At 53.8% G+C, this 57,671-nt stretch carries 54 protein-coding genes, 1 pseudogene and 1 CRISPR repeat array (2 of these 56 running past the window's edge); of the genes and pseudogenes, 29 read left to right on the top strand and 26 right to left on the bottom strand.

Annotated features, from left to right (window positions below; genetic code table 11):
• Window positions 1-820, top strand: partial view of an ATP-dependent helicase HrpB gene (gene hrpB, locus CKV68_RS07210; protein WP_095075906.1) — the 3' end only. Its footprint begins 1,625 nt before the window's first position; only the last 820 of its 2,445 coding nucleotides appear in the window; its start codon lies beyond the left edge, outside the window; the stop codon is at window positions 818-820.
• 17 nt (window positions 821-837) lie between these two features.
• On the opposite strand, the gene CKV68_RS07205 is transcribed toward hrpB, so the two are convergent.
• The 3 genes from CKV68_RS07205 to CKV68_RS07195 form a co-directional block, all read right to left on the bottom strand.
• Entirely contained in the window at window positions 838-2,379 is a 1,542-nt protein-coding gene (locus CKV68_RS07205; protein ID WP_095075905.1) for a PTS ascorbate transporter subunit IIC, read from the bottom strand.
• An 11-nt stretch (window positions 2,380-2,390) separates the two neighbouring features.
• A complete protein-coding gene (locus CKV68_RS07200) occupies window positions 2,391-3,221 on the bottom strand; it encodes a PTS sugar transporter subunit IIA (protein WP_095075904.1) in 831 nt (276 codons plus the stop codon).
• A gap of 175 nt (window positions 3,222-3,396) precedes the next feature.
• On the bottom strand, window positions 3,397-4,173 hold the full coding sequence (locus tag CKV68_RS07195) for a TSUP family transporter (RefSeq protein ID WP_095075903.1): 777 nt from the start codon (window positions 4,171-4,173) through the stop codon (window positions 3,397-3,399).
• Window positions 4,174-4,280: 107 nt separating this feature from the next.
• Between CKV68_RS07195 and CKV68_RS07190 the strand changes: the two genes are divergently transcribed.
• Both CKV68_RS07190 and CKV68_RS07185 read left to right on the top strand, forming a co-directional pair.
• Window positions 4,281-4,901: a hypothetical protein gene (locus CKV68_RS07190; RefSeq protein WP_038617265.1), complete on the top strand. Its 621-nt coding sequence runs from the start codon at window positions 4,281-4,283 to the stop codon at window positions 4,899-4,901.
• Between the two features lie 61 nt (window positions 4,902-4,962).
• Entirely contained in the window at window positions 4,963-6,036 is a 1,074-nt protein-coding gene (locus CKV68_RS07185) for an AbrB family transcriptional regulator (RefSeq protein WP_095075902.1), read from the top strand.
• Here CKV68_RS07185 and CKV68_RS07180 read toward each other — a convergent pair.
• From CKV68_RS07180 to CKV68_RS07155, 6 genes are all read right to left on the bottom strand, one after another.
• Window positions 6,033-6,890, bottom strand: a complete 858-nt coding sequence (locus CKV68_RS07180) for a hypothetical protein (protein WP_095075901.1) — start codon at window positions 6,888-6,890, stop codon at window positions 6,033-6,035. The two genes, CKV68_RS07185 and CKV68_RS07180, sit on opposite strands and share 4 nt — an antisense overlap.
• Window positions 6,890-7,243: a hypothetical protein gene (locus tag CKV68_RS07175; RefSeq protein ID WP_095075900.1), complete on the bottom strand. Its 354-nt coding sequence runs from the start codon at window positions 7,241-7,243 to the stop codon at window positions 6,890-6,892. The genes CKV68_RS07180 and CKV68_RS07175 overlap by 1 nt, the downstream gene beginning before the upstream one ends.
• A 9-nt stretch (window positions 7,244-7,252) precedes the next feature.
• A complete protein-coding gene (locus CKV68_RS07170; protein ID WP_014525163.1) occupies window positions 7,253-7,669 on the bottom strand; it encodes a MarR family winged helix-turn-helix transcriptional regulator in 417 nt (138 codons plus the stop codon).
• Window positions 7,670-7,756: 87 nt separating this feature from the next.
• A complete protein-coding gene (locus CKV68_RS07165) occupies window positions 7,757-9,424 on the bottom strand; it encodes a DUF885 domain-containing protein (RefSeq protein WP_013910525.1) in 1,668 nt (555 codons plus the stop codon).
• A gap of 110 nt (window positions 9,425-9,534) precedes the next feature.
• Window positions 9,535-10,605 (bottom strand): TIGR00730 family Rossman fold protein, encoded by a 1,071-nt coding sequence (locus CKV68_RS07160; protein WP_014835693.1) that lies wholly within the window; start codon window positions 10,603-10,605, stop codon window positions 9,535-9,537.
• A 103-nt stretch (window positions 10,606-10,708) separates the two neighbouring features.
• Window positions 10,709-12,184 (bottom strand): PepSY-associated TM helix domain-containing protein, encoded by a 1,476-nt coding sequence (locus CKV68_RS07155; RefSeq protein ID WP_013910523.1) that lies wholly within the window; start codon window positions 12,182-12,184, stop codon window positions 10,709-10,711.
• Between the two features lie 662 nt (window positions 12,185-12,846).
• Between CKV68_RS07155 and CKV68_RS07150 the strand changes: the two genes are divergently transcribed.
• Window positions 12,847-13,854 (top strand): ROK family protein, encoded by a 1,008-nt coding sequence (locus tag CKV68_RS07150; RefSeq protein ID WP_013910522.1) that lies wholly within the window; start codon window positions 12,847-12,849, stop codon window positions 13,852-13,854.
• A gap of 2 nt (window positions 13,855-13,856) precedes the next feature.
• On the opposite strand, the gene CKV68_RS07145 is transcribed toward CKV68_RS07150, so the two are convergent.
• Both CKV68_RS07145 and CKV68_RS07140 read right to left on the bottom strand, forming a co-directional pair.
• Complete coding sequence (locus CKV68_RS07145) at window positions 13,857-14,414, bottom strand: gamma carbonic anhydrase family protein (protein WP_013910521.1); 558 nt, start codon at window positions 14,412-14,414, stop codon at window positions 13,857-13,859.
• Between the two features lie 78 nt (window positions 14,415-14,492).
• The gene (locus CKV68_RS07140; RefSeq protein WP_038621288.1) at window positions 14,493-15,080 is read right to left on the bottom strand and encodes a nitroreductase family protein; all 588 of its coding nucleotides are present in this window, start codon (window positions 15,078-15,080) and stop codon (window positions 14,493-14,495) included.
• 93 nt (window positions 15,081-15,173) lie between these two features.
• Between CKV68_RS07140 and CKV68_RS07135 the strand changes: the two genes are divergently transcribed.
• On the top strand, window positions 15,174-15,980 hold the full coding sequence (locus tag CKV68_RS07135; RefSeq protein ID WP_013910519.1) for an esterase/lipase family protein: 807 nt from the start codon (window positions 15,174-15,176) through the stop codon (window positions 15,978-15,980).
• An 82-nt stretch (window positions 15,981-16,062) separates the two neighbouring features.
• Here CKV68_RS07135 and CKV68_RS11295 read toward each other — a convergent pair whose 3' ends face one another.
• Window positions 16,063-16,314, bottom strand: a complete 252-nt coding sequence (locus CKV68_RS11295; RefSeq protein WP_167376973.1) for a hypothetical protein — start codon at window positions 16,312-16,314, stop codon at window positions 16,063-16,065.
• 387 nt (window positions 16,315-16,701) lie between these two features.
• On the opposite strand from CKV68_RS11295, the gene cas7g reads away from it, so the two are divergent.
• From cas7g to CKV68_RS07095, 7 genes are all read left to right on the top strand, one after another.
• Window positions 16,702-17,907, top strand: a complete 1,206-nt coding sequence (gene cas7g / locus CKV68_RS07125) for a type I-G CRISPR-associated RAMP protein Csb1/Cas7g (protein ID WP_095075898.1) — start codon at window positions 16,702-16,704, stop codon at window positions 17,905-17,907.
• A 3-nt stretch (window positions 17,908-17,910) separates the two neighbouring features.
• Window positions 17,911-19,488, top strand: coding sequence for a type I-G CRISPR-associated protein Csb2 (gene csb2, locus CKV68_RS07120; RefSeq protein WP_095075897.1), 1,578 nt, complete (start codon window positions 17,911-17,913; stop codon window positions 19,486-19,488).
• Window positions 19,481-22,162: a type I-G CRISPR-associated helicase/endonuclease Cas3g gene (cas3g, locus tag CKV68_RS07115; RefSeq protein WP_095075896.1), complete on the top strand. Its 2,682-nt coding sequence runs from the start codon at window positions 19,481-19,483 to the stop codon at window positions 22,160-22,162. The genes csb2 and cas3g overlap by 8 nt, the downstream gene beginning before the upstream one ends.
• A gap of 4 nt (window positions 22,163-22,166) precedes the next feature.
• Window positions 22,167-23,198 carry a CRISPR-associated protein gene (locus CKV68_RS07110; protein WP_095075895.1) on the top strand — a complete coding sequence of 344 codons (1,032 nt, stop codon included), beginning with the start codon at window positions 22,167-22,169 and terminating at the stop codon, window positions 23,196-23,198.
• A gap of 4 nt (window positions 23,199-23,202) precedes the next feature.
• Window positions 23,203-24,804, top strand: coding sequence for a CRISPR-associated endonuclease Cas1 (cas1, locus tag CKV68_RS07105; RefSeq protein ID WP_013910513.1), 1,602 nt, complete (start codon window positions 23,203-23,205; stop codon window positions 24,802-24,804).
• Window positions 24,801-25,100 (top strand): CRISPR-associated endonuclease Cas2, encoded by a 300-nt coding sequence (gene cas2 / locus CKV68_RS07100; protein WP_014835680.1) that lies wholly within the window; start codon window positions 24,801-24,803, stop codon window positions 25,098-25,100. The genes cas1 and cas2 overlap by 4 nt, the downstream gene beginning before the upstream one ends.
• Before the next feature lie 193 nt (window positions 25,101-25,293).
• Window positions 25,294-25,932: direct repeats of the CRISPR family, unit length 36 nt; unit sequence GTCGCTGCGGCTTCGGTCGCAGCCTTTCATTGAGGT.
• Window positions 25,933-26,239: 307 nt separating this feature from the next.
• Window positions 26,240-26,539: a hypothetical protein gene (locus CKV68_RS07095; protein ID WP_013910511.1), complete on the top strand. Its 300-nt coding sequence runs from the start codon at window positions 26,240-26,242 to the stop codon at window positions 26,537-26,539.
• Window position 26,540: 1 nt separating this feature from the next.
• Here the strand turns inward: CKV68_RS07095 and CKV68_RS11310 are convergent, their stop codons facing one another.
• A complete protein-coding gene (locus CKV68_RS11310; RefSeq protein ID WP_172606755.1) occupies window positions 26,541-26,681 on the bottom strand; it encodes a hypothetical protein in 141 nt (46 codons plus the stop codon).
• Between the two features lie 327 nt (window positions 26,682-27,008).
• On the opposite strand from CKV68_RS11310, the gene CKV68_RS07085 reads away from it, so the two are divergent.
• Window positions 27,009-28,283, top strand: coding sequence for a Fic family protein (locus CKV68_RS07085; protein ID WP_095075894.1), 1,275 nt, complete (start codon window positions 27,009-27,011; stop codon window positions 28,281-28,283).
• Between the two features lie 346 nt (window positions 28,284-28,629).
• Here the strand turns inward: CKV68_RS07085 and CKV68_RS07080 are convergent, their stop codons facing one another.
• On the bottom strand, window positions 28,630-30,138 hold the full coding sequence (locus CKV68_RS07080) for a DHA2 family efflux MFS transporter permease subunit (RefSeq protein WP_095075893.1): 1,509 nt from the start codon (window positions 30,136-30,138) through the stop codon (window positions 28,630-28,632).
• Between the two features lie 106 nt (window positions 30,139-30,244).
• Between CKV68_RS07080 and CKV68_RS07075 the strand changes: the two genes are divergently transcribed.
• From CKV68_RS07075 to CKV68_RS07065, 3 genes are all read left to right on the top strand, one after another.
• Window positions 30,245-30,808, top strand: a complete 564-nt coding sequence (locus CKV68_RS07075) for a TetR/AcrR family transcriptional regulator (protein ID WP_231910422.1) — start codon at window positions 30,245-30,247, stop codon at window positions 30,806-30,808.
• Window positions 30,809-30,968: 160 nt separating this feature from the next.
• A complete protein-coding gene (locus CKV68_RS07070; protein ID WP_095075892.1) occupies window positions 30,969-31,724 on the top strand; it encodes a VIT1/CCC1 transporter family protein in 756 nt (251 codons plus the stop codon).
• 232 nt (window positions 31,725-31,956) lie between these two features.
• The gene (locus CKV68_RS07065; protein ID WP_095075891.1) at window positions 31,957-33,042 is read left to right on the top strand and encodes an inositol-3-phosphate synthase; all 1,086 of its coding nucleotides are present in this window, start codon (window positions 31,957-31,959) and stop codon (window positions 33,040-33,042) included.
• A gap of 57 nt (window positions 33,043-33,099) precedes the next feature.
• Here the strand turns inward: CKV68_RS07065 and CKV68_RS07060 are convergent, their stop codons facing one another.
• The 4 genes from CKV68_RS07060 to amn form a co-directional block, all read right to left on the bottom strand.
• A complete protein-coding gene (locus tag CKV68_RS07060) occupies window positions 33,100-34,236 on the bottom strand; it encodes a glycoside hydrolase family 25 protein (protein ID WP_013910503.1) in 1,137 nt (378 codons plus the stop codon).
• Window positions 34,237-34,513: 277 nt separating this feature from the next.
• A complete protein-coding gene (locus CKV68_RS11525; RefSeq protein ID WP_095075890.1) occupies window positions 34,514-37,807 on the bottom strand; it encodes an alpha-amylase family glycosyl hydrolase in 3,294 nt (1,097 codons plus the stop codon).
• Between the two features lie 727 nt (window positions 37,808-38,534).
• Complete coding sequence (locus CKV68_RS07050; RefSeq protein ID WP_095075889.1) at window positions 38,535-39,944, bottom strand: hypothetical protein; 1,410 nt, start codon at window positions 39,942-39,944, stop codon at window positions 38,535-38,537.
• Between the two features lie 91 nt (window positions 39,945-40,035).
• A complete protein-coding gene (gene amn / locus CKV68_RS07045; protein ID WP_095075888.1) occupies window positions 40,036-41,433 on the bottom strand; it encodes an AMP nucleosidase in 1,398 nt (465 codons plus the stop codon).
• Window positions 41,434-41,579: 146 nt separating this feature from the next.
• Here amn and CKV68_RS07040 point away from each other — a divergent pair, with 146 nt between their 5' ends.
• Window positions 41,580-42,011 carry a MepB family protein gene (locus tag CKV68_RS07040; RefSeq protein ID WP_014525139.1) on the top strand — a complete coding sequence of 144 codons (432 nt, stop codon included), beginning with the start codon at window positions 41,580-41,582 and terminating at the stop codon, window positions 42,009-42,011.
• 27 nt (window positions 42,012-42,038) lie between these two features.
• Here the strand turns inward: CKV68_RS07040 and bsaP are convergent, their stop codons facing one another.
• The gene (gene bsaP, locus CKV68_RS07035; protein ID WP_095075887.1) at window positions 42,039-42,293 is read right to left on the bottom strand and encodes a biotin synthase auxiliary protein BsaP; all 255 of its coding nucleotides are present in this window, start codon (window positions 42,291-42,293) and stop codon (window positions 42,039-42,041) included.
• Window positions 42,294-42,298: 5 nt separating this feature from the next.
• On the bottom strand, window positions 42,299-43,294 hold the full coding sequence (gene bioB / locus CKV68_RS07030) for a biotin synthase BioB (protein ID WP_014525138.1): 996 nt from the start codon (window positions 43,292-43,294) through the stop codon (window positions 42,299-42,301).
• 204 nt (window positions 43,295-43,498) lie between these two features.
• Between bioB and CKV68_RS07025 the strand changes: the two genes are divergently transcribed.
• Both CKV68_RS07025 and CKV68_RS07020 read left to right on the top strand, forming a co-directional pair.
• Window positions 43,499-44,836: a M20/M25/M40 family metallo-hydrolase gene (locus tag CKV68_RS07025; RefSeq protein ID WP_041479295.1), complete on the top strand. Its 1,338-nt coding sequence runs from the start codon at window positions 43,499-43,501 to the stop codon at window positions 44,834-44,836.
• An 82-nt stretch (window positions 44,837-44,918) separates the two neighbouring features.
• The gene (locus CKV68_RS07020; protein ID WP_013240920.1) at window positions 44,919-45,086 is read left to right on the top strand and encodes an antitoxin; all 168 of its coding nucleotides are present in this window, start codon (window positions 44,919-44,921) and stop codon (window positions 45,084-45,086) included.
• A gap of 212 nt (window positions 45,087-45,298) precedes the next feature.
• On the opposite strand, the gene CKV68_RS07015 is transcribed toward CKV68_RS07020, so the two are convergent.
• A complete protein-coding gene (locus CKV68_RS07015) occupies window positions 45,299-45,895 on the bottom strand; it encodes a hypothetical protein (RefSeq protein ID WP_041479032.1) in 597 nt (198 codons plus the stop codon).
• On the opposite strand from CKV68_RS07015, the pseudogene CKV68_RS11400 reads away from it, so the two are divergent.
• Window positions 45,888-46,400, top strand: a pseudogene (locus CKV68_RS11400) (IS3 family transposase); the annotation flags it as partial. The gene CKV68_RS07015 and the pseudogene CKV68_RS11400 overlap by 8 nt on opposite strands.
• A complete protein-coding gene (locus tag CKV68_RS11395) occupies window positions 46,386-46,685 on the top strand; it encodes a type II toxin-antitoxin system HicB family antitoxin (RefSeq protein WP_230588407.1) in 300 nt (99 codons plus the stop codon). The pseudogene CKV68_RS11400 and the gene CKV68_RS11395, both read left to right, overlap by 15 nt.
• A gap of 595 nt (window positions 46,686-47,280) precedes the next feature.
• On the opposite strand, the gene CKV68_RS07000 is transcribed toward CKV68_RS11395, so the two are convergent.
• The 3 genes from CKV68_RS07000 to CKV68_RS06990 all read right to left on the bottom strand — a co-directional run bounded on the left by CKV68_RS07000 (window position 47,281) and on the right by CKV68_RS06990 (window position 50,142).
• Window positions 47,281-48,039 carry a hypothetical protein gene (locus tag CKV68_RS07000; RefSeq protein WP_014525135.1) on the bottom strand — a complete coding sequence of 253 codons (759 nt, stop codon included), beginning with the start codon at window positions 48,037-48,039 and terminating at the stop codon, window positions 47,281-47,283.
• A 214-nt stretch (window positions 48,040-48,253) separates the two neighbouring features.
• The gene (locus CKV68_RS06995; RefSeq protein WP_014525134.1) at window positions 48,254-48,901 is read right to left on the bottom strand and encodes a response regulator transcription factor; all 648 of its coding nucleotides are present in this window, start codon (window positions 48,899-48,901) and stop codon (window positions 48,254-48,256) included.
• A gap of 179 nt (window positions 48,902-49,080) precedes the next feature.
• The gene (locus CKV68_RS06990) at window positions 49,081-50,142 is read right to left on the bottom strand and encodes a histidine kinase (protein WP_014525133.1); all 1,062 of its coding nucleotides are present in this window, start codon (window positions 50,140-50,142) and stop codon (window positions 49,081-49,083) included.
• A gap of 527 nt (window positions 50,143-50,669) precedes the next feature.
• On the opposite strand from CKV68_RS06990, the gene CKV68_RS11455 reads away from it, so the two are divergent.
• From CKV68_RS11455 to CKV68_RS06960, 6 genes are all read left to right on the top strand, one after another.
• On the top strand, window positions 50,670-51,146 hold the full coding sequence (locus CKV68_RS11455; protein WP_080562167.1) for a replication initiation protein: 477 nt from the start codon (window positions 50,670-50,672) through the stop codon (window positions 51,144-51,146).
• 17 nt (window positions 51,147-51,163) lie between these two features.
• Window positions 51,164-51,496: an integrase core domain-containing protein gene (locus CKV68_RS11495; protein ID WP_014525131.1), complete on the top strand. Its 333-nt coding sequence runs from the start codon at window positions 51,164-51,166 to the stop codon at window positions 51,494-51,496.
• Between the two features lie 44 nt (window positions 51,497-51,540).
• A complete protein-coding gene (locus tag CKV68_RS06975) occupies window positions 51,541-51,822 on the top strand; it encodes a GNAT family N-acetyltransferase (RefSeq protein WP_231910421.1) in 282 nt (93 codons plus the stop codon).
• Between the two features lie 329 nt (window positions 51,823-52,151).
• The gene (locus tag CKV68_RS06970; protein ID WP_014525130.1) at window positions 52,152-53,039 is read left to right on the top strand and encodes an ABC transporter ATP-binding protein; all 888 of its coding nucleotides are present in this window, start codon (window positions 52,152-52,154) and stop codon (window positions 53,037-53,039) included.
• Entirely contained in the window at window positions 53,036-53,674 is a 639-nt protein-coding gene (locus tag CKV68_RS06965) for an ABC transporter permease (RefSeq protein ID WP_014525129.1), read from the top strand. Before CKV68_RS06970 ends, CKV68_RS06965 begins: the two co-directional genes overlap by 4 nt.
• Window positions 53,671-54,333: an ABC transporter permease gene (locus CKV68_RS06960; RefSeq protein WP_013910491.1), complete on the top strand. Its 663-nt coding sequence runs from the start codon at window positions 53,671-53,673 to the stop codon at window positions 54,331-54,333. Before CKV68_RS06965 ends, CKV68_RS06960 begins: the two co-directional genes overlap by 4 nt.
• Window position 54,334: 1 nt before the next feature.
• On the opposite strand, the gene CKV68_RS06955 is transcribed toward CKV68_RS06960, so the two are convergent.
• Window positions 54,335-54,961: a hypothetical protein gene (locus tag CKV68_RS06955; RefSeq protein WP_014525128.1), complete on the bottom strand. Its 627-nt coding sequence runs from the start codon at window positions 54,959-54,961 to the stop codon at window positions 54,335-54,337.
• A gap of 210 nt (window positions 54,962-55,171) precedes the next feature.
• Window positions 55,172-56,809, bottom strand: coding sequence for a cytochrome c biogenesis protein DipZ (locus CKV68_RS06950; protein ID WP_014525127.1), 1,638 nt, complete (start codon window positions 56,807-56,809; stop codon window positions 55,172-55,174).
• Window positions 56,810-57,156: 347 nt separating this feature from the next.
• On the opposite strand from CKV68_RS06950, the gene CKV68_RS06940 reads away from it, so the two are divergent.
• On the top strand, window positions 57,157-57,480 hold the full coding sequence (locus CKV68_RS06940) for a hypothetical protein (RefSeq protein WP_014525125.1): 324 nt from the start codon (window positions 57,157-57,159) through the stop codon (window positions 57,478-57,480).
• Between the two features lie 59 nt (window positions 57,481-57,539).
• A protein-coding gene (locus CKV68_RS06935) for a sigma-70 family RNA polymerase sigma factor (protein WP_013910486.1) crosses the window boundary here: on the top strand, window positions 57,540-57,671 show its beginning. It continues 456 nt past the right edge of the window; 132 of the gene's 588 nt are visible here — the first part of the coding sequence; the start codon lies at window positions 57,540-57,542; its stop codon lies beyond the right edge, outside the window.

Below are 57,671 nucleotides of genomic sequence, written 5' to 3'. Positions count from 1 at the left end.
ATCGGGCGCGCCATGGCTGGCTATCGCAGAAGTCGCTTTGCCACAAGGGGTTCAGAACCATGCGGTTATTCATACGGCGGCTGCTATCGATCAGGACACTGCGTTAGAGATCATTGGCACGTCCGAAGAGGTCACAGCCACGTTCGTTGAAGGAAAGCTACGAGGAAGTCGCGTGACGCGAGCAGGCGCCATCGTACTCAACTCAACGCCTTGCGCTTTGGAAGGAGAATCCGCACGGAAAGCGCTTGCGGAGGTAATGCGATCTCACGGATTGACCCTCTTTAATTTTTCAGAGAAAGCTTCGTCCCTGAAAAATCGACTCCGCCACGTATTCGATTGTTACGGCGCCCCTTGGCCCGACGTCGATTCCATTGCTGTACAAGAATGGCTCACTCCAGAGATCGATCTTCTTGTATCGGGGACGCCCATCGCCAAAATCGATATATATCCAGCGCTCCAACGGCTGCTTCCATGGCCCGAGGCCACGCAGTTAGAGGAATTAGCACCTAGTGCCCTGCGCGTGCCCAGCGGCCGCAGCGTCAGCATTGATTACTCCGACGAACGGCCTAAGATCAGCGTCAAACTACAAGAATGCTTTGGACTGCACGACTCCCCTATTATCTGCGGACAACCACTGCAATTCCATCTTTTATCTCCGGCGGGTAGACCACTGGCCGTCACCGATGACTTGCGCAGTTTCTGGGCTGGCCCCTACGGCCACGTCCGCTCAGAGATGCGAGGACGTTATCCCAAGCATCCCTGGCCAGAAGATCCTACAACAGCGTTAGCCACCGGAAAGACTAAAAAAGCGCTCTCATAAACTAGGCTTCGGCAGACTTACCCCAATGGTGGCGGCGGAGCGGGTGCACCTTGTGGCGGGGCTATACGGGGATAAGCATCAATGTTTTGACTACTTGTATCCGCCGACCCGAGTCCACCTGGCCGATGCGAAGCAGGGTCCCAGCGCCCCTCTACAAGCTTTTTCTGTGACCACAGACCAAGCCCAAGGATTGCGATACCGATAAGAACAATCAGGATAAGTCCCACGGTCTGTCCCCTGTGGGCCGCCCCACCGATAAGTATTCCAAACCATCCGAAGTCTGCATCACCAAAAGTGGTGTTTGCTTCCCCGAAAGTGCCAAGGACTCCGAGGAGAAACGCAGGAAGGAAAGTGATGAGCAGCCCGTTAGTAAAAGCACCGCATAGCGCCCCTCTGCGCCCACCGGTGGCATTGCCATAAACGCCCGCCGCGCCACCAGTGAAAAAATGTGGAACGAGGCCGGGAAGAATCAGAGCTACCCCGAATACTGGGTTCAGCCATACGGAAAGCACTGCTAAGCCGACAAGACCTCCAACAAAGGAAGAGATAAAACCTATGAGCACAGCATTTTGTGCGTACGGAAAGACGATAGGACAATCCAATGCAGGAATTGCTCCAGGAACAACTTTTTCTGCGATGCCTTGAAAAGCAGGAACTAGCTCTCCCAGGATGGTACGTACACCAAAGAGGATCACGGCTACTGCTACGCCGAATTGCAGGCCTTGGGTTACCGACTGCATTAGGTAATTTCCGACGCCTGTAGCCCCCTCAGTAAATGCAGCGAAAGCCTCAGTTTGACCAGCCCTAAGGATAAAAAGCACTGCTAGGACTACATACATCAGCGCCATCGATAGTGCAGTAGCAACCATGGAATCGCGTAGGAATCTGAGCCCTTCAGGTAGTTTCATTTCCTCAGTAGAAGGGCTGGCTTTCTTTCCTTTGCTTCCCACCAGCGTGCCCACGGCGCCTGCGGCTACATAACCGGCGGTACCAAAGTGGCCAATCGCTACCGAGTCGTCGCCCGTGATCCGGCGGGTCCATGGATGTGCGATGGCCGGGAGGGAAACCATCAAAATGCCAAGGAGGATAGCGCCGAGGATGATAACCACCCATGGGTCAAAACCAGCAGTGGCCATCACTATGGTCAACAACGTCGCCATAAAAAGAACATGGTGACCAGTGAGGAAAACATAGCGTAGTGGTGTGAAACGCGCCAGCACCAGGGATACGGCGTATCCCAGGATCATAAGCCACGCGACCTGGCTGCCGTAGTGTTCCTGAGCAATTCCCACGATCGCCTCGTTGGTAGGTACCACACCATGCGCCCCGGTGGCACCCTGGATCATCACTCCTAGTGGTGCCAAGGAAGCCGAAACGAGGCCCGCGCCTGCGCCGATGAGAAGAAAACCCAGCGTTGCTTTCAGCGCACCGCCAAGAACCTTGCCAGCGCCTCGCCCCATTGCGCCGAGACCAACAGCCGTGATGATGCCGATGAGAAATGCCGGGACTGCAAGGATCTCGTTGACAAGAAATTCCGCAATCGAAAGTAGGACGTTCATGTGTGCCTCCGTTAGACGTCGAAAAGCTGACGTAGGGCTGAATCAATTTCTGCTGGTGAAGTGAAGTTTTGGATAATATAGACTGGCACACCTAGGTCACCGAGAGTCGCTGCAATCTCCCCTGAAGTCAGTATGAAATCCGCCTCATGAGCACGCCCCTTTGCGGAAATCGTGTCGGTTGCTTCGACCGAAAAGTAGGGGGACCACTTCCAATAATCGAGCACCTGTTCCACCGTGTTTTTCAAGAACAAAGAGGTCCCCAGACCGTTCCCGCACACCGTGAGTATTTTTCCTTTGGGCGCTGTCGTCTGCGTACTGGAAGGAGCAGCTGTAACCGTTACCGCAGGCGTAGACGCAACATTCAAGCCAGTGCTCAAGCCATCCCCCAAACCAGCGACGGAACCCAAAACCTCCCGCAATTCCGCCACAGTCTTCACCCGATCAAGTGCCTCCCTGCGCTGCTTGTCACCCAACAACTGCGCCAAATCTTTCATCGCGGCAGTATGTGCGGTGTCAGCTTGCGCAGCAAGCGCAACCACCAGGTCAACGGGGTCATTTTTTGGATGACCAAAGGAAACTGGCTGCTTCAAACGCAGCCAGGACATCGCAGTCTGCTTCACTGCAGAGGACGGGCGAGCATGGGCAAAGGCAAAACCTGGTGCCACGACGATGTACGGACCGTTGGCGTCCACGTTGCCGATCATTGCCTCGGTATACTCGCCCGTTATCGCGCCGGTTCTTTCCAAAAGGGCGCCGGCGCTGGCAATGGCATCACGCCAGGTTTCCGCCTCCCCGTGCAGTTCTATTGATTCATCTGCAAGCAGCTCGTTGAGCATTGACATCGTGACATCCTAAGGAGTTCAGCACTCACATGCGACAGCAGAAGTGCACACTAGAAACCTGATGGGACAATGTATAGCATTTACGCCCGGCGTCGTCAGTTGCCAATTTCACGCTTTTGCGCATTCGTCGCAATCGGCACAATCTTCACAACCTGCAAGCCCACCACCGCAAGTCCTACACGCCCCGCACCTGCTGCACCGTCAGGTAGATGCTCATCACGATTACCAGGGTCAAAAGTGCTATGCGCAGAATCTTGGTCCCGCCGCCCAACACGGTTTTGGCCCCGAGTTGTGCGCCAGCGATATTCGCCACAGCCAGCACAATTCCTAGGGACCACAAGACATGACCCGACGCAATAAATACGATGAGAGCCCCTAGGTTGGTAGCAGTATTCACCACTTTGGTCAGGGCCGCCGACCGCAGAAAATCTTGAGAGAGCAGCGCGGTAAAGGCCATGATCAAAAACATGCCGGTACCAGGCCCAAAGATGCCGTCGTAAAGCGCAATAGCACCGGTCGCTACAACAGCAAGGCCACGCCGCCTAGCGCTCGCAGGTTTTGTGGAACCATCCTGCCCAAATTCTGGTTTGAGGGCAACAAAAATCCCGGCTACCAGCATGAGTACGATCACGATCGGTCGCATCACGTCTTTGCTTATCGACGCCGCCAGCAAAGCACCACCCCCCGAACATAGGGCGGCGATAGGCACGAGTTTTAACACTAGCGAGCGATCAACACCTACTTTTCGCGTCATCGTCACTGCGGCTGAGGCGGTTCCACTGACAGCCACCAATTTATTAGTAGCGATAGCGGCAACTGGGGCAAGTCCCGGCGCGACGGCCATGATAAGTGGAATAAGAACTAGCCCTCCGCCACCGATCATGGCATCAACCCACCCAGCTATTCCGGCACCAGCGATCAAAATCCCCCAGCCACTTACAGTAATCTCCACCGTTGCCTCCGATTATTGATGGCTGCCAATTTCATCAGAAGATATTACGCTCGGTAATAGTCAAAAGTGATCTATTTCAGAGGTCCTTGTGAACCGGAGGAATGTCCATGAAGAAGCACTTCACCGTAGCATTATCCGCAATAGTTCTCTTTAGCGTGAGCGCATGTGCACATAGTAAACCGCCACAGCCCACGCCTACAGCCGCCGATGCCTCAAGCATGTCTGCAACCACAGTCCCCCAGACGACCCAACAGCCAACAACTCAACCACCAACAACCCAGCAGCCCAAGCCTGCGTCGAGCCCGCCGTCGACAAGCTCTGCCATGCAAAAAGTAGTAGACCCGGCGGCTACTCCGATCCCAGCTGGGGGCTATCTTCTGCCGCTGGATAAAGAAGTCACTCTTGCTTGCGTAGTTGATTATCCGGCAGGTGTCATTGCCGATTGCTCCCCCACCACATATGCGATTACGTGGAAAGCTACGAGCGGAAATCATCCACAGGCCAATAGGATCAAAGCCACATTTTCACCGTTGACGCTGAGCGCTACTGGCGATGGTGCCGCTGTCGACGGCAGCGCGTTTAAGCGTCTCGACGCCGGCAAGAAGTACTCCGCCGACGCAGTCATCATCGATCTGACGGCACCCGGCAGCGTGACGATACGTGAACATCAAGGCCCGGGAGTCCGGATTACCCGCGATTCTTTTGAAAAAGTCTCAGCTTCAAGGTAGTGCCACAGGCCACAGGATGGGATTAAAGTCGAGTGCATTCTAAGAGAGGAGCACTCGACACATGAGGCGATTCATGACAGATAAGGATCTGGTTTTCCGCTGGTCTGTGGTGGCGCCTGTGTCCGTTGCGCTTGGCTTCCTCTTCGCTTTTCTCCATGTTCCTGCCGCATGGATTCTCGCAGCTATTGTGGTCTCTGGCGCCTCGGCTCTGATGACGGGCAAAGAGTTGCCGATGAACCGCCACTTGTTTAATTTTGCTCGCGGATTTATCGGTATCCTCGCAGCTCTTCCCCTGTTATCTACGCAATTGAGCCAACTCGCCCACTTTGTCTTACCCAGCATCGCGGTGACCATTGTGACGTTGGCGATTGGCATTGGTGGTGGGTTATTACTAGCCCACAAAGAACCTGAGATTAGCCAGGAAACTGGGGTGCTCTCCATGTTGGCCGGCGGAGCCTCTATTATGCCGATCTTGGCTAAGGACCTAGGCGCCGACTATCGCTATGTCACGCTCAGCCAGTACCTGCGACTCCTCGCAGTCTCTGTGTCCCTTCCTTTGATAACGCATCTCTTCCCGCATACACCCGCCAGCAATGCTGTGTCTGCAGCAGCGCAATCACAGCCGTGGTGGGCACTGGTCATCGTGGTTGTTATCGCTTTGGTTGGTCATCGGGTGGGTAAATTTTTAAGGCTGCCGGCAGCATCGATTCTGGGGCCGATGCTCCTGGTGGTCATAGTCGGACTGCTTATCCCCTATGAAGTGAGTTTCGCTCCCCCTGAGCCTGTGCGCTATTTCGCTTTTCTCTCCATCGGATGGATCTGTGGAGGTTCACTCTCTTTAGCCGCACTCAAAGCATTCGCAGCTCAGCTTCCTTCCACCATTCTCTTTGTTGTTGTGTTGATCGCAGGCTGCGCACTGACCGCGTGGCCTCTCATGTCTGTGCTGCATGTTTCCTATTTCGAGGCGTATTTAGCCACCAGCCCGGGCGCCTTAGAAACCGTACTTGCGCTCTCCAGCGAAGGCGGTGCGGGTTCGGTCGTGGTGGCTACTCAGGTTATCCGAATCGTGAGTGTTCTTGCACTAGCCGGATGGATACCCGCGCTTATCAAGCTACTGCAACGGAAAAAATCCTAGGAGCTCGTATCGCGATCATCAGGCTGTTCAGACTCCCACTGCCTCTTCTGCTCTTCAGACTTCTTGTGATTCCGGATCGCCATGATGCCCACAAAGATAGCGATCACCAAAGGGATCCACACTTTTTTATATTCAAGAAGAAACATAACCCACCACGGGGCATCAAAATGAGGTAATTCCCAATCAGGAAACTGCACCACGGGAAGCGTGATCTGCGGAAACCGTGGAACAGGAAGCTCAATCGAGGGAAATTCGGGAAGATCAAAGAAGTCCCAGTCGGGCAACAGCTCCAACAGTTTCTTCACAATCCTGCTGACTATTGGCCCCAGAACGATCACGGCAATTGCCCAACCGCTCTTTCCCAGACCTGCCATCATAGGGAAAAGGATCCGCTTTATGCTGCTTTCTTCCATCGCCTGGTGGCGCTTATGCCCCCGAGTCCCCACGGGTGGAGTGAACTCTATGACCTGGCTTCCTTCACGATACTCAATACCCAGAATCTCGTTGAATATAGTGGAATGCACATAAAGGTGCGGCTTTTTCCGGTTTACTTTTGCCATAGCCGGCATGGCTAAAGAATTGTCTACGGATTTGTTCAAAGCTATTCGGCCCGAGGGGACGTCGTTAAGCCGTCGTCGTACCTCACCGTTCACCTTAATTTGCAACCGGACCGGGGGATTATGAATAAGCGCTTCTATGCGTTCTTTGAACCCAGCGTTGGGGCCAACATGGCGGATCTCTTTCTCAGAAGGTTCCTCGGGCCAATCCGGATCGGCTGCCCGAAACTCCGCATCATAACCGCGTTCCACACTGATAAGCCCCAGTTCAGGATGTTCAAAAGACCATATCTCCATCAGTCTTCCTCCCCCAAGGAGCGCATACCCTGAGGATCTCCAAGGGCACCGCCCACAAACGCGAGGATCACCATGATCGGAAGATAGATCCACGTTCCCGCATTAAAGTACATCTGCATAGCAATGAAATACGCCGCTCCTACCAGTAACGGAAAGCTAGCGGTAAAACGAAAGATTTTTGCGTCAAGAAAACCAAAAACCAAGGCCATGAGTAGTAATGCAACTAGTATGACGCCGCCACCGGCAAAAAGATGAAGCAGCGGCGGTAGCAGAATAATCATGAGCAAAAAAGCCACGATCATTCCGTAGCTCCAAGGCTTGCGCGAACTCTTCTTTGGTTGCTCTTTTTCCATGATCGCTTCCTAAGGATTAATTTTGCTCATGAGATCATGTACAGCAGCAAGATCCTGATGATCGAGTCTGAGCATCTCCATAAGTTCCTCTTGCATCTCATCAGCAAGCGGTTTGAGCCGTTTGCCCTTAGCAGTGAGGAAAATGCGTAGTCGTCGGTAGTCCTCCTTTTCATGCTGGCGCCGAACAAAGCCATTATCTTCCATGCGCTGCAACAGAGGAGATAGAGTTCCGCTATCCAGGTTCAACGGATCTGCAAGCTGGCCAATCGACCTACCATCTCGCTCCCACAGACAAACGAGAACCAAGTACTGCGGGTAGGTAATGCCCCAGTCATCAAAATAAGGGCGATATATACGCTGCATCAGGCGGGATGCCGTGTACAGCTGAAAGCAGATGAGCTCATCAAGTGCGTGATCTTTGGCCATGCATTAACTATATTGTGCGCAATTAAATTACGCCAAGCTTAATTATTTTGAGCCCTCCGCAATAGATCCGCAGCAGAGGACTCTATACTAGCCTTTCAGGACTTGCGTCCCCAGGATAGACATGGGGATTGATCCATACGACAATGCACGAGTATGGAATTGTTTAAGCGTCTGGCCTTGGCTTAGTGCGCTGTCACGCAGCTGTTGCCACAAGCGCTGCCCCAAAGCATACGAAGGTGCCTGACCAGGCCAACCCAGATAACGGTCCAGCTCAAAGGCAAGATTGGGTTCGTCCATGGCAGTGTTCTCTCGTAAGAAGAATTTTGCGTACGACGCATCCCAGACGCTCGTTCCCTCTGGGGTCCGCTTTCCCAGATGAATTCCAATGTCTAAGACAACGCGGGCTGCACGGAGGCGTTGTGCATCCAGCATCCCCATCCGCGTACCTAGATCATCGTGATAGCCCAAGTCTGCCATCAGCTGCTCAGCGTAAAGCGCCCAACCCTCGCCATGCCCTGAACACCAACAGGCTATCCTGCGCCAAAGATTGAGGTTCTCACGCTCACAAACCGCCTGGCCGCACTGAAGATGATGCCCTGGCACAGACTCGTGAAAGACGGTGGTCAGCTCTTGCCACGTGTGAAAAATATTTTGGCCCGCTGGAACAGACCACCACATGCGGCCTGGACGAGAAAAATCATCCGACGGCGGGGTGTAAAAAATGCCACCGGCACCTGCAGGATCAATGCAAGCTTCCAGGGTCTGTACTGGTTGCGGAATGTCAAAGTGAACGCCGTTGAGGTGAGCGATAGTTTTATCCGATTGCTCCTGCATCCATTCTCTCAACGCGTCCGTACCCGTGATGGTGTAGCGCGGTTCAGCATCAAGTTTCTTCATGGCAGCAGCAACGGAAGTCCCCGCCCCATAGAGTTCCTCGGAGATACTTTGTTGTTCGGCCACTATCTCTTGTAGTCGATCAAGGCCCCACTCATAAGCGTCGTCAAGATCTACTACATCACCTACAAACAAGTGGCTAAAGCGTTCGTACCGTTCCCGGCCCACCGCATCGTTGTGAGGCGCATGTGGAGCTAGCTGGTCACTCAGCCACTCCGCCATAGATCCAAAGGACTTCTTTGCAGACACTACGGCGGCAGAATGCGGATCCACGCCCAGTTGATCGAGCATGGAACCTGGTTGGGTGAGCTCACGACACTGCCCAATGACGGTCTCAATCTGACGAATCGCCGCCACTTTTCCATGAGAGGCCGCCACAGTCAAAGATTCACGGTATCCCGCAAGAGCCTTTCCCACCTGAGACAAACGAGACGCAATGGCCTCCCGCTGTTCTTCAGTGTCCTGCGGCATCAGCAGGAAAGTATCCCTGATGGTCTGGATCGGAGACGCAATATTATTGAGCTGGCCTAAAAACTCGTCATTATGATGCAGCGATAAATCTAGGCACACCCGGTCTCTCAGCACGGCAGCGGTGACGATATCAACCTCATCAAAATCATCCTCGTCATCGCAGTCATCAGTGCCGTCGTCGAGAGCATCAACATCCGCGAGCATCTCACGGTTACGGTCCGCCACGGCCTCCCAGTATGCCGGGGAAAAATCTTGTAGTTCCCCGTCGTGCCCCGCGATGCCCCATACCGTCGCCTCCGTCGGCGATAGCGCAGCAAGATCATGAACAAATGCTTCGCAGGAAGCATCAAGGAGCGAGGGAGTCCGCACGTCCGCATTTCCGTGAGTCATGATTGGCTAGTTTAGCTAGAAGCTCGAATCCTTCCAAGCAACAAGACACATTTTATTTTCGTCTTTATCAAGGAAGGACCCGCGGAAAATCTCCGCCCTTAGCGTGCCGGCTAGTTCCATTTCAGGCCGGGGTTGACCCAGCTGGCAAAGCCCTCGAAAAGCTCATCCGTATTACCTGCAACAACCAGAGCGTCAATGTATCGCTGCGCAATAAATCCTTCTTCGCTCATCGCCTGGAAGGCCTTGACCAGTGGCTCCCAATACTCTTCTACGTTAAAAAGCGCCACGGGGCCACAATAAGGGCCAAGCTGCTGGCAGACCAGCACCTCAAACATCTCTTCCATGGTGCCCATCCCACCGGGCAAAACTACAAAGGCATCTGCCAGATCTTCCATCCGAGTTTTACGCTCAGCGATGGATTCTGTGATGTCCAATCGAGTGAGCCGTGGGTGCGCCTGTTCTAAATCAACAAGGTTCTGCGGCATAACGCCATGGACTTCTCCGCCTGCAGCGATGGCCGCGTCCGCGGTCTCTCCCATCAGGCCGAGTTTGCCGCCGCCATAGACCATGGTGATGCCTCGCTCCGCGAGCGCAGTACCAAGTGCACGCGCCGCAGCAGTGTATTCCGGACGTGCCCCATGCGCAGAACCGCAGTACACAGCCACGCTCCGAATTTTCGGGCTGAGGGTTTTCAGCATCACGCTGCCTGCCTCAGATCCACCATCCTGGGTGACGTAATCACAGCGCGCATAAAGGCGTCGAGCGGGGCTTTCCTTCTCCACGTTCACTGCAATTCCTGGCCAACCATGAACCCGACCATGCTCTTCAGCCTGGTCCAACATCCATTGGCCCACTCCCTTGCCATGCCACTCCTCCGCAAGGTAGAGCGTCAGTTCCGGCACGCTGGCATTGATAAAACCAAATCCCTTAATAAAGGCAACCCACATCATGCCGACGGTTTCCCCCGCGTCATTAGCAAGCAGAAGACCTATATCGCCACGAGCAGGATCAAAACTGAGGTAATTGCGCAAAGGTTCGGACGCACAATCCTGTTCACCAAAGCGTTGCTCAAAACGATTCAGATTTTTTAGCAGTGCGGTCTTACGTGCATCTGTATCGTCCGCACTCATGGCACGAACAGTCAGGCCGGAAATCAGTGGATCCTGAGGGGAAAAGCTCATGGGGAATCAGTCTAGTGTGACTCCCCCACAAAACTATGAATGCATATGCTTATGGCGCATGTCCGGTGCTCACAGCGGTGGCCGACGCGTGGCGTCGATAAGCTTAGCTTGCTTTACGACGACGCGACCGCACCATATCCCAGATCACACTGCCCACGATGAAAGCCAGGCATGTAATTCCGAATACCGGGGCGAAGACTCCGTAGGCAATCATTCCCACCACCGCAAGGATCCCAGCTACGCCAAAACGACGTTCAGCACCGCGAGCACGTCCCGGCGCATCAGCCACGAGCTGACCTTGCGGACGACGCTGGAACCACAACATATAACCACGAACGACCACAATAATGATGCCTACCGCAAGCAACCCCAGCACGATCTGGTTAGGAAGCCCCAGCATCGTGCCCATGTGTAGCTGGATCATCCATGCAGTGGCCTGAGCAGCAAAAGGCCAATCCACAAATGCCAAGCGTGCGGTTACTTCACCAGTATCGCCGTTAACCGCAATGGAGTTGTTGTCCTTGCGATATGCCTGACGGTTCTCCATAACACTCCACGCCTGACCCGCCTCGCTTGGCGGGCGCAAGGTGACTCCACTACGCAATTCAGTGGCAGCAGTAGCCGCGACTTTTGTGGATTGTGCAGCAAGGCTCAGCTTTGAGGGTGCTGCCGTCGCGGAATGCCCGCTGTGGTCATGACCAGCATGATCGTGGCCGGCATGCGGATCTTTCACCGCAGGGGCAGCTGCACCGTCGAGAGAAGTAGTCACTTTGGGAGTGGCCCAATTCAGTTCAGTACGCACCTTGCCAATATTGGTTCCAGCCACTGAAGACCAGGTCAAGCCAGTGAAGGTGAAAAAGATCATGCCTAGAGCAAGGGCGGTACCCAGTGCGCCGTGCCAGCGCAGGTTTCTCGTGCGTCCACGGCCGGATACCTTCAGCATAGAGGCGATTCGGCCGGCACCATTCCGCTGGCGCTTCCACCAGAGATACACACCGCTCACCGCCAAGACCCCAAGCCACGAAGCTGCAAACTCCGAATAGAAGCGTCCCGTATCTCCCAACCACAGATCGCGGTGCCCATGAGATAACCAATCTCGCAAAGGCAACGCGCCAGAGTTGCCATATTGGACCATATCTCCCGTGATCTCACCGTTGTACGGGTTCACAAATACGGCATCGCTAAAGCTTGCACTCTTGGTGGGATGCTTAAACAGTACTCGTACTGCTTGGTCTTTCTCACCAACCCGAATACCGGTCATAGGCTGATCAGGGTGCCGCTGCGTCGCAATATCCACGATCTTTTCCATCGGGAGCTGCTTCCCATCAGCAGGGACCTCAACAGTGATGTTGCTGGAGTACACCGCCTTCTCCAGGGTCGGCGCAAAGGCATAAGCGAGGCCGGTAAGAGAAGCTACAAAGATAAGCGGTGCACAGATGATTCCCGCAAAGAAATGAAGTCGGCGTAGGTGGCGCGGCAGATGACGGGATTTCCCGCCGTTTTCACTGGCACGTCCACTCCCAGGTTTTGCAGCTTTTGCTGCGCTTCCTGCCGAGAGGGCTTGATCGGTGGTGACCATGTATTCCTATACCGCTTTCGTACACGAGTTGGATTACGCACAGACTGTGGCCACAGTCGTACCGCGAGGGGATCCGTTCCACTCCGCGATGGGCGCATCTACAAAGAAACGATCTCAGTGCGAGCACAGACGAGAGGCGTTTCCAGCGAGCTCAGAGATGCACCCGCGCGACGTTAGTAGTTGTCGCGTGAAAGCCGACAAGAGTTCCCAAAGTTCAAACCTTTATTAAATTTTTTTCAACCCATCGAAGTTTGATGCCATGTCACCTACGTCACATGACATGGAGAAATACATCACCCAGCGCCATAAAAATGCTTGCACTTATTTCCCCCAGCCCCTCGCAATTGAGAGATGCAGCCGGGGGTATCCATCCCCCAATTCGCGGTCAACCTTCTCCTTTTACCTATCAGCGTTCATAGCCCCCACAGAAAAGACCAGGACCTAAATGCCAACATTTAGCTCAAAACTTTTTTGCAAATCGTTTTTGAAAATACACCGCTCAGCGACACTTTTTCTCCGGCCCAAATATTCTGCTAAAAATATACTGGTCGGTCTATTTAAACTCTTCATATCTATATTTAAGCTGCTCACAGGTTATCAAACCCGACCAATGAGGGGGTGAATAATTTAGACTGCGCGGTCTATCGCTATAGAATTTTATTATGCACACGCGCAGCCACTTGAGGAATACCCCTTCTTTTACTCAGCCGTCAGTACCGGCTGCATCGTGCCTGCACCTCATCAGGCACTTCCAGCCGGTAACACGTTCTAAACTCGTCACCGGATCCGGAAAATCCCAGCCCACCGTGACCCGCGCCGTCGCCGCGCTCATGGAGGCAAAGCTCGTTCGGGAAAGACCAGATCTTTCTATTCCCAACGGGCCGGGACGCCCAACCATCCCTATCGAACTTTCCGTATCCCCCTGGGCGCAGATCGGCGTAGCAGTAGGAACCAAAACCACATACGTAGGTGCATACAGCACGCGTGGAGTGGTGATACAGGAAAAAATCCTCGATATTGTTCCTGCTCAGATGAGCGCCGACCAATATGCAGAAACACTAGCCATAGCCATCCGAGAAATCGCAGAGCTTAGTGAGCTCCCCCTTGCCAACGTAGGCATTGCAACATCGGGTCACGTCAATTCCCTTGGCCTTGTCACTGCGAAAAACCTTGGCTGGGAAGGCGTAGATCTTGCTGGTCGAATCTATAACCGCATCTCTGCTCCCGTGACCGTCGCTAGTGCCATTACAGCTATTGCAGGTGCTGAGCAACAGGCACAAAATCCCGATGCGCCCGCCAATTCACTCATCTTTTATGCGGACGATTCCATCGGCGCAGCGCTTCAAAATCCCCAAGAGGTAGTGATATTGCCTCTCGATGAGAACATTCATGGGTCCTCTTCCCTGGGAGCTTCAGCCGTAGCCCTAGTAGAACAGACGCGCCCAAAGGTCATAGTCCTTGCCGGCTCGGCATTTGAGAACTCAGAAGATGCCCTCGCTGTGGGCCAGGAGCTACGCAAGTCGCCCCATGGAACAAAAGATAAGTTGGAGATCCGAGTGATCCCCACCCACCTTGATAATGCTCGTGCTGCCGCTCGGGCCATTGCAATGGATCGACTAATAGAAGATCCATTAGGCCTTGCCAAGCGACTGGTCACTCGACGCAGATAGCTCTAGCTAAAGCGCACCTGATCAAGGCTCAGGCTCATCCCGAGTTCCCTGTGCATGCTGGCAACATTCACATACTTGCCAGCATGCGGGATGAAGCCTGCCGATTGTTCGGAAGAAAGCACCCGCCGAACTTGAGCTGGAACCCCAGCAGCGAGAGACCCGGCGGGTATTTCTTGCCCTTCAAGCACAACAGCTCCCGCAGCGATCAGGCTGCCCGCACCAATAACCGAGCGCGAAAGCAACGCAGAGTGCATGCCTACCAGAGTCCCGTTGCCCACGGTTGAGCCATGCACCAAAGCCATGTGACCCACCGTAACGTCCTCGCCGAGGATGCACGGCGCATCGCCGTCGACATGCAGCACTGAGTTGTCCTGGACGTTGGTTCGCGCGCCCACACGAATCATGTTGATGTCTGCTCGTAAAACGCAGCCATAGAACACAGAGGCATGCGCCGCTATCTCTACATCGCCGATCAAGGTGGCGTTCGGGGCGATAAAAGCGGTCTCGTGAACTCGCGGAGTTTTCCCATTGAACGGCAAAATAATCGGGCCAGAATTCACAGATTCTCCTTTAATGTATGCTGTCGAACAAAAGAGGGCATATATCCGCTTACTCTACGGGGGTGGCCACACACGCACTCAGTCGCGCGCATAGCCATCGTTAACCCGACGGCTCTCTGCCCGACCGGGATGCGCTGGGAATTCCGCAGGGTATCCCATACCAATAACCAGCCCCACCGCACGATCGCTGCGGCCTGCTAACCCTATAGCCTCAAGAACCTTCGCTTCATCCCACCCCGTGGTAGGCGACGTGGCAAGTCCCTCGCCTTGGGCAGCGATCAACGCAAACCCCGCCACCAGCATGGCATCTTTGAGCGCGGTCTCCCTCAGACGCGCAGCATCGGCTTTAGCTAAAACATTGCGCACAAATGCCGCGCGTTCTGCACCAAGGACCTCGTCAAGATCCTCGGGGACGTCGGCACGCGCAACCGTGACCAGGACCACCGGGGCGTCGCGAAGCTGCTTCTGCCCGGAAGCCGCAAAAATCTTGTCCTTGATCGCCTGATCCCGAATCACTACGAGATCCGCACGCTGCGCATTAAACGCACTCGGCGCCTGAAGAGCTTGCGAAACGACGACGTCAAGCACCGCGTCGCTCACCTCCTGCTCGGTGTATTGACGAGTGGCACGGCGGTTCGCAATTGCCTCAGCAACAGTAAGGGACACGGGAAACTCCTTAAAAACGCTCACTGAATTTCTTAGGTATGGTACGAAAGTATCCCCAGCAGGAAACAATCGCAAAGGAGGTCGCGCTCCCGCATGGCAATTATCGACGCTCCACTGCCGCTCTCCGCGCGGCTTCCGGCACGAGGGCTTTTTGAAGACGACTGGCGCGCCCGCCCTACCTCGCGACACCCCTACCCAGTGATTTTGATCCATGGCACCGGGGTGACCAAAGGCGACTGGATGGAACTGGGCACAGACCTGCGTAAGAAAGGCTACGCGGTTTTCGCACCCGACTTTGGGATGCGATCAACCGCCGCGGTGGCCGAATCAGCAGACCAGGTCGGCGCATATATCCATGCCGTGCTCAAAGTCACCGGCGCCGAGCGAGTGATCCTTGTCGGGCATTCCCAGGGCGGAATACTCGCCAGGTATTGGATGCATCACTTAGATGGAGCCCGCTACGTCACGCACCTCATCTGTCTCGCAGTTCCCAATCATGGCACCTCCCACGGCGGTGTTATCAGTCCTCTTACCCGCACTGCCCGCGGCACAGTCGTGGTGGATTCCATCATCACAAACTTCTTTGGGGCCTCGGGATTTGAGATGCTTGCCGAAAGCGACCTCATCCAAGAGCTCAACGCCAACGGCGATACACTGCCCGGCATCTATTACTCCTGCATCACCACAAAATCAGACACCATCATTCAGCCAGTGGAATCCTGTTTTCTCACCGGCCCCCTCGTCCGCAATATATACGTACAAGCAGTGTCAAAGCGCGCAATAGTTCTCCATGAAGACGTTCCCCATGATCGCCGCGTACGACGCATCGTACTCAGCGAACTAGAACGAGTGGAACGTCTTACCGCTAAAAAGCACGTGCGCACCGAACATAACACTTAACTTCCCACGGTGTTATGTTAAGTGGGAAGTTAAGTGTTATGTTGCCAGTTTTTCCATTCTGACCTGCATAAACAGCATGACACTACTGGCGCTGCATACTTAATACAAGACGAAGAAGAAGGCTTCGCCCAGATCGTTGTCGCAGCATCCGCAGAGAAAGCCTGGGCATCGCCCGAGAAAGGCGAACCCGCACTATCTCACCGATTTCAACAACCCTAGAACATAGATCAACCAGACTTGCTGTGCGCAGGATGCGACCTGAGCCATAAACGGTTTCTGCAAAGGAAAGCATTGAATAAGCTTCCTCAGAAGCGCCAACGCTGTTTGTTTCCATATGCCATCACCTCCCACACTGCAGAGCGAACAGCGAGCGAACTAACTCCAGCGACAATGACGAGTCGTCCATCAAAACATCACTCCCGATCATCAATGTTTTCACCATGCCTACAGCCTCCTTCCGCGCTATTTCAGTATGCTTAGTCGTGAGCAAGCGCGGTCTTTCATTTAGGGATGAGCTATCCAAGGACGGATGTCCAACAGTAAAAGTTACTGCGTTTGCTCCTCCTTAAAATAGCAAAATCTACATGAGATATAACATTACGGATGTTATATTTCCATTGACTCTACTGCTTTATCTTTCTAGAATCGTCACTAAAGTGGCCGAATCACAGAAAATATGGAGTGAGGCGGTCTCCACCAATAAGGCAAAGGATCACAAGCAATGGGAACGCTTTCTTATACAGACTTGGTTAAGGCCTGCAGCGCAGGAGGATCTTCAGTCCTCACCTCCATAACGGAACTCGAGGCCGCAGTCGGCCAGCATGGATCAGTCGCACCTGCAAAGTTTGTCAATCGTTCAGAACCTGTCTTTGCTTTCGAGGACCGCTTTATAGATGGTGAGTCCAAGCGAACTGTCCTTATCGATTCCAAACAGTCTCAGCTCAATCGCGCAGAAGCAGCACTGATGCAGGCCATCAACGAGGGGAATGAAACTCTCAACCGAATCCCCAGAATCGAAGTTTCTTACAACGACAGCAAAGTCTTCTCCGATTTGGAATTACCGCACCGCTTTACAGACGGGCATATCCGCGCAGGGTCAATCGACGGTAAACCAACAACCGAGAATGATCTCTATATTTCCGCCCGGAATTCCACACCACGCAACATGAAACCGCTACTCAATTTGGCTCCGTCCGCACTCATTTTTGGCGGCTGGGATGCTAGCCGTAAAAGCGACCAAGTGAAGCTGCGCAGCGCTTTAGTCGGAGAAATCATCGGAGTGTTAGCCAACCAGAACCGTGCGGAATCGTATTCACGGCGCGGTGGCGCGCGAGTAGACCCGGTGGCCGCCAGTGTAAAAATGACCGGAACTGATCTTAAAGAAACCGCCTTAGTTCAAAGCCATGAGCTAAGTCAGAAAACTCGTTCAAAACTGGATAATCAGGTGAAAAAAGCCAAGAAGGGCGAGACCGTTTCCGCCTCCCCTCTTGGACTTGGTGCAATTCCCCCGTCGCTTGAGTCATTGGGTGGAGTGGCGTGCCAAAGAATCATTCGTTCCTGGGCATTGAGCTTTGCTGCGCTTCGCCAGCTGCGCTTCGGCGGCACCGCAGAGCAAGACATCGCAGCTCGCGCCCTGCTCGCGGCACTGGGGCTAGCAGCTATGGCACGCGCCGAATCAGAGTTAAACATTCGGGCAAACTGCGACCTTGTAGAACAGGGAAAGCCGGTCGTCACGCTTGACCTACGCTACGGAGAAAAGCGTGAACTAGAACCTATTTCCGTGGAAGCAGCGGACGAGCTGCTCAAGGAAGCAATTGCCAAGGCCAGCGCATGCGGAGTCTCGGACTGGGAAGGGCAAATACTCCACGTCACAGGCAATCCAGTTGTACTGCGCGGAGCCACTGAAGACGACGCAGAGGCAGAGTAACAAATGCCAAAATATTGTCTCACTGCAAGATTCCCGCTGGGGGTCTACCTGGGGCATACCGGCGACGCTAACCGAGACGCATATCCCGATCCGGCTCGGTTGCACGCGGCGCTTATGAATGCGGCAGCTCAAGGTGTTCATGCAGAAGAAGATCCCAACGAACGTCAACTCAGACCCAACCAACAATCGCTACAAGCACTGCAATGGTTAGAAGCACATCCCCCCACCGGTTTAGCGATGCCTGAGCAGCAATGGCTCTCCCCGGATATATCACGAATGATGTACCGAAACGTAGGCTCAGTGAAGATCGACAAAACTGGCGTAAGACTTAATTTTGAGAACCGCGCTGTCTCCGATGGCGTATCCGTCAATGGAGCTTATGGGTATATCTGGGACGAGATGCCCGTGGATATAGCAGAAGCCATTACCGCATTGCTTCCCGATGTCGCATGCCTAGGAGAAGCTTCTTCTCTCGTAGTACTTGAACAGCAAGAAATCGAAGCCACGCTTACTCTTGATCCTCAAGCGACCGCTTTTTCAACCGAACGCGTTCAAGTCCGAATAGCACTGCCTGGACGTACTCAGCACCTCAGAGAAGTGTTCCATGCGAGGTATGGAAAGAAGCCTCCTTCCAAAAAAGCGGACAAGTTCTTAAAGGATGACCCGATCCATGATCCTCCGATCCCCAAAGACCACTTAGGTACGGCTCGCTATCTACGCGTCAACGCTGCGGATAAGGAATGCGCAACGCCCTGGACAAAAGTCATTTTGTTGGAGGTACACGGTAAACAGCTGGGGCCGGAAGAACAGGTTCGCGCAGCCGTTGCCCTTCATCGAGCCCTTATTGCCAGAATTAGAACGGATGTCTCGCCAGTTATCACTGGGCGTTATGCAGCTGGGGCACAAAGACCAGCAAATAATTTAGCCATCCAATACATACCGCATCATCACTTAGAAGCGCTTGGATTGAAAACCTCAGCGTTCGCGCTTCTTGTCCCCCAAGATGCTGATTCCACTGTGTACGAGCAGCTCAACCAAGCACTCACCGGACCTTTTCCGCTCAGAAGCGGTGGGAAACTCTTGTGCCAGCTTAAGTACAACGGTCACGTATTCAGAGGCGATGCATTTTGGCCAGCTCCTCAACCAGGAACTATCCGTATGTGGGAGCCATTAAACGTCTTTATCCCAGAATCGCGACCCCACAATAAGCAACAAGGTGTGCTGTGGCGCCTGGCGGATGCAGGCTTACTCTCAGTGGCCTTCGTCTGGCGCGACAACTTCCCGACCAAGGAAACTGGCCCTGCACGCTATGTCGAACTACGCGACGCGGCCTATAACGCAGATGTACGGATTTTTCATGATCACCCCGTAAGCAGAAATACCCGTCGCTTTGTCCACAGGACCAACAGGAGTTTAACCATCCAACCTTGGCGAGGTCTCGTGCACTTGGGGAGCCTCCAGCAGGATAGAGCGATCATTGCGCTGGGGCAATCACGCCATTTGGGCGGAGGTCTGTTAATCCCTGTGGATATTCCCAGAAGTGAATTCGAAACGATGACAAGCGAGATGACTCATGCCTAGCATTACTTTCGATGCATTCTTTGCTGAGCTTAACGACGGCCACCGTCCTTTCGCGTGGCAACAACGTCTAGTCGATGCCGTAATGAAAACAGGCACCTGGCCGGCACAGATCGTGGCTCCCACCGGAACTGGCAAGTCGTCTGTTGTCGATGTACACCTCTATCTCAACGCCTTATATGCCCTGGGAGAATGCCCCCGAGTTCCCAGGCGTCTTAGCGTTGTGGTTAACCGCCGAGCATTAGTAGATAGCCACATTGATCGTGCAGAAACAATCTTGCGCACAATGCAAGAGGCTAAAGCCGGCTCGGTATTGGCAACACTATCTCAAGCACTAACGAGCTTAAGGTCTGATGCACATCAAGACCCGTTTATCGTCAGTCGATTACGAGGCGCGCTCACAAATAAGACTCTGCCGGTAAATAGCCTTGAAGCTTGCGCCATCATCGCAGCTACACCGGACATGTGGGGATCACGTGCTTTGTTCCGAGGTTATGGTTCCGGAAGGCTAGCTCGGCCTAGAGAAACCGCGCTTTTTACGATGGATGCCGTTGTGCTTCTCGACGAGTCACATTTGAATCGTCAGCTCCTGACGACTGCGCGTCGTATAGCTGCATTGCAGGAGTTGGAAGTAGATCTTCACGTGCCGCGATTGCAAGTTGTCGCTGCAACAGCAACATCTACTGAAACCCTAGGTCTTGCCCAGAGCATCGGTGTATTCGAGGAAGATTGTGAGCGTGATCCAGTCATTGCTCAGCGCATCGATTCGTCCAAGCATCTTTCGCTCTTAAAGCTCAAAAAATGGAATGGGCGACCCAAGAACTCTGAGATCATCGCCACCGCAGTGGAAGAGGTCCTCAGATTATGCGCCGATGCAGACAGCACTGTGGGCTGCATCGTAAACCACGTGGAAACGGCCACAAAAATCCACCGGATACTCAAGAAAAAGGGTCTACGCAGCGAAATCTTAGTGGGCAGGATGCGGCCGCATGATGTTGCACAGATGAAGGCTCGGCGACCAGGGCTTTTCACCATTCAAGGCTCTCAAGAAGTAGACGTGCTGGTGGCTACTCAAACCATGGAGGTTGGCGTTGACGTCGATTTTGCCCACTTAGTCACTGAACTCGCACCAGGATCATCTCTGACACAGCGCTTTGGCCGGGTCAATCGACTCGGGCACCGCGTAAGGAGCGAGGTTTCTGTACTCATCCCGTCAACTGCAGACGCGATCAAGACAGATGTACCTCCTTATACCAGCAAGGATCTCCTCAATTCTCTCGCATGGCTAGAGCAATTAGCAGAGGCCGGAACAGTAAATCCGAGAAGATTGCTTGAGCTTCCTGCTCCTGAAGAATCACCTGGTCGGGTATTATTGCAGCGCCTGGAATGGGCAGACCTCCATAATTTATGTAGAACAACCGATCCCCTGTTTGCCGAACCAGACCTGGATCTGTGGTTAAGAGACTCGTTGGAAAAAGACCCTGCTCTTGGCGGCGTAGTTGTCCGGTCCCCATTGCCGGAAGATTTCAACGCGGCAGTAGAACTACTCAATGCCACAAAACCCCAGGATTTTGAAACTTTCCCCGCCAACATCGCGGTGTTGAACAGACTCAAAGATGTATTGGCCCCTACTGACGAATCTTTCAAACAAAAAGCTTCAGCAGTTAGACACCGCGCATTCTTATATCGAGACAGTGAGGTAGTTTTACTCGATCACGACAAACCGCTTCGTCCTACCGATATCCTCATTATCGAACCCGGCACGCCTTTTACCACGGAAGGTGTCGCCTCGGCGACGCCCGAAGACTCCGAACTCATCGACCCAGCTCCACTTCCTGGAATTGACGTTCATGTATTTGACTCCGCGATGGACAAAGCAGAGGCCGAAAGCTTTAAACAGATTGCAGCCGAACTAAGCGAAGATCCAGAAGAAACTCCTACAGAGAGTCAACGGTCAAAGGGCTTTCAGTGCTCCACAATGGTGCTTGAAACCGATCACCACCATGGGTTTGATGCAGTAGTGCCGTGGTACATCACTGAAACCGACGATGCTATCCGAGCAGAAGAAGAGGCTCTCCAGGAATGGTCACCGACGTCCAAGACGGTAACGCTTCAACAGCATCAAGCTGATGTTGCTGAACAAGCAGACAACCTGTGTACCAGTGTGGGATTACACCATGACTTCCACCAGATCGTCGTCCAAGCAGCAGCGCATCACGATGACGGAAAAATAGAGCCACGATTCCAGACGTGGTTGCGTGGTGGAAAAACATCGGATGATCAGGAACCCTGGGCCAAAAGTGCGCAGAGGAATCGACAAGAGATTCGCCGCGCAAAGAACATCTCTGGTGTGCCACCAAAATGGCGCCATGAGCAGCTTTCCGCCCTCAAAGTTGCAGTTCAGCTCGGGTATGACACTCCAGAAACGGAACTGATCCTGCGGATAGTGGGATGCAGTCACGGCCACGGAAGATCCACTTTCCCGTATTCCTCCTGGGAAATGATTTCCCCGCTCGCCACTGATCAAGAACAGGCAGTGGCACGTCACCTCTTCTCCGAGGGCGAATGGGACAGCATCATCGAGCGAACAAACAGGACAATCGGCCCTTATGCCATGGCTTACTTAGAGGCTTTGCAGCGGGCAGCTGACGCTCACGTTTCATCGGAAGGAAGGTAGCTCTGTGTTTACGATCAATATCGCAGGCGATGCTTCAAGCGCACTCAGTCACTTCGCTTTGTTGGGCTTAGCAGCTGTGGCAGAAGAGATGGGAGATAATTCTGTTAGGTTGATGTGGTCTTTAGACTCTGAACCCAAGGCTCAATTAAGAAGTATCTACGATCCCCTCCTCATTGCTCAGCGCATTCGGGAATTAGCAACTCGGTGGTCGGAGGATTCTTCTTGGGTCAAGGCTCGAAAAGACTACGCCGGGAAACAATTCGCTCCTTTTTCTCCGCGGATCAAGGCGATTGATGCAGAAAAATCCCCACACGATTGGGAAGAACATCACCACATTCGCACGTCGCACGTCGATCAGCTTCTTGCGGATAAGCGCTGGCTGGATCTCTCTTTCATCTCAGCTTTAGGAGAACCTTCCTATTGGCATAATGAGAAAAAAGCCCCTCGGCCAGATCATGGGGCATCTCGGTGGGAAATGAAAACCCGTAATCGAGGAGAAGAGTTTGTTCAACACCGGCTCAGCTTGATGGTGGACGAACTTTCCTCCTGGACAAACGAGGACATACTTGCAGGAATTCAAGGAAAACAAGTCCATGATCCATTAGGAAAGAATTCTCCCGATTCAAGGACTTCGACAGGATTAACACCACCCGGCCCCACCGACGTAGCTCTTGCATTTGTAGGTCTACTGGGCATTGCATCTTTCCAGCTCGCGCCACAAGTCAAGGAAAAATCGGTAACACCGGGTGCATTCCCACCTCAAGCACTCCACCCAGTGTTGATGGTTCTTCCCATGTCTTCCACCCCAATCTCCTTAGGCCGAGCACGCTCTGTCCTTAGGTCAGAGGCTATTGCGTGCATCGGAGGAGAGATTGTCCGGACAGGTGATATCGGCACTACTGCGGTGGTGTCAGCAAGCAAATGGCTGCTAGAACATGGGATTAATGCCGTAGCACTGTTTGACATAAAAAAGGCCGGCAGTTCGAGCGCACCGGAACGGCAAGTCCAACCAGGTTCCGTGCTTCCGTTGGGTTAAGACAATGCAGGCACTCATCGACCCGGTCCCAATCAGCTTGGTTGTGCACACCGAATACTGCGAGCGCAGAACCTGGCTTGAGCTCAACGGTGAGCAGACCGATACGTATCAGATGCAAGCTGGAAAGAGCTCACACGTCCATGTTGATAACCTCAAAACTTCCACGCCCCACCGACAAGTATCTGTAAAAGTCTGGTCAGATGAACTCGGAATCCTAGGCATCTGCGATAGTCTCGAGACTTTGCCAGACGGAACCATACGAGTAGTCGAATTCAAAGCAACTCCTGTCCGTAAGGCACCAATAGTCACTGATGCCAACAGGCTACAACTGGCTTTGCAAGGGATATGTCTCAGAGAAATGGGGTATAAAAAGCTCGAATATGCTGTGTACTTCACGGATCATCGAAAAACAATCGAAGTGGAGTTGAATTCTGCCGATTTTGAGCATGCGAAAAATCAAGCGCTACGAACTCATGAAATAGCACAAGCGAGTACTTCTCCTATCCCGTTGGATGAAGATCCGCAGTGCACGTGGTGCTCCCACTTATCTGTATGTCTTCCCGATGAGCTCTTCCAAAGACAACCACAGCGACGTGTCCTGGCTCAAAACCCTGACAGCCAAGTACTGCACCTTACAGAGCAAGGGTCACGTGCTTCAAAGAAAAACGGAAGAATCGAAGTCCACAGAAAATCAGAACTTCTCGGTTCCGTGCCGATTGAGCGCGTTCAGGCAGTAGTGCTCCACGGCAACATTGATCTCTCAAGCGCTCTTATCAGGGAGCTGGCGTGGCAGCATCGGCCAGTGGTGTGGTGCTCAAGTACTGGCCGGCTATATGGCTGGATGCTACCCGGCGATGGGCCAAATGGACTAGCACGTGTCCGGCAACATGTACTGGCTGAAACTGGTTTCATTCCTATTGCCAGTGAGATTATTAGTTCCAAAATCTATAACCAAGCAACGATGCTACGCAGACACGGCTCGGCTAAAGAAGCAGTTGCATCGCTGCGCAGGCTCCAGGAAACTGCACGAACAGTAAACGACATCCCGTCTTTGTTTGGGGTTGAGGGCGAGGCTGCTAGCAAATATTTTGAATCTTTTGGATCAATGCTTAACGACGCCGCTCTTCATAGCCTGGGAGCCCAGTGGCTAGGAAGAAAAGGTCGAGGGGCACAAGATCACATCAATGTACTGCTCAACTACGCGTACGGAATGCTCACTGCGGAATGCGTACGAGCGCTCATTGCTTGTGGGTTAGATCCTCATGCCGGTTTTCTGCACAGTAGTAATCGAAACAAACCAGCAGCTGCTCTCGACCTGATGGAGGAGTTCCGACCAGTGGTAGCTGATTCGGTTGTTCTAACGCTGATCAACCGACGCGAGATTGCTTCCCGAGACTTCTTTATCCGCGACAAAGGGCAAGCGCTCACCACAGACGGAAGAAAGAAAATAGTCAAAGCCTTTGAGCGAAGGATCCAAACCCAGTTCAAACATCCCACATTTGGGTACAGCGTTTCCTGGCGGCGCGCAATTGAAGTTCAAGCCAGGATGATGCTCGGAGTATTAGACGGAACCCAGCTTCGATACAAAGGAGTGAAAATACGATGAGGCGGGATGATGTTCGTCGTACGATTATCGCCTACGATATTGCCCACGATAGACGTCGAAATAAGCTAGCTAAGATCTTGCAAAAATATGGCGACAGGATCCAATACAGCGTTTTTGTTGTCGATTGCAGCCCTGCAAAGCTGCTTCGGCTAAAGGATGAAATAAAACTCAGTATTAATGCTGAGGAAGATTCCGTTTTATATTGCGATCTTGGACTGCTGTCGAAAGTAGACACCACATTTACTTACGAAGGCAGAAAACAAGAGATCACTGACAATGAATTTCTGATTATCTAGCCGCAAGAAACTACCGCGAAGACCCTGCGGACTTTAAAAATCCCGGGAGGTCTTCGCGGTCACGTTTTCCCTTGTCATTGTGGTTTTCATAGAGCAACAACGATCACCCCTTTGGAAAATAACTTCATAAAAGTCGAGAACTTCGCAATAAAAGGGCAAATACCGAGGCTAAGTCAGTTAAAATGAGGGGGCTGTCGCTGCGGCTTCGGTCGCAGCCTTTCATTGAGGTTTGTAACCTAATCGCGGTTGCGTACGACCGCTGTGTGGTCGCTGCGGCTTCGGTCGCAGCCTTTCATTGAGGTGTCAATGACCCCGATGATTTCTCTTGGACTGGGACTTCTGTCGCTGCGGCTTCGGTCGCAGCCTTTCATTGAGGTAGCCCACAGAACACTTACTGATTTAGTGGGGGAAAGTCGCTGCGGCTTCGGTCGCAGCCTTTCATTGAGGTCTAGGAGCAGAAGACACCGACTACGTCAGAGCAGTAACCCGAAAAACCCTCATCGCAGGTCGCTGCGGCTTCGGTCGCAGCCTTTCATTGAGGTAGGCGGACTTCGCGCTGGTGGAGGTCTACATCGCGGTAGTCGCTGCGGCTTCGGTCGCAGCCTTTCATTGAGGTGTTCAGGAGATGAAAACGTGGACGACTGAGCAGCTGGTCGCTGCGGCTTCGGTCGCAGCCTTTCATTGAGGTTTCGGTGGGGATGAGCAAGCTTTTCCGGTGACACCGTCGCTGCGGCTTCGGTCGCAGCCTTTCATTGAGGTTTCATTCGTGAAGATGCGCGCTTTTTAATGCGCGTGGGTCGCTGCGGCTTCGGTCGCAGCCTTTCATTGAGGTGACGCTGTAGGGCTGCGCGGTCCTCATCGGACGCGCTGGTGCTCGAGATCTGCGCAATGGAGCGGGCTGTTGCTAAGCTCATAGCCGTGCTTTCTCCCCAGCTGGTACTGAGTGATAAGCGAGCGTCAGGTAGTTGGAACTGCCTGGCGCTCATTCATTTTTCAAATGTCACCACACACCCCTACGGAGCATGTACGCACTTCGGATACACGACTCGCATTTGCGTTGTTCAACGCCACAGAACGATATCCAGTCCATCGTCTAGAGCCAGCAGCTAGTACTGCTTTATTTCCGTAGACTGCCCAACATGAAAGAGAAAAAACTATCGTCCTTAGTATTCGGAAACGTTATCCTTGAATCTCAGATTTTGGGGACAACCATCCGAATATACGCTGATGACATGCGGTCTTATTCTTTTCGACCTAGTCCTTATGCCTCCCTCTCCGTCCCCTTAAACGAGTTAAAAGGGCAGCTTCAGCCTGACCACGCCGAAGCTCTCGCTAAAAAAGTTTTCGATTCTGTAGCTGAAGAGCTAAACAAAAACTACCCAGGTGGTTGTGAGCGCGCAGAAAAAGAACTAAAAGCCTGGCTCATGCGCACTAACTAGTTCACATTGCACGGAAGATGGACTTCTCTAGAGATGCCAAAGCCATGATGCGATCCTGCAAAAATCTCTCCAGAAATTCGGTAATCATGACCAGAAGTAGTTGGCCCACAGATTGCTTCTCCACGGACAAATCCGTAGCCACCTTCGGTAAGGCTCTTAAAAGTTTCGTCTACAGTCTCATAGAAAAATCCAAAATGTTCTTCTTGGAGTCGGATCTTTGCGCTTAGCGGAAGGAACCCAGTTCCAGCACACACAGGCGCTACCGCTTGGCGGAATAGCAGTCCACTATTCCACCAAGGTTTCCGCGATTACACGATTCATTGTGAGATTAGACCCCCCTTTATTCTCACAATCCCCTGGTCACGCACAACTAACCAATGTTTATCCATTGCCCCACCCCTCTTCCATATGTTTGAATAACTCTTAAACAATCATCTCAGTCCGTTTGAGGTGTGGAAAAGAGTTATATATGCCTCGATATGAACCACGTTTTTGGTTGCCAGCAGATGGAACTGGTCTGCCACGCCGTGACAAAATCGGTGGCGCCTATGAGGCCTATGTTCCAGATACCCTCTCCGATACATCCCTGGTGATCGACCCAGAGCTGGCCCAAAAATCTGCGGAGATTGAACGTTCGATTATTGCATTGGGAAGCCATAAGGGTTCCGGACATTTAGAGAGTATCGCCCGATTGTTGATGCGATCTGAGGCGATTTCCTCCTCACGCATCGAGGGTATCGCACCCAATGTGGACAAAGTCGTCCTCGCAGAGCTCGCCCAGTCCGAACAAGTACGAGGTTTCAAGGAAAGTGCCGAAGCTGTGGCCCGAAACCTCCAGGTTCTGCGCACTATTGAAGAATCCTTCGCAACAGAACCGGTGATTACACCGGGGTACCTCAGCAGACTCCAGACCGAACTTCTTGGCCCCCGCCCAACAGTTCCGGTCGGGATTCGCACAATACAAAACTGGATCGGCGGATCAGGACGCACACCCATCGGCGCCGAATTCATCCCACCGCCACCCGAAGAGGTGCCTGCTCTTGTCACAGATTTGTGTGAGTATGCCAACGGTGCAGCTCACGGCGCTTTAATTCAGGCTGCCATTCTCCATGCGCAGTTTGAGACGATTCATCCATTCGCAGATGGCAATGGTCGCGTCGGCAGGGCTCTCATTCATGGCGTTCTGCTACGTCGCGGTCTAACGCGCCAGACCATGCTTCCCATCAGCCTTGTCCTAGGCACATGGTCTGATGCTTATGTCGCTGGACTGACCGCTTATCGACGCGGCGATCTGAATGTTTGGCTGAAAACGTTCCTCGATGCAACGCAGCAAGCTGTCCATCAAGCCGAGCTGATCGCTACCGATCTACAAGCCATTCAAGAGCAATGGCGCAGCATGGTGGATGACTATCGCAAGACTCAAGGTAAAACCCGTGCATTGCGTGAGGACTCCATTGACTTCAAGCTACTTACCGGCTTGGCAGCTCATCCTATAGTTACTGCCAAAACCTTAGAACGCTTGTATGGCGTTACGGCATCCAATGCCCGCCGAGCATTAGAGGACTTAGAGCAAGCGGGAGTCCTACGGGTCAAAGTTATTGGAGTGCGCGGAACCGCCGGTTATTATGCGGACGACATTCTTGAGCTCATTACGCTCGCAGATCGACAGCTCGCTAGCAGTCGCTTTGACACCAGACTCTCCCCACCCCTGGGACGTGGAGTGCCAGAGCTCCCTCAGCATTAACTATCTGAACTGGGCACAGCGCCCCGCTTCCCCGCTATTCCACCAAGGTTTCCGCAATTACACGATTCATTGTGAGATTAGCCCCCCCTATTCTCACAATCCCCAGGTCACGTTGATGTGGATGAGATTTGTTTAGTGATTTTCTATCACCCATCCACCCGTTCAATGTTTGGATAATTGCTAAACAATCATGTCAAGCACTTTCGGGCACGGAAAGCGATTAAACATGCATTGTCAGTTTCAGTGTTAAAGCCAGGAGTGGCCGATACGCACTGACCAGCACCACCTCCACAAAACCCTCCGAATCACAGGCCATTGGACTGTATGGGTCTAACAGCAACCGCCCCTACCGCTTTGCCAACCGCACGGCAGAAATGAGCCCTAGCAACAGCACTCCGGCTGATACGTACAGCACCGAAGAGGTGGCGTCGGCAAAGGCTGTGCTGAGAACACTTCCCACGTCAGGCCTCATCTTTTCTGCCAGAGCAGGGATTGCGGCGCCAGCGGAATCGGCGGTAGCGTGCGCCAACTGCTCAGCTTGCGGCCCTGTCATTCCGAGGTTCGTGAGGCCTTCTGTTACCCGGCGCACTACGTCGATTGCTAGGACAGTTCCCGCGATTGCCACACCGAGCGCGGAGCCGAGCTGGCGGGAGGTCGACTGCGTGGCCGATCCCATGCCGGAGGATTCGACGGGGACGTCGGCAAGCACAACAGAAGCCAGCTGCGCCGAGGCAAGCCCTACGCCCGCGCCGTAGATCGCCAGGACCAGGGCAATAAGCGGCGCCGACGTCGCAGGACCGATCAGCAGGCCCGCTCCCGCAATACCGACCACCTCTAGCACGAGCCCAATAATCACGGTGACCGCAGGTCCAAATGTGGCTGCCAGATGGCGAGCAGCCGCACCGGACAGGATCGAGCCAAGCGCCAAAGTAGCAAGCACCCAACCTGCGTGAATAGCGCCTAGGTGCAGTACCGAAATAAGGTACAGCGGCAGAACGAACAATGCGGAGAATTCACCTAGTGCCACGGTCAGCGCGGTGATATTGCCGTTGCTAAAGGATCCGATGCGGAAGAGGCGGACGTCGAGAAGCACCGGCTTGCCGGCTCGCTGACGCGCGCGTTCCAGGACGATAAAAAGCACAGTAGCGATAAGTCCAAAGGCAATCGCAAACGGCACTGGGGAATTCCACCAGCCTAACGACGTCCCCTCAATGAGCCCGAAGACCGTCAACCCGAGAGCCAGGGCAGAAAGCAGGGTGCCGGGGACATCAAAACCAACAATGGCTCCCTTATGGTCCGGCCCGAAGACAAAGTGGCCGGCGATGAGCAGCGCAATGACGATAGGAATGTTGATCAAAAAGATCCAGTGCCACGAAAACGACTGCGTGAGCCAGCCACCGAGCAACGGGCCAATGGCCGCCATCGATGCCATTGTGGCGCCCCAAATTCCAAACGCCCGTGCTCGTTCCTGGTCACGGAAAACAGTATTGATAGTGGCCAAGGTGGATGGCAGGATCATCGCACCGCCAACGCCTTGCAGCCCCCTGGCCAGGATCAAGAGAGCTGCAGAGCCGGATACCGCGGCCAGCAGCGAGGCAAGCGCAAAGACGATAAGGCCGATGCGGAAGATAAGGACACGACCGAATTTATCCCCCAGTGTTCCCGTGAACAGCAGCAATGCGGCAAAGACCACGGAATACAGAGAAGAGACCCATTGCGCATCAGTGAGGCTCAAATCGAGCGACGTGATGATCACGGGAAGTGAAACAGAAACGATTGTTGAGTCGAGAACAATGAGCGATACGCCGATCATCAGGATCGTCAGCACTGCCCAGCGGTTGGATGTCTTGGTCATGGTGGAACCTCTCTCAAACCACTTTCAAAACTGCGACAGGGTGTCGCGCTATGGGTCCATTAAAGCACATTCGGAGACGCTTCGCGCAAGTGCTTTAATGGAAAACATGGGTAGCCGGGAAGAAAATCGGGAAAAAACGCAGGCAGCAATACTCGACGCAGCCGAGGCCCTGCTCCGCGAAGGCGGAGTGGAAGCTCTTACGGCGGGAGCCGTCGCACAGCGCGTTGGTCTAGCCCGTAACTCGCTCTATCGCTACGTGGGATCCATGGATGAACTGCGCGGACGCGTCATCTTACGACACTTTCCCGACTACGTAGATGCCATCAACCAAGCCATCCATGAGGCGACCACCCCCACGGAAGCCCTGTGCGCCTATATCACAACAAACGTGCAGATCGTGGCAGTGGAAAATCACGGCTGGCTCATGGAATTGGCACAAGGTGTCGGCGGGGAGGCTGAAGCGAACATCGCCCACATTCACCGCCAGCTGATCAAATCCCTAAGCAACCTACTTATACCGTTTGACCTGGACAATCCGACACTCGCAGCCGCACTCATTCAGGGACTGCTCAGCACAGGCTTCAGCGCACTGGAACGCGGACATGACGTGCAAGAAGTGACCGCGCTATGCGTGCAAGGTGCGCTGGGGATCGTCGGCAAGCCACAATAAGCACGCATTCAACCGGGGCATCCACACGACCATTCATAAGGGTAGGTTTTCCCTGCTAAGGGTAGGTTTCTAATCCTTGCCATCCACCACTTCATAGGCCACAATCGGCAGAACACTCACTTATTGAGTAGCGCCGCTTTCTACCCTAGGCAGGATAATCATGACGTTCCCCGACTACACCGCCGCGCAGCCGGAAACCCACGCACAGCCGGAGACTCACAAAGAATCGTCGAATCGACTTAACTCCCGCCTCAACTGGCTGAGGGCTGGCGTGCTCGGAGCCAACGACGGAATCGTTTCCGTATCCGCACTCATCCTTGGTGTGATAGCCACTGGCGTGGGCCACGGCGCCATCTTGGCAGCCGGTATTGCAGCTACGGTGGCTGGTGCTATCTCCATGGCGTTGGGTGAGTTTGTCTCGGTCTCCGCGCAACGCGACTCGGAGCGGATGGTCATGGAGCGCGAGCGTCTTGAGCTGCTTCATACCCCTGAAGAGGAACGACACGAGATCGCAAAGATCCTCTCGGACTATGGAATGTCAGAGGAAACCGCCTTGCGCGCCGCCACCGAAATTGGGCACAACGACCCGTTCCCTGCACACTTACGCATCGAATATGGCATCGACGCCCAAGACCTGACCAGCCCCTGGCACGCTGCCTTTTCTTCCGCAGCCGCCTTCACCCTGGGAGCTATCCTTCCCCTGCTCATGGTGGTCATCGCGCCTCAGGGCAACAGCACGGTAGGAGTCATCGCGGTCAGCTCGATCACCATCATCGCGCTCGCGGTTACCGGCTATCTCTCTGCAGCCATCGCTGGCACATCGCGGATGCGTTCCGTTCTACGCCTGGTGCTTGGCGGCACCATCGGATTGGCGCTCACCTATGTGGCCGGCGCGCTTTTCGGCGGAGTCGTCTAATACCCCCTCTTGAGGGCTTTTTGCCCTTCCATCCCCTACAAAAATCGGAAATTTTCATTTTTCCTCCCTGCTGGTCAATGCCAGTGAACCGATTCACTTAACCGATACACAAACGCAATTACCACCCTCACCTGCATAAAAGCGTCGATATAGTGGCGTGCATCCATAGGGACGGGGGTTGCGTTTTTGCAGCCTCCTTCCCGTCGTCGCTTGCGAGTAAAGAGGAATCTGCATGAGTAACAACAGAACTATCCGCGTGGCCATTGCCGGGGTTGGCAACTGCGCTTCTTCGCTTATCCAGGGCGTGGAGTACTACAAAGACGCTGACCCCGCCACCAATGTCCCCGGTCTCATGCATGTGCAGTTTGGCGACTACCACGTGGGCGACATCGAGTTCGTTGCCGCCTTTGATGTGGACAAAGAAAAAGTTGGCCTAGATCTCTCTCAGGCCATCAATGCCTCAGAAAATTGCACGATCAAAATCTGTGACGTCCCCGAACAAGGGGTCACCATTCAACGGGGCCCCACGCTGGATGGGCTGGGGAAGTATTACCGCCAAACCATCACAGAATCCGATGCTGAACCCGTCGACGTTGTCGGCACGCTCAAAGACGTCCGCGCGGATGTCCTGGTTTCCTATCTTCCAGTCGGTTCCGAGGAAGCGGATAAGTTCTACGCGCAGTGCGCTATCGACGCCAATGTGGCCTTTGTCAACGCCCTTCCCGTGTTCATCGCCTCCGATCCAGAGTGGGCGGAAAAATTTGAAAAAGCCGGGGTTCCCATCGTGGGCGATGACATCAAATCGCAGGTAGGGGCCACGATCACTCACCGCGTGCTCGCAAAATTATTTGAGGAGCGCGGCGTGCATCTTGATCGCACGATGCAGCTGAACGTCGGCGGCAATATGGACTTTAAAAATATGCTTGAACGCGAGCGTCTAGAGTCCAAGAAAATCTCCAAGACGCAGGCAGTCACCTCTAACTTGGATCAACACATCGAGGCACACGACGTCCATATTGGCCCATCGGATTACGTCGGCTGGCTGGATGATCGCAAGTGGGCTTATGTTCGCCTGGAGGGGACCGCGTTTGGGGATGTACCGCTTAATCTTGAGTACAAGCTGGAAGTATGGGATTCGCCTAATTCTGCCGGCATCATCATCGACGCTATCCGTGCCGCCAAGATCGCTAAAGATCGTCGACTCGGCGGCCCAGTATTCGCAGCGTCCTCGTATTTGATGAAGTCCCCGCCCCAGCAGCTTCGCGACGAACACGCCCGCGCGGAACTGGAATCATTTATTGCCGGCGACCCTAGCTAAAACGCAACTGCCCCCCTGAGAATGAGGCATCTCAGGGGGCTTATTTGTTGCCGTCGATTAGCGGGCGGCGAGGCCGCGGATCACCCGCGCGACCTGGTTGGCGTCGATGTTGAGCCCATCTGCACGCATTACAGCTTGAGAGCTTTGACCTGCGTCTATGCCTGCGAGGTGGGCGGCGTTATCCAGCAGGATGACCAGGTCGCCAACGGTGTAGTTACCGCTAGCCATCTTGTTCAGTTGATCGACCGGGAGCTTGCCAGCCTTAGCCAAAGCCTGCACCACCGCGGTGAGGTCCTGCGCACCTTCGGAGCTCAGGCCTGCGGCTTCGGCGGCTTGAATCAGTTGTGGCGCGGCAGCTGCCCCGGCGCTCAAAGCCAGAATGACCGCCACTACCCCACCTGCGCTCTTACCCAGGTCAGCCAGCTCGGGGAGGTTGATCGAGGCGAATTTATTGCCCGCAGCGTGGAGATTACCTGCAGCAAAAGCGGCAAGTTCGCCGTCGTCACCGTTAAACAGGTTCATATCTACGTCGCCGACAATGCCGTTAATGCGTCCGGAGCTGGAGCGCTGCCAGAAATCAATTTGATCCCAGCCGCCCACGGTCCCGGGCACCTGTGCCTGATATGCCGCAAGCCAGAGTGGGTACTGCGAGAACTCAGTGGTGTTAGCCATCTGCTCAATCCAGAAGTACCGGTAGGTGTAGATCATGGGGACGCGACCAGTCTGCTTTTCCAGCTCTTGAACAAAGTCTCGTGTCCAGTTGACCAGCTCCTGCGGGGTTTTCCCCTCAGCTACCTCAAGGTCCAGGACAGGCGGCAAGGAATGATTCGGCGTATGAGAGATGACCTTGGCGTAGTGACGCGCCTGCTGTCGTGCGTCAGCGCCCGGACGGGCGTAGTGATACGACCCGACTTTGAGCCCCTGAGCCGCGGCTTGGGTGATGTCGCTAGCGTAAAAGTCGTTGGTCCAGCCCAGTCCCTCTGTCGCTTTAACAAAAGCGAAGGACTGGCCGTGGGACTTGACGTCCTGCCAATTGATGCTGCTGCCGTTGGGGTGTTGGTGACCCGAAACGTCTATGCCTGAGGACGCGCCGATCGGGAAGGGAAGCGGAATTGCTTGGACCGAGGCGACGGCAAACGTGGACGAGGCAAGAACTGTACAAAGGGCAGTCTTCAGACGACGGGTTTTCATCATGATCGCCACCCTACCAATAATCCCACTAGTCACATAAGTAACATTCGTAACAATTATTGCTTTCTCACATCTTAGAACACTAAAAAATTTTAAACCAAGTTGGAAAATCGCTGCACAGAACACATATTTCCAACCCTTTGAACAAGTAAAGGGGCCGGTTAGGGCCCCAAAAATTTTTTAGCGCTTTACCTCCCCTATTACCCCACCCGCATCCGCAGATCGCGGCATACCTGCCATAAGCATCTGCCGGCGATCTGCGGATAACGCGCTCGTGCGCCTAATTCTCCAGCGCCACGCTCTCTTCCAGTTCTGTTGGCATAGCCGCATCCTCTACCAGTGATGCACCCTGATCAGAAGTAGTCCACGTGAGCTTCTTGGTTTGTTCATCCCACTTATAGCTGAGAACCTTTCCGCTCTCGGCGACAGTGACAAGATAGTTGCTGTCACCTCTTCCATCAGGCCCATAACTTTCCTGCCAATCACGGTCATACGCAACCTTGAGCTGATAGTCACCCGGCGTCGGCACCTTAGGAAGACGCGTTCCATAGGTGTGCGCACCCGTGCGCGTCAGCATGGTTGCTAGACATGCCGGTCCCCAGTTGCCATATGCATCGCTCTTCTCGACGTTCGCCGGGCACTCCAACGCACCGCCCATCGTCCCCGGCAGCGTGATCACGCGATGCTCTGCGGTATTAAAGAACTCATGAGTTTCCGGGTGATAGAAGAACGTTACTTTTTGCTTGTCCTGGGTCACCTGGAACTTCACGTTTTTACCATCTGGAATACCCTCGTCACTCTCACGCGTTCCCTCGCTTAGCGCCCCATAGCTCTGATCCCAAGAACCGCCAGTAGCAATCTTGTATTCGTACTCGCCTGGCTTAAGGGTCAGCTCTGCGGTCTTCCATCCGGAAGAATCATCGCGCAGTTCAGCAGCCGCACACGTAGGGTCCCAATTACCTTCTTGACCTCCCGTACATCCGAGGTCTTTGGTAAAGTTCCCCGCCACAACGGCAGCGGGAACAGTGGCGGAAGCCGTGGTCGCAGAAACACTTAAGGCCCGGGAATCAACAGCCAAGTCCACGCCAACAACACCCCAACCATGGGAGGCTGTTTCTTTATTGTCGCCGTCGACGGTGACGGTCCGATACTCCACCACGGTACCCGGCTCAAGGTCACGCACATTATGGAAAATACGAGCGTCTTGGCCGGTGTCGGTCCCAAGGTAGTTCCACTCTTTTTCGCCAAGCTTGCGCCATCCAAAGTTGGTTTCTGACCAAGCGTTTCCGCCGACTGTCGTCATGATCGGCGCATCACCCTTAAGCTCTTGGCCCACAATGTTCAGACCGCCGGACACAGACCCTGTGACCTGCTTTCCGTTTTTCACCTTGTACACCACAGCGGTTAAGCCCGGAACGGTGACATGGGTTTTTGCCTCGTTGTCAGTGGTCAGAGATGTAGGAGCTTCATTGCCGTAGATACTGCTTATATAGACCCGCTCGAATTCAGCGTTAGGAGTCAAAGCGTTCAGGTCCACCTCGCGCGTGGTGGTGGCGTTATTCAAGGCCACCAAGTACTCCTGCTTTTCCTCACGATTCACACGAGAAAATGCATAGATACCCGCACCTGACGTTGCATAGCGCTCAATCTGCGCACCCTCTACCAGGGCTTTATTCTCTTTGCGCAGTTTTGCCAACTCGGTAATCGTCTTTGCCACCGGAGCATCAGGCTTAAAGTGGTCGCCCGTTCCAAACTGATCGCCATTGACCAGCTGCTCGTTGTGCACATCCGTGACCTTCGTGGCAAACATATCCTGCCGTGCATCTTTATCGGATCCACTCCCGGCAAATCCCTGCTCATCGCCATAGTAAACAACTGGCTGACCGCGAGTGAGGTACAACAGGGCGTGCGCGAGCTGATCACGTCGGAGTCGCTCGGCACCGTCACCACTATTCTGTAGCAGGCTTCCGATACGACCCATGTCATGGTTTCCCAGGAAGGTCGACAGCACGGCGGCGTCGGAACGCGTTGTGGTGTACCAGTCATCGCCATAGAACAGGGACTTCAGCTTGTTGGTGTCCCCGCCTTTAGCAAAGTCAACGGCGTTATTCTGGAACGCAAAATCGAGAACAGCATCCATATGCGTCTCGCGAACAAAGGGGCTCAGAGCCTCCGGGCTAAAGTTGTAGGCCTCACCGAACATGAAGAAGTCGCCCATGCCCTTTTCCACGGCATGCTGGTGCACTCTCTCCGTCCATTGCTTCCAAAAAGCAAGGTCAACATGCTTAACGGTGTCGATGCGGAAGCCATCCAACCCGTAGTCAACCCACTCGTTGTAGATCTTGGTCATGCCGTCGACAACGGTTGGGTGTTCTGTCATGAGGTCGTCAAGACCAAAGAAGTCACCCATGATCACAGATTCGCCCCCATCGTCGAACATGCTGTTACCACGGTTGTGGTAGAGGGTGACGTCGTTAAGCCAATCAGGGGTCATTTTTTCAGCCGGATTCGTACGCTGAGGGGTATAAGGGAACGATTTCTCGTTGAGCTTAGGAAACTCGCTCGCGTCCTTGCCCGCGTAGTCTTCTAGCCGGAATTCTTTTCCGTTGACATCCTTGTAGGGCTTTTCCTGCTGCGAGACATACGTGCTGCCATTGGAGCCGTTGCCGCCGGCCAGCTGAATCAGGTCGGCCGTATGGTTGGTCACGATGTCAAAGTAGACCTTCATTCCCTTCTCATGCGCAGCCTTGATCAGGTCCTTCATGTCCTGGTTGGTGCCCAGGTGCGGGTCGATCTGAGTGAAGTCCGTGATCCAATACCCGTGATAGCCAGCCGAGGCATCATTACCCGCTCCCTGCACTGCTTTATTTTTAAAGGAGGGTGTCAACCAGATTGCAGTGGTGCCCAGGCCCTGGATGTAATCCAGTTTCTGGATGATGCCTTTGATGTCACCGCCGTGATAGAAGGCTTTCGACGTTGGATCGAATCCGTGCTGAGCCCTATCCCCCTGCTCAGCCGATGCGTCCCCTCGGTCATTCTGAGTATCGCCGTTATTAAAGCGATCTGTGAGCACAAAATAGAAGTTATTCTGCGCAGCGTTCTGGCGGTATGGAGCCTTGATCAACTCCCGATCCTCCGGCTTGACCTCATGATCACCGGTAGTGATCTGGGTGGGCCTGAGCCCAATATGGTGGCTCTCCGGATCGAATATGAACTCAAGTTCTGCGTCTGCCGCCAGCTTCAGCGGGACATTGTCGTCCGTGTAACCCTTTCCGGGAGCGCCGTAACTCGTTTTCCAGTCGCCATCCAGAACGACCTTAAAATTCCAATCGCCTTTGGGGACCTTAACCTTCTTGCTGTAGAACTTGCCCTGCTTCTCCATCTGGGTCTGAGAGCATGCAGGATCCCAGTCCTTTGTACAGCCAGCTTTGGTTTGGAAATCCGCCGCGATCACAACAGAACTCGGGTCGGCAGCCTGGGCTGGGGGCCTGGATAGAGCACCACCAGCAGTGATGAGCGTAAGTGTGGTGAGCGCGGTAAATATTCTTCGCGCATGACAACGATAAGTTTTCACGTCTTTGAAAGCCTTACTTCAGTGATGAGGGAATAAAACACGAGCATTCTTTTACAAAGTGTGACTGGCATATAATTTTTGATTATTTGTGCCAGCAGTCACCGTTATAGGTAGGCTAACATTCTTTGCTGGTTTGAAACGTAAATTTTTTAAAATTAGTTTCAGTAATCTCCGCGATTCTCACCACACCAGAGAAAGACCCCTAGCCCGAATAAGCTACTCCCCAGCGATCGGTGCCCGATTTCTCAGTCCAATCACTGGGGAGTAGTTCAAAATGAAGGTCATTCGGCCGATTTTCGCCTAGCAACAAAGAGCCACATCACTCCGATCAATAACACAGCAAGAGTAAATCCTAGACCTATATCTTTGGACTTTTCTGCCACAACTTCGCCGTAGCTCCGTTCCGGAAAGGAGTGGTGCTACAACCAAGCAGTAAGCCCAGCACCCGGCGATGACTGCCGCCATAGACCGGACAATCGTTTGAGACTTATAAAAGTTTGACACTTATAAAACCCCTTCCGATAGCTAACAAAACAGAGCCAAAGCTAATTCACGCTATTCAAAAATATTATCAATGTTATAGCTTACTGGTTACCCTATCGTTACTAAAGGTTGAACCAAGTAGGTCACTTGCCATGCACGAATCATCTTCGCCTGTTCTTATGGGGCAAATTCTCGGGAGCTAGTTCATTCATCACTAGGGGTCTTTCTCATCAAGCATGTGTCTTTATTGATAGGACACAAACCAAGGCCGAGGCTCGATCTTAAACGTCTGTTCGGGAGTGAACATCGGTTGATCCTCATCGATAAAGTTCTTCCACGCAAGGTAGAACTCGGGCTGCAGATTCTTTCGCACCATATCCCACGTGGCAAACTTATCGCCCGCGGTTCCGTGACCGTCTGCGTGAAGAACCCACGAAAGCTCCGGTGCCGTAGTGTCCAACGTTTCCCTGTCCTGCACCATCTGATGCTGGAATTGGTGCACAACAAAGACTTTTTGCGGGAGCTCATTATCCTTTACCAGGTCCCGCAGCCACGCCGCAGTCTGGTTCACTTCCCCTGCCCCAACACTGCCGACCCGTTCCATGGGTTTCTCCCCCGGCTTCAGCCGCCACTCGGGATCTATCGCTAGTCCGACGTGCGGTAGCTTGAGCAGCTCCTCAAATTGTTGCGCCTGCTCAAGGAAGCTCGCGCTGCCAGGTTGCAGGTCAAGAATCGCTATGCCGCCAGCATCACCGATCGCTTTGACCCACGGGCGCAGCTCATCGACGTTCCCCTCATTAGAATAATTGCCATCCGGCCCTGCCGACGAGCTCGCCACGGTAGCAATGATCTCAAAGGCGGGGATCACGCTTTCTTCCGGGTCAATGGCCTGATACTTACCTACCAGGTCATTCACCCTGTTCACGGCTTCCTCAGCAGGTTGCTCGCCAAGCACTCCCAGCGCCCCACCGGAAGGATGACCGTAAAGAGCTACCACGCGATGCGAGGGGAAAATGAGGTGCCCGCCACCGGGGACCTCACCATAATTAATCATCTCTACCTGGCGATTAAAGCGCTCTTTGTTGGCAAAGCTTGGGCCCAGGGCAACCACATGAGCGTCGGGATCAGCGGATAGCGTGGAGCTTTCACGCGCGTCGCCCGAAGACAGGTATTCCACCTTGGCTCCCGACGCGCGTGCGGTAGCTACATCAGCGGCCGTGGTGTGCCCGGAGACCAGGATGGACGCGCCGCCGTCGAAAAGCGGTGATTCGGGCGTGAGCTGCGAGATTTTGTCGGCGATGTTGGCTTCAGAAATTTCTGGGTCCAGGGTCTGGGGCTCGTCGATCGTGATAACGTCTTGAGCCCCGAGGCGCTTTATCTCCGCATCAATGGCCGACGCGTTATCGGCAGTGCGCACCAGCAGCGGCGCGCCCCGCTTCACCGCCTCTTTTGCGCCCTCCCATTTCTGCCCCACAGAACCACCGGCGATAACAACGGATGCGGAAGAGGAAAAGAGTAGCTTGGAGGCATCAATCCCGTCTGCACTGTCTATCTGCGTTGTTTGTTCTATGGACAGCGCATTGCTCGGGGCGCCCGCTTTCCCCGTGCTTCCGCATGCGCCCAGAGCCAATGCAGTACTGCAAAGTATGGCCATTGTTAGCTTTCGCAAGAATCACACGCTCCTTCGAGCCAGATTGCAGAGCCAAATTACGTCAGGCCATCTCTATTCCTATCGACTCAATAGGTTATCTAAATGGCACCTCTCCGATGGTACGGCGTAACTTCCTCGTCCGCAGTTTTTCTGGGGTAAGAGCAAGAAGTTCCACGGCGTGCACCGCGCACATCACGTGCGCCTGTTTGGAATTTGCATAGAAGGTTTGTGCTGCAGCCGGCAACTTAGGCACGGCGTGGAGCGGAAGATCGGAGACGGAAAGCAAGGTGCCATAAGGAATGCGGTAGCGGTACCCGTTCGCCGCAAGCGTCGCCGATTCCATGTCGCAGGCAGCAGCGGTGGAACCCCGGAGCAGCTTCCATAGTTTTTGTGGGGTGTGCCATTCCCAGTTGCGGTCGTCGGTGGAGAGGACCGTGCCGGTACGCATCATGGAAAGATCCTCGCCATATACGTCACGAACACTCGTCTCTAGGGCACGCTGCACCTCAGGAACTGCAGGAATGGGCAGGTCGAGCGGAATATGGTCATCGAGGAGGTGGTCGTCACGCTGGTAGGCGTTTCCCAGGATGAGGTCGCCGAGCCTCATGCGCCCGTCGAGCCCAGCGCAATGTCCGATCATCACCCATGCTTCCGGCCGGAGGACAGCGAGGCAGTCAGTAATCGTCTTGGCGTTGGACGGCCCCACACCAATATTGATCATGGTGATGCCCATTCCGTCTTCCGCTACTAGGTCATAGCGCGGCATCTGGAACCGAGATTCTAGGCTCAGGCTTTCACGATCGATGTTTTCTGCTTGGTCGCGCGTGATCTTGTGACCGTCGGGAAGCAACAATGCGCTGTAGCGCGAGCCTTCCCGCGACAGCTCGCATAGCCCAAAGTTCACAAATTCCCGGGCGTGCATGGCGTAGTTTGTAAATAGGATGTATTTTTGCACGCTAGCTGGGGAAATGCCCGTGTAGTGCTGGATGCGAGCACAAGCAATATCAAAGCGCTGCGGAGTGAAATGGAAAAGCGGCTTTTCCTCGCCGTGGAAGGCATCCCATTCGCCGTCGATAATGGCATCGTCAACGTCATCCAAGGTGGGGCGCGGGATTTCTGCGGCAACATCGCCTGCGCGACGGGCCTCGGTCACGCCTTCTATGCCGTCGATATACTCCGGCGGGATGCGCACGGTAGAAGGCTCCACCGTGATCACGCACTCGTAGTTTGCACAGAGGCGTTCTAGCTGTTCACAGAGGTAATCGTGAATCAACTCCGGCTTGGAGAGCACCGCCGAGTAGCATCCTGCAGCGTCGACATAGCCAAATGGCTCGGTGCGATCAACGGGGTGCCAGCTAACGATCTTCACGATGAGCTTGGGATAAACTACATCGCAGTAACGCTCGTATTCACCAGTCTCTAGAATCTCCTTGGCAAGGCTTATCGACGCCGCGTAGATGTCCTCCAGCTGTTGTACTACGTCCGCGCCCACACCTTTTTTTCATTGTCATTGCATCCTACTTTCTAGATTTTTCCTAAGGATTCTTTGTGTCTAGAGTAGCCGCGCCAGTCTCCAGATGCAGGGCGTAGAAAAGGGAGCAGCCAGAAAGACCAGTCCACAAAAAAGGGAAGGCATACATGAGGTTCAGAAGCTTTGAACAGTACGCAGCAGCAAAAGATCTGAACTGCCACGTCGCTCCCGAGGAACAAAATAGTGACTACCAATCTGGAATCGTAGAAATTTCGGAGGCCACCTGGCACATACGGACGGCACGCACCACGCCAACCAAGAAAGGTGCTTTTGTAGCCTTTTGGACCCGGAATGACGCCGGAGAGACCGTGCCTTTTAGCCCGCACAACGTACGGGGAGGTTTGCTGGTGTTTGTAGAGCAAGATGAACACCGAGGAGTCTTCACGTTCACTGCTCCACACCTTGAACGCTTAGGCATTACATCGGGAAGCGCCGCAGGAAAACGCGGTTTTCGGGTATACCCAAGCTGGTGCACTGGTCTCAATCCTCAGGCCGCCGCCACACAGCGCGCCCAAGCACCCGCGTTCAGCTTCTACTGAGCGCCCCCTATCGCCAGGCGTATCTTTTCAGCGCCGCCCCAGATACACAGAATCCACCGTGCCATGCCGCGAGCAGGTTGCTTCCCAGCCGTCGGGACGCACTTGCACCACCATGCGACGCCCGCAGATCTGGCAGAAGCGCGGTGCCTCCAACCCGGCGCGCGCCGAGGGATAAAGTCTAATTGTTTCTCCCGCAGCGATTTCTTGTCCGGTGTTGGGGTGAAAGAGCGGGGGCTCGTCGGCAAGCATTACCTGGATGAGCTCGGTTGATGTGGTTTTCATACCAGCTAGACGCTCGCATTCAGGGCTTTGATGGGAAGGCGCAATTTGCCCAGCATATCCAGGTCTTCTTCCATCGGACGGCCCAGCGTGGTCAGGTAGTTGCCCACGATCACCGCATTGATTCCGCCGAGCAAGCCTTGTTCAGTGCCCAGGTCTCCCAGGGTGAGTTCGCGTCCACCGGCGAAGCGAAGAATGGTCTTGGGCAGCGCAAGGCGGAATGCACCAATTGCAAGCAATGCATCTGGGGTTTCCATAACGTCTAGGTCTGCAAAGGGAGTCCCCGGGCGTGGATCGAGGAAGTTCATGGGAACTTCCGTGGGATTGAGCTCGGCCAGGTCGCAGGCGAATTCTGCGCGCTGTTCTAGCGTCTCACCCATACCGATGATGCCGCCGGAGCAGACTTCCATGCCGGCCTCCCCGATCATGCGCAGGGTTTCACGGCGCGATTCCCATGAATGAGTGGTGACAACGTTGGGAAAGTACGAGCGCGCAGTTTCTAGATTGTGGTTGTAGCGGTGCACGCCCGCTGCTTTGAGCCGGTCGACCTGCTCCTGGGTAAGGATGCCTATCGACGCCGCCACCTCGATATCCACCTCAGATTTAATGGCAGCTACGGCCTCTTCCAGCTGGCTCATGAGGCGCTCGTCGGGACCTTTTACCGCAGCAACAATGCAGAATTCGGTAGCGCCGGACTTTTGTGTTTGCTTTGCGGCTTCCACCAGTCCCGCAATGTCGAGCCAGGCGGAACGAACGGGGGACTCAAAAAGACCAGACTGGGAGCAGAAGTGGCAATCTTCAGGGCAGCCGCCCGTCTTGAGAGAGATAATGCCTTCTACCTCAACCTCTTCCCCACACCACTTGAGGCGTACCTCGTGCGCGAGGGCAAGAAGCTCGGGGATTCTGTCTTCTTCCAGCGTGAGTACTTGGAGGACCTCCTCCTTATTCAGGCCTTTGCCTTCCTCAAGAACCTTGGTCCGGGCAAGTTCCAGAATGTCAGTCATGGGGTTTCCTCCTCGGCGTCAGCACCCGCGAGCGCTGTGTGCGTGCATTCATCGTCGTGCGAGATGTGGTGGCACAAGGCCAGCACACATCACTTGATCAATGTTCAAGAATCCTAGCCGCATCTACTGAACACTGTTTAAATTTCCACGCACATTTCACCCACGAGACCTCTAATTCACCCCTTTCACCCCCCGAATCATCCTATGCTGGGGCGCATGACGCTCTACTCGGACACGCTTTCATTGCTTACCCGCATGGTGCAGAACGCCTGCGTCAACGACCTCACCCCCGATTCAGGCCAAGAAGTGCGAAATGCCGACGCTCTAGAGGAATTCTTTGCCGGCGAGGCCGTCACCATCGACCGCTACGAGCCTCATCCAGGCCGTGTAACCATTGTGGTCACGGTCCCCGGCAGCGACCCCACCGCTGAGCCGCTCACCCTGCTCGGCCACACAGACGTGGTACCCGTGGATGAGAAGAAATGGACCAAGCCTCCCTTTGAAGCGCTCATAGAAGATGGGAAAATATACGGCCGCGGCACCGTAGACATGCTCTTTATTACCGCCACAATGGCAGCCGTGACCCGCGAAGTAGCGCGGAAAAAATCCAATCGAGGCACCCTGTACTTTGTAGGAATCGCAGATGAAGAGGCTCGTGGCGGGTTAGGCGCCCAGTGGCTCCGCGAACACCACCCAGACGCGTTCAGCTGGAAAAACTGCGTGTCGGAGACCGGCGGCTCCCATCTTCCCGGCGCAGACGGTTCCGACTCCGTGATCATCTACGTCGGCGAAAAAGGCGCTGCTCAACGCCGGCTCCATGTCCACGGCGACGCCGGCCACGGTTCGGCGCCGTTCCGCAAGGACAGCGCCATTGCAAAGATCGGCGAGGTGGCGCGTCGTATAGCTAGCATCCGACCATCAGTACACAGCGATGACACGTGGCACGGCTTTGTACGCGCGTTCCGCTTTGACCCCGCCACGGAGCGCAAGCTTCTCGACGGCCACCCCGATTCCTACGAATCCCTCGGCGAACTCGCAGCCTTTGGCGATGCCATCTCCCATCTCACCATCGCTCAAACAGTCCTCCGCGCCGGCCAAGCCATCAACGTCCTACCCAGCCACGCATGGCTAGAAATGGACATCCGAACCCTCCCAGGACAGTCGGACGACTACGTTGACCAACTACTGAACCAAGCTTTAGCCGATGTAGCACCCGAGGTCACCATCGAACGCCTCATCAGCGAGGAGGCCACCGTCTCCCCCACCGACTCTCCCCTCTATAACGCCATGAGCGATACGCTGCTGGAGTTCTTCCCCGAGTCCACCGTGGTCCCCATGATCGCACCCGGAGGCTCTGACCTGCGCTTTGCCCGGCGCGCAGATGGGGTCGGCTACGGCTTTGCTGTGCACGCCAAACAGCGCACATTAGGACACGCACATGCACAACTTCATTCCCATGACGAGTTTCTTTACTTAGAGGATCTGGAACTCACGGTTGCCGGCTATCAGCGACTCGTAACCCGCTTCCTAGAGCACCCCTGACCCCGAGCCGATCCCACCCCCAAATCCGCAGGTTGTATTACCCTTAAATGTGATAACTGCCCCTCAACATAAGGAGAATCTCATGGACATCCTCAACAAGGCCAAAGAACTGCTGGATCAAAACGCCGACAAGGTAAAGGACGCAGTAGAAAAAGTTGGTGATCTTGTCGACGAGAAAACCGACGGCAAGTTTGCAGACAAAGTCGACCAGGTCCAAGAGGCCGTCAAGAAGAAATTGGACGAAAAGTAATTTCTTCCCCCCTGCCCCGCCTGCGAAACTACGCGGCTCGGCAGGGGGGTTACTTTTACGCTGGCATGAGGGTGAGCCGTATAACGCAACTTCGTACTCTCGAGATGCATCCCGAGCTCTTAATAATCCGTAGCATTATCGCTCATTCTCAAAACTGCTTAGACAATCGCGAATCTCTGTTGGATCTATAGTATCCTCGGTTAATCCTGTTTCTATACCAACAGCCTGATGAATGCTGGCAATGACAGCCCCGGGCAAGACATGAAAATCGTTTGAGCAAGGCTTTGACGCGCATTATTAATGGCAGTATCTGCGTTCCACGTACGATCTTTACTCAGCCCGATTGCAGCCATCGGTTTGGGCAACGGCCAAAAGCTATTATTAATCAAATTAATTGTGTCGGGGAGTACATCTGGATTAGGGGCCTGCTCATAAAGTTGATGGGCCGCATTGGCCGCTGATTTTAGGTACGGAACATTGGGCTCAGTAGTACACACTGTTGGGGTGGTGCCAGTAGTGCAATGCGTGTATCCATACGACTTGGCATAATCGCTTTCTATGTCAGCATTAAAACCGGGAAAATAAGCAATAAATAGAGCAGCTACCCCAATTCCTGCAACAGGAAGCACAAAAATTGTTTTGACATAATGACCAATAATTATTCCCAGCACCGCAGCGATCGCAACTATGGCTGTTGCAGAAAAAACTGCTGGCAATGCCATAGCTATTTCACGAGCTAGCGTAGCTTTTGAAACTCCATTTTTATATGCAGTGATTGTTGCTTGGACTGCAAGAATGACGGCAATCATTATCGGTGAGCTCTCACGGATCCATAAAGAGAACTATTCCGTGTATGGGATCCGGAAAATGTGGCATGCCATGGCTCGTGCCGGATGGAATATCGGCCGTGACCAGGTAGCCCGCTTGATGCGTGCAGCCGGGCTTCAAGGTGTACGGCGAGGCCGGAAAGTGGTTACGACAACACCAGCCGCGGTGCCGGATCATCGTCCTGATTTGGTGCAGCGGAACTTCCGTGCCGATGCTCCGCACCGGGTGTGGGTAGCGGACATCACGTATGTCCGTATCGCTACAGGCTTCGCTTACACCGCGTTCATCACGGATGTGTATTCACGAAGGATCGTGGGCTGGTCGGTAGTTTCCAGTCTGCGCACCCAGGACCTACCGATGCAGGCCCTGGAGCAAGCCCTACTGACGACCAACGCAGCGAAAACCTGTGAAGGTCTGTTCCATCACTCAGACCGCGGCACCCAATATGTTTCTTTGGCCTACACCTACCAAGTGTCATGGTCGGAAGGAGACGGTGAGTATGTCGCGACGGTAGTTGAGTTTCCTTCATTGTCGTGGTTGGATGCAGATCGGCAGCAGGCTGAGTGTGGCTTGCTTGACCCTGTTTCTGAGGTCGTTGGCGATATGGAAGCCAACGGTGAAATCGTCCCTGAGCCGCTACGTAGCCGCAGCTACTCCGGAAAATTCAATGTCCGAACATCCTCATCGCTGCATCGTCGGCTGGTTATCGTCGCTAAATCAGAGGGCATCTCGTTCAATGCGCTAATTAACCAAAAGTTAGCATCAGCCTAGACATTCTCAGAGAGTTGAGGGTGCGTGTGTCCCGCTAAGCCTCGACAGTTATCACCTAATATGTAGCGATCAATTGTTCCCTTAGGGAAAATAAACTGCGTTCATATAACGTTCGTGGCTATCTATTTCTAAGAGGCCAACTCGCCACGGTTATCGCAGAATCACATCAAACGAAGGCGTTCCCAAGGGTGGAAGTAGCTCGCTGTTTGGATATTGGGCACACGGCGTCATGTTCATCTTTAAAGAACAGATAGCTTAGCCGCAAGATTGTTTTAGAGGATCTTGCGGCTAAGCTATCTGTTTTGCAAAAGAGATGCGTCTACTCTTTTTGGCGATTTCGGTGACTCTGACTCAAGTAAAGCAGGAAAGCTAATGGTCCAACTATAGGTAGGAACACTGTCACGAAGAACCATACAATGGCGACTGATGGAGCAAGTCGTTCCTTAAAGAGGAAAAACAAGCTGACACATAGGAGCGCGAATCCGATTAGGACGATCGCCGCTGTGGCTGCATCATAGAGAGTGATGATTGGCGAGTTTATTTCCATATTTTATGCCTCACCCCTAGTACCTTGTTTGATGGATTGCTTATCACTCTACATTTGTGGGGTAATTGAAACGCTGCGACCTCTGATTTCCAAGGTAAGTCCAATAGTCTTTGTCGAGAAAATCTTGGCCACCTGTAGGGTTGCGGTCATTTGAGCTTTCGCTGGGTAGTTAGTTTTTTTATCCTCCCAACCCTGAATGATCGATACCTGACTGCTCTGTACTGTGTGCCCCCAGGACTTCCATACTGTTGGCTGCCATACGTGTCGGATAATCCCTCTGCCGTTAGAATCATGCGGGAGAGATAAGTGTGCGAGGAATCCGTAGCGGAATGCGATGCCACTGTATTCGATCCGGCAATTATCCCATCTTTCCCAACCGCTGTTGTACCAGTAGCGATTACATTCGCTGCTCCGAACACTCCTAAGCTGAATCTGGTCTGAGTTCGCTTTTCCGATGGAAGTGTACGCGACTGATCCATCGGGGAAAGTCAGCACTTGAGTGTTCTCGTCATTTGGAGATTCGGATATGTCAATGGGATCGACATTAAGATTATCCGAATCGGGAAGCTGTCCATTGAGGATTTTTTCAATCAACGCATCCTGAGTCTCAGCGTTGATGCCTCGTGCTTCCATGTTGCCTCGCAGCTCTTGAATCTCGGATTCGGTGGGTAGCTGGAGATCTTCGGATGTGGCCTGAATATTGTCAACGCTGTCGTCTGTGTCCAATGGTGTAGCGGCAGCAGTTGCGGAAAAAGACATGGTCAGGGCTAGCATTGCTGCGACAATGCTCTGGCGCTTGGTCTTCATAGGGTTCAGCCTTTCAGATAGAAGCTTTCGCTTCTTTGATTTGTGAAATTATGAGGTTCATGATGAACATTTTTAAATCTAAAAGGCGGTCTCTATATTCGGAATGGCTGCGCTTCTTTCGTATCGGATGCGATACCCCTCAAAGGGTAAGTGGTAGGTGAGTTTTCTGAGGGCTGATGGATTATCTGGGGATAATCGCACGACGGAGCACAGGCTAGCGCTGATACATGTCTTTGACTGCTTGGTACTTGACGGCAAGATCTACGCGATTTTTGGCAGAGAAGCGATGAAATAGTGTCGAAGTTGCTTTTCTAACCGTGACCTCGGCCAAGTTCATCGATTTGCCGATTTCTCTGTTTGTTTTTCCCTCGCATATTAGGGACAAGATAGCTTGTTCACGGTCGTTAATCTTCGGTGCGTAAAGTGCGTATTGGTTTCCGTTTGAGGCTTTGATGCCAATGAGGCGGCTGAGGCAGTCTGGTGACAGTGCTGTTCCCCCGTGTGTTGCGTCGCGGAGGGAGTGGATGATTGATTTTGGGGCTTGTCCTTTGATGATGTAACCCACTGCACCCAAGCTTAAGCACTTGAGCATCGTGTCATCAGTGTCGAAGGCGGTCATGCCGACGAACAGGGGTGGATGCTTAAGATTCTGGATGTGTTGGAGCAGTTCAATGCCGTTGATGTCCGGCATGTGAATATCGGATAAGACAAGATCACATTCGTTGGTGTCCAGCCAGTGCAGGGCTTGCCGTCCTGTGGTGGCTGCGTCCACGACCTTCAGATCGTCGGTGGTGGAGAAGTACACAGGAAAAGCGCCACGGATGTCGCGGTCGTCATCGACAAGCAAAATGCGTGTGGTCATTTTTTACACCAGGGCAATTGTGGGTTCTTGGAACAACTTAACCAGTCGGTAAAACCGAAGATTGCTGAAATGTTGGCCTCATTTGCTGGGGTGATAGCTATTACGGGTGTCAGTGGCAGCAATACGCCAAGGGCTGCATATGTGATGACTTTGGGCATGTACATAGTTGTAGTCTATGGCTATTTCCTCGACAAAGGCAGGTAGGAAGTTGTAATCCATTGGTGATCGTCGGAATGCGTTGTCAGGGTGCCGCCGAGTGTGTGCAGTGTGTGGGACATGCTGGTGAGTCCGAGGTGGGTTGAATCCTTGACAGGTGTGGTGGTGAGGTTGTGGTGGTTAGTGATGGTGATGGTCACGCCTTTTTCGTTGGAAGTTGAGTTGATCGTTACGGGGCTGTGAGCTGTGGCGTGTTTGATGATGTTGGTCGCTGTTTCGCTTAAGAAGCGCTCCAGGACGGTGTTGTGCAGGGGTAGGGTCACGGGCGTGTGCGTTTGGGTGGTGGTTGTGACGGTAAAGCCGTGGTTGCGGAGTCGCTTGGTGGTGTTGCCCAGGGCGATGGGTAGGCTGGTTGTGGATTCGGTGTTGGGGTGAGTGTTGAGGGTTGTTAATAGTTGTCGGATGCGGTCGAGGGCGGTGCGGGCGGTGTGTGCGGTGTGTGTTAGTTCGTCGTGGCGTTGTGGGGTGATGATGGCGAGTGTTTCGAGTTGGACGATGACGGAGGTCAGGTCGGCGGCGATGGTGTCGTGGAGCAGACTGGTGAGTTGTTGGTGGCGAGTTTGTTGGGTGCGTTGGGCGTGGAGGTGTTGTTGGTGGTTGCGGTGGATCCAGATGCCTAGCAGGTAGGCAAAGCCGATGATGGTGCAAAAGATCATCAGGGCGATGGGGTCGAAAGTGAAATGTGCTTCGTCCGGTGTGTAGAAGCCACCGAGTGTGATGATGGCGGTGATCAGTGCGGCCAGGAGGTGGTGTCCGGTGGCGGCGATGGTGGTGGTTAAGAAGACGCCGAGGAAGAGTTCGAGGCCTGTGGAATAGCCGGCAAGTAGTGCGCTGAGGAATGCTGTGAGGTAGATGCCGGTGCTGATGCGTGGGTGGTGGGGTGCTGCGATCAGGCTGAGTGCTTGGATGATGATCAGGGCGGTGATCAGTGGTGTGGTGGGATCTTCATCAAGGATGCTCGCACCGCTGAAGATGAGTGCTAGAGCAGCCAGGATCAACGTGACCGGTAGACGCTGAACAATCATGAACTTAAGGCTACCGTTCACTTAAAGTGAGATTCTGATGTACGGGGACTAGGTTGGAAAATAGCAGTACGTAATCTCAGGAAACCACGGTGAGAACGTCCAAAAGGAAGGTGTGATTCGGTGAACAGCGGGAGCCGGCTCCCGCTCGCACACAGCGTTCACGAGCACGCCACCTCAGAAAAGCGATTGAGGAATATCTATCACACTTCGAAGTTGGCCAATGGGAAAACTGCCCAGATAGCGATCTGCAAAAAGAATTCAATCACCGATTCCGCATGGTGGTTGCACGACTCTTGGATGACTACGACACGGGGACACGGCCAGGAATGTTCAACTAAATAACACTGTCGTGATTTACACTGGTTAACAGCTAAAAATGAAAAGAGCATGATCCGGATGTCCGTCCAGATCATGCTCGTTTTACGCCCCAGCACCCATCTGAGGAAAAGCCTGACAATGAGTCTACCCAATACGGAAAATTCACTGTTAGATCGCCAGCGTGTCCCCCCCCCCAAAAAAAAGTCCCACTGGGACGCAGCAAAGCTGCTGGCCCAAACACTGGGCGCTACGCCGACCTCTCTGGGCAACTTCGATGTTGCCCACGAGGATCGACTACGACTCATTGCCCACTTGGGGCGCAAAACCCTCCAGGAAGCCCCACCCGCAACTTCAAAGCCGCCTGGCGCAAGGACAAAGACGGCAGCATCGTCCCGAAGCTCTATCGCATTCAAGTCCCAGCCCTTGGACGATGCCAGCACGTCACCCTGACCCACAAACAACGCTCCACAGTGATCGTCGTTGACATTGACCGTTGGGGCTTGGCCGGCGGAATGATCGAATGCCTCAACGAGACTGTGAGTCAAAAGCTTGCCGTACTTGCCGCCGGTAACGCCGGCCCTTCATGGATCGGAATCAACCCCACCAACGGCAAGTGCCAGCTGATCTGGCTGATCGATCCACTCTACGCCGAGGGGGAGGAGATGCTTCAAACGTTTGTCTTCTGAGCGTGACAATGACGATCATGGCCGAACTACTCTGCGGTGACGTTGCGTTCGCGCACCATCTGTCGCGTTCGCCGTTTTATACCGATGCGCTCATCACCGCAGTCGTTGAAGCGTCCGTGGGTACCACCGCAGATTCCTACGACAACGCGTTGGCCAAAACAGTCAACGGTCTCTATAAAACTGAGCTGATCTATGCGCGCCGGTGGCCGGATGTCAAGACCGTGGAGATCGCCACCATGGGCTGGGTGTCCTGGTGGAACAACCAACGCCTCAACGAGGCGCTAGGCCACCGGACCCCCATCGAAGTAGAAACCGCTTACAATCAAACCCAAGCGCTCACCCGCGCTTAAACAACCAACGCGAAACTAAACCCAGGACGCTTCGTATTCAAGCCATGCTAAATACAAAAATCCCTCAACATCCTAAGGACTCTTGGAATCTCGCCACCATCGGGGTCCATCCCGATAACTGGGGACAAGGCATAGCTTCAGCCCTCCTTGCAGATGGACTACAGCGTTTAGATGCAATCCAAGCAAAGGTTTCTTTGGAAACATCAGACTCCCGGAATGTCACCCTCTATTCTCGTTATGATTTTAACGTGACCTCCCTAACACAAATACCTCATGGCCCGACCGTCTATTCCATGTTGCGCGAAAGAAGCGACACCAATACATAGACAAAACCACAACAACATAACTGCCATTCCCTATGGAAGGTTATAGGTGGTAGAGCCGTCGTTACGCGTAAAAATCACCGAGCACATCTAAGCACTTAGCCAACTAAAGTTCGGTTACTCCCGGACTGTTCGAAGCTAAATCAGTATGATGGCCCATAGAGTCCGCTATAGGTCGCACTTATAGCCAAACAGCAAAACTCCACAGTCCACTTTTTAATAGCAGGAACAGGAAATTAGCATATAACACAGCAAATGCTTATATAATCCTTAAGCCGACATTACCCATTTCACGTCACCCAAGCGGCAGAGTGCCAACGGAAGCAGCAACTATGATCGAATTTATCGACGTCAGCAAGAGCTACGCTAACCCCCGCAAAGAAAAAGGTGACAAGAAAAATAAGACACAAGTAAACACAGCATCTGAAAAACAAGCACCAACAGAAAATGCTGTGAACAACTTCAACCTTGTCATTCCAGAAAATCAAACCACCGTTTTTGTTGGCTCCTCCGGCTGCGGAAAGACCACTCTCCTGAGGATGATTAACCGCATGGTTGAACCCACGTCCGGTGAGGTTCGCGTGCGCGGCCGTAACGTGGCCGATGTCAATCCCGTGGAACTTCGCAGATCCATCGGATACGTCATTCAAAGCGGTGGACTCCTCCCCCACCGCAAGGTGCTGGATAATGTGACAACGGTTCCTTTGCTTAACCGTGAGCCAAAAGAAGAAGCTATTCGACGCGCCCGGCTGGCCTTGGAAACGGTAGAGCTCGACCCCAGCTTTGAAAATCGCTATCCAGGTGAGCTCTCCGGCGGACAGCAACAGCGCGTTGGTGTTGCCCGCGCGCTTGCCGCAGACCCGGACATTTTGTTGATGGACGAGCCTTTTGGCGCGGTCGACCCGATCGTGCGTCGTGCGCTACAGCAACAGCTCATTGAGTTGCAGGCCCGTCTGCATAAAACCGTGGTGGTGGTGACCCATGACGTCGATGAAGCCTTTCTCCTAGGCGATAACATTGTGGTGCTGGAAAAAGGCGGAAAAATTGCCCAAGCTGGCACGCCTACGGAAATTTTCGCACAGCCAGCCAATGACTTTGTCGCCCAGTTCATGGGCACAAATCGAGCAGATAGAGACTTGCACACCGCGGTTATCGGCGGTTCCCGGGTTGTGGTGGATAAGCAAGGTCGCCCAGTCGGTCGTTTAGGTGAGGACTCATGATGTGGCTACGTCACGCGTGGCCATATGTGCTGGATATGGCGGCCGCCCATCTCCTGCTCAGTATTCCGGCAATCCTGATTAGCATTGCGGTCTCCATCCCTATCGGCATGTTCGCTGCCCGCAGCCCGCGCGTAGGCAACCTAGTGGTATCCGCAGCATCCTTGGCCTATACAATCCCGGCTCTTCCCATGCTGATCTTGGTTCCTTTCATCGTGGGAGTTCCGCTGCGGTCAGATACCAACGTCATTATCGCGCTATGCATTTATGGGGTGGCACTCCTTGCGCGTACTGCAACAGATGCCTTCCGTTCCATCCCTGAGGACGTGCGCATGTCCGCATCAGCCCAGGGAATGAGCGCACCTCAAATCGCCGTAAAAGTGGATCTGCCACTTGCTATTCCGGTATTAATTTCTGGAATCCGTGTGCTTGGCGTCTCCACTATTGGCCTCGTAACCATCGGCGCATTGATAGGCGTATCAAGCCTAGGAACGCTGTTTACCGACGGCTTTCAACGCAACATCACCGCTGAGGTACTCACGGGCATCGGTGCAGTAGTCATCCTGGCTGTGCTTTTCGACGTCCTCTGCCTCCTCCTTCAACGCGTACTCGCACCTTGGTCGGTGATAAAGAAATGAGTTGGTTTTCCGATCTCTTCGCCCTGCTCACTACCGCTTCCCGGTGGTGGGGCCCCACCGGCTATCTCATCCGAATTGGCGAGCACGTGGGTATCAGCCTGGCTGCCGTAGCCATTGCCGCTGCTTTTGCTATCCCAGCCGGCGTAGCTATCGGCCATACCGGACGCGGTTCTGCGGTTATCGGTGCAATCAGCGGCGCTGCGCGCGCGCTGCCCACTCTTGGCCTGCTCACGATCTTTGGCCTTGCCTTGGGCATCGGGCTAAGTGCACCGCTCATAGCTCTCGTGATACTCGCTATCCCTTCATTGCTGGCCGGGGCCTATGCGGGAGTGGCCAGCGTAGACCGCGACACTGTGGATGCCGCCCGAGCCATGGGGTATACCGAGTGGCAGATCATTAAAAACGTGGAACTCCCGTTAGGTGCTTCCGTGCTCGTGGGCGGCATACGATCAGCAACCTTGCAGGTCACAGCCACAGCCACTCTCGCGGCTTATACGTCAGACATAGGGCTCGGACGATTCATCTTCCACGGACTCAAAGCGCGCGATTACATAGAAATGCTTGCCGGTTCCGTTTTGGTTATCGTATTGGCCCTGATTCTTGACCAAATACTCTCCACCGTTCAGCGAAATACTGGGGTGCACAGCGCGACGTCATAAGTTACCAATCGCGCATGGCTCGTCGAACCGTAGTCCGGTATGTGCCCCGTCGTTGCACAGGGCGCCCTGGCACCTGACCGGAAGAGTATTTACGGCTAACGGCGGGGCGTGATCCCTCGCCACCAAGACCACCAGCGTCATAAGCTGGGTCTAAAAGCAGGCGTACTTTATTGCTCAGTTTTCCCCAGCGGTCATAGAAAATCAGGGTTTGTTTGTACAAATCCCCTTTTCCTATATCCGGGTTTTCTGACTCAATGCCGCACATAACGGTCTGGAGTTCTACCAACGGGATTTGTTCGAGAGTACGGGGTCCTAGTGAGCGCACCACTACCTCAGCCTTATCGCGTGGACGAAGCACCATCGCTTCAGTATTTACGCGAGTAAAGGGCCTATCAGCTACTACTTCACCAGAGTTGAGTGCTTGTTCTACTGCGAGCATCAGGCGTTCACGGATTCGTCGACCTAGTTTTTGGTTCGAGGCACGGCAGTACGCTACAAACAGTCGAGAACCCAATACCGGCCCCTCAACGTTGATGATCGCTTTCACACCAGCAATGATGTCCTCATCACTGCCAGACACGACGGACGCCACTTCTCCCTCGAACGCCTCGTAAGGCAGAAACTCCATAACGCTTTCCACTCCTTTAGTTCTTTTTGACTCTCCCACAAACACGTCAAAAAAGGTAGAAAATGTGCTACTTAAGAAAAAGTTTCGGCTCTTTTTACCCCTTTGGTGGGTAAAACTCACCACACACAGAAAACGCACACGGGTATGAACAAACCGGGAGAGCACACGTCCATAAGTATGAACATGCTCTCCCGGTTATAGATCTCGGCGTTACCCGAAAGTGAGCGAGTACGCCGTCACGCTCGGTTCAAGTTCCAGGGTGATGATGCCGTCGAGAGGCTTATCAGCGTCATAGATGTCTATCGTGCCATCGGATACGTCGAAAGTTTTACTGCTGCCATCAGGGAAAGTAGCTTTCACTTTTCCTTGCCCCGATACCACGAGCTGGACCTTAGCCGCATGCACATTGATAGACAGCTTTGCATCCTTCACAGGAACGATGTGATCGCTTTTCACATCCCACTTACCGCTGAGCGAATATTGCCCCGTCTTAGGATCTTTATACGTAAAGTCACGTTCTCCTAGGCCGTAATTGTTGTTGTTAAAGAAACGAGCCCGCTCAGCACCCAGATAGGTCTCCGGATTGCGCTGCTCCGTGAGCTTAGAATCGGTTCCGCCACCAGTTTCAATCGGGTCAGGTAGCTGAACATTGGGATTGGCCTTCTTGAGTAGCTGACGCACAAGCTGCTCGGTCTCCGCATAAGCGCCTTCTCCCTCATGGATATGGCGTACATTGCCCTCAGTATCAATCAAATACCGCGCTGGCCAGTAGCGGTTGTTGAACTTCTTCCAGGTAACAAAGTCATTGTCCTGTGCCACTGGATAGTTGATTCCCTCGCGCTTTGCCGCTGCGCGCACATTGGCGGCCTCATGCTCAAAGCCGTACTCGGGTGCGTGCACACCTACTACCTGTAGTCCCGCATCCTTATATGCGTCGTACAGCTTGGTGATGTGCTCACCAGCGCGTTGGCAGTTAATGCAGGCATAGGCCCAGAAATCGACCAACGTCACTTTACCTTCGTGCGTTCCCACCGGCTTGTCCGTATTAAACCACCCGGTCAGCCCCTCAAATTCCGGTGCCGAGCCACAATCATGCAGAGTGCCTTTATCAGCCCTACGGCAGGAATCTAGGTTGCCATTTCCGCTACTAAGAGCGTTCTGAACAGCCTCATTATCGCTTAGCCGTTCCTGCACACCGGCAGTCCAGTCAGGAAGGCTGCGCTGCAGCTTCTCGGGAACGTTCAAGGCCAGTGCCAAGGCCAACGCCAAGATAATCGCGCCGACGATGCCGCGATGCTTCCGGACGGCGTCGATACGCTCGCCCATCTTGTTACCAGCAAGGGCGAAGACGAGCAGCGGAAGGCTCGCGCCGATGGCAAACGCGACGGTCAGGATCACCGTAGAAAGTCCGATGTCACCAGTTGCGCCAGCAACCGTAATAGCGGCAAGGATCGGTCCCGCGCACGGAACGTATACGGCTCCCAACGCTAGGCCGATGGCAAAGCCACCTTTATTACGCGCTTTGACCTGCAGTGATGTCGGGCGCGGGATGCGATTAAATGGCGCTTCAATCCACTCGCCAAGCTTAGGCACAATCATGCCCACGCCCACCAGGACCAGCAATGCGATACCGCCCCATCGCAGCACGTCCTTAGGTAGTCCCAGCGCACCAAGGATCAAAGTGCCCACCAATGTAATAGTGGCAAAGCTAAGCGCAAGGCCTGAGATCACATGGGTGGGTTTACGGTCTACGGAAACCGCCAAAACGACCGGAAGAACCGGGAGAATACACGGAGATATACCGGTGACAATGCCACCGATAAGCCCGATCAAAATAAGTTCAAGCATGTGCGTTCCTTTTATGTGCTTTTATGTTTCAGCTTTAACAATCTTGTGGGAGCACGGCGCTTTCTGGATGCAACCATGCGCGGCGGCTCCCTGCACACTCACGACGCAACAACGATGGCGCGGTGCGCGAGCCGTCATTAAGAAGTACGGAACATAAGAAACTTTCAGATTGGATAAAAGTAATTGTGCAGGTAGGGACACTAAAAACGCCACCGCCCCAATGCGACTCACAGTTATTTTTATTTTTTCCAATCCATCGCACGCAGCGGCTCCGAAGTATTCAATAAGCGCGGGAGATAAGCCGCGCACCACATCGGAACTCAGTCTTATATAAGGAGCACTGTCCCATGAAGAACACCGCACTTCGCAAAGCACTTATCGTCGGCGCATTCTCTGTAGCTGCCCTCGGTCTCACAGCCTGCGGAGATGACGAACCAGCCCCAACCAGCCAGACGTCCACGAGCGAGTCTTCTCAGCCCTCCGACGCAATGTCTAAGGACGCGATGACTAAGGATGCCATGACCAAGGATGCGATGGACCGCATGGAACACAAAGAGGGAATGGATGGCAAAGACCACATGGATCGCATGGAACATAAAGAAGGAATGGACGGTAAAGACCATATGGACCGCATGGAACATACGGAGCCCAGTGGCGCTATGAAGCACTAAATCCTGCCTTTTCTTATGCTTACCTTGCGACCACAGCCTTAACACCTCACTAATAGTTCATGATTTCCACCCTTTCCGTTGTAGAGTTACCGGTCATGGACCCCGATAACCTGCTTGTTGCCAGCGCCCACGGCGACCAGCGGGCATTCGCCGCCCTGTATGACCTACTGGCCCCACAAATGTTGGGTTTA

The organism is Corynebacterium ulcerans (assembly GCF_900187135.1).
GTDB lineage: Bacteria > Actinomycetota > Actinomycetes > Mycobacteriales > Mycobacteriaceae > Corynebacterium > Corynebacterium ulcerans.
The sequence above is the reverse complement of the archived record's forward strand: the minus strand, read 5'-3'. Positions and strand labels throughout refer to the sequence as shown.

Bases quoted from the DNA above. Each gene is read 5' to 3' on its own strand.
- CKV68_RS07085 (WP_095075894.1), top strand. From the start codon at position 27,009: ATGCCTCGATATGAACCACGTTTTTGGTTGCCAGCAGATGGAACTGGT.
- CKV68_RS07050 (WP_095075889.1), bottom strand. From the start codon at position 39,944: ATGGCCATACTTTGCAGTACTGCATTGGCTCTGGGCGCATGCGGAAGC.
- CKV68_RS07075 (WP_231910422.1), top strand. From the start codon at position 30,245: ATGGGTAGCCGGGAAGAAAATCGGGAAAAAACGCAGGCAGCAATACTC.
- CKV68_RS07080 (WP_095075893.1), bottom strand. From the start codon at position 30,138: ATGACCAAGACATCCAACCGCTGGGCAGTGCTGACGATCCTGATGATC.
- CKV68_RS07190 (WP_038617265.1), top strand. From the start codon at position 4,281: ATGAAGAAGCACTTCACCGTAGCATTATCCGCAATAGTTCTCTTTAGC.
- CKV68_RS07095 (WP_013910511.1), top strand. From the start codon at position 26,240: ATGAAAGAGAAAAAACTATCGTCCTTAGTATTCGGAAACGTTATCCTT.
- bsaP (WP_095075887.1), bottom strand. From the start codon at position 42,293: ATGAAAACCACATCAACCGAGCTCATCCAGGTAATGCTTGCCGACGAG.
- CKV68_RS07025 (WP_041479295.1), top strand. From the start codon at position 43,499: ATGCTGGGGCGCATGACGCTCTACTCGGACACGCTTTCATTGCTTACC.
- CKV68_RS06995 (WP_014525134.1), bottom strand. From the start codon at position 48,901: ATGACCACACGCATTTTGCTTGTCGATGACGACCGCGACATCCGTGGC.
- CKV68_RS07065 (WP_095075891.1), top strand. From the start codon at position 31,957: ATGAGTAACAACAGAACTATCCGCGTGGCCATTGCCGGGGTTGGCAAC.
- CKV68_RS06990 (WP_014525133.1), bottom strand. From the start codon at position 50,142: ATGATTGTTCAGCGTCTACCGGTCACGTTGATCCTGGCTGCTCTAGCA.
- CKV68_RS06955 (WP_014525128.1), bottom strand. From the start codon at position 54,961: ATGGAGTTTCTGCCTTACGAGGCGTTCGAGGGAGAAGTGGCGTCCGTC.
- CKV68_RS07180 (WP_095075901.1), bottom strand. From the start codon at position 6,890: ATGGAGATATGGTCTTTTGAACATCCTGAACTGGGGCTTATCAGTGTG.
- CKV68_RS06970 (WP_014525130.1), top strand. From the start codon at position 52,152: ATGATCGAATTTATCGACGTCAGCAAGAGCTACGCTAACCCCCGCAAA.
- CKV68_RS07170 (WP_014525163.1), bottom strand. From the start codon at position 7,669: ATGGCCAAAGATCACGCACTTGATGAGCTCATCTGCTTTCAGCTGTAC.
- CKV68_RS06950 (WP_014525127.1), bottom strand. From the start codon at position 56,809: ATGCTTGAACTTATTTTGATCGGGCTTATCGGTGGCATTGTCACCGGT.
- CKV68_RS06960 (WP_013910491.1), top strand. From the start codon at position 53,671: ATGAGTTGGTTTTCCGATCTCTTCGCCCTGCTCACTACCGCTTCCCGG.
- CKV68_RS07175 (WP_095075900.1), bottom strand. From the start codon at position 7,243: ATGGAAAAAGAGCAACCAAAGAAGAGTTCGCGCAAGCCTTGGAGCTAC.
- CKV68_RS07020 (WP_013240920.1), top strand. From the start codon at position 44,919: ATGGACATCCTCAACAAGGCCAAAGAACTGCTGGATCAAAACGCCGAC.
- CKV68_RS07205 (WP_095075905.1), bottom strand. From the start codon at position 2,379: ATGAACGTCCTACTTTCGATTGCGGAATTTCTTGTCAACGAGATCCTT.
- CKV68_RS07040 (WP_014525139.1), top strand. From the start codon at position 41,580: ATGAGGTTCAGAAGCTTTGAACAGTACGCAGCAGCAAAAGATCTGAAC.
- CKV68_RS06965 (WP_014525129.1), top strand. From the start codon at position 53,036: ATGATGTGGCTACGTCACGCGTGGCCATATGTGCTGGATATGGCGGCC.
- CKV68_RS07200 (WP_095075904.1), bottom strand. From the start codon at position 3,221: ATGTCAATGCTCAACGAGCTGCTTGCAGATGAATCAATAGAACTGCAC.
- bioB (WP_014525138.1), bottom strand. From the start codon at position 43,294: ATGACTGACATTCTGGAACTTGCCCGGACCAAGGTTCTTGAGGAAGGC.
- CKV68_RS07150 (WP_013910522.1), top strand. From the start codon at position 12,847: ATGCACACGCGCAGCCACTTGAGGAATACCCCTTCTTTTACTCAGCCG.
- CKV68_RS07165 (WP_013910525.1), bottom strand. From the start codon at position 9,424: ATGACTCACGGAAATGCGGACGTGCGGACTCCCTCGCTCCTTGATGCT.
- csb2 (WP_095075897.1), top strand. From the start codon at position 17,911: ATGCCAAAATATTGTCTCACTGCAAGATTCCCGCTGGGGGTCTACCTG.
- CKV68_RS07060 (WP_013910503.1), bottom strand. From the start codon at position 34,236: ATGATGAAAACCCGTCGTCTGAAGACTGCCCTTTGTACAGTTCTTGCC.
- CKV68_RS07185 (WP_095075902.1), top strand. From the start codon at position 4,963: ATGAGGCGATTCATGACAGATAAGGATCTGGTTTTCCGCTGGTCTGTG.
- CKV68_RS07155 (WP_013910523.1), bottom strand. From the start codon at position 12,184: ATGGTCACCACCGATCAAGCCCTCTCGGCAGGAAGCGCAGCAAAAGCT.
- cas3g (WP_095075896.1), top strand. From the start codon at position 19,481: ATGCCTAGCATTACTTTCGATGCATTCTTTGCTGAGCTTAACGACGGC.
- cas7g (WP_095075898.1), top strand. From the start codon at position 16,702: ATGGGAACGCTTTCTTATACAGACTTGGTTAAGGCCTGCAGCGCAGGA.
- CKV68_RS07135 (WP_013910519.1), top strand. From the start codon at position 15,174: ATGGCAATTATCGACGCTCCACTGCCGCTCTCCGCGCGGCTTCCGGCA.
- CKV68_RS07000 (WP_014525135.1), bottom strand. From the start codon at position 48,039: ATGAAGACCAAGCGCCAGAGCATTGTCGCAGCAATGCTAGCCCTGACC.
- CKV68_RS06975 (WP_231910421.1), top strand. From the start codon at position 51,541: ATGCTAAATACAAAAATCCCTCAACATCCTAAGGACTCTTGGAATCTC.
- CKV68_RS06940 (WP_014525125.1), top strand. From the start codon at position 57,157: ATGAAGAACACCGCACTTCGCAAAGCACTTATCGTCGGCGCATTCTCT.
- CKV68_RS11495 (WP_014525131.1), top strand. From the start codon at position 51,164: ATGGCCGAACTACTCTGCGGTGACGTTGCGTTCGCGCACCATCTGTCG.
- CKV68_RS07015 (WP_041479032.1), bottom strand. From the start codon at position 45,895: ATGATTGCCGTCATTCTTGCAGTCCAAGCAACAATCACTGCATATAAA.
- CKV68_RS07070 (WP_095075892.1), top strand. From the start codon at position 30,969: ATGACGTTCCCCGACTACACCGCCGCGCAGCCGGAAACCCACGCACAG.
- cas1 (WP_013910513.1), top strand. From the start codon at position 23,203: ATGCAGGCACTCATCGACCCGGTCCCAATCAGCTTGGTTGTGCACACC.
- cas2 (WP_014835680.1), top strand. From the start codon at position 24,801: ATGAGGCGGGATGATGTTCGTCGTACGATTATCGCCTACGATATTGCC.
- CKV68_RS11295 (WP_167376973.1), bottom strand. From the start codon at position 16,314: ATGGAAACAAACAGCGTTGGCGCTTCTGAGGAAGCTTATTCAATGCTT.
- CKV68_RS07160 (WP_014835693.1), bottom strand. From the start codon at position 10,605: ATGAGCTTTTCCCCTCAGGATCCACTGATTTCCGGCCTGACTGTTCGT.